Consider the following 56,481-nt stretch of genomic DNA (forward strand, 5'->3'; position numbering starts at 1 on the left):
GGGGTCTTTCCCCCTTTTTTTTTCCCCCCCCCCCTTTCGTGTTGTTGTTGGTTGGTTCTTTGGGGTTGGTGTGTCCTTTGCCCCCAAAGGGTCTTCCCCCCCCCCCCCTCCCCCCCCCCCCGCCGCGATCAGACGTTGACGCCGAAGTCCTGGGCGATGCCGCGCAGTCCCGAGGCGTAGCCCTGGCCGATGGCGCGGAACTTCCACTCCGCGCCGTGCCGGTACAGCTCGCCGAAGACCATGGCGGTCTCGGTCGAGGCGTCCTCGGTCAGGTCGTAGCGGGCCAGCTCGCGCTGGTCCGCCGCGTTGAGCACCCGGATGTAGGCGTTGCGCACCTGGCCGAAGCTCTGCTGGCGGCTCTCGGCCTCGTAGATGGAGACGGGGAAGACGATCTTCGCGACATCGGCCGGGACACCGGCCAGATTCACGTTGATGACCTCGTCGTCGCCCTCGCCCTCACCGGTGAGGTTGTCACCGGTGTGCACCACGGAGCCGTCGGGGCTGGTGAGGTTGTTGAAGAAGACGAAGTGCGCGTCGGAGAGCACCTTGCCCTGGTCGCTGGTGAGCAGCGCGCTCGCGTCGAGGTCGAAGTCGTTGCCGGTGGTGGTGCGGGCGTCCCAGCCCAGACCGACGACGACGGCCGTGAGATTCGGCGCCTCCTTGGTCAGCGAGACGTTGCCACCCTTGCTGAGGCTGACTCCCACGAGTCCTCCCAAATCGGTTCGTGCGTGCTGTGTGCGTGGCGTACGCGTGCACAGATCCTGCGCTGGTGCCGGATCAACGTGCCGAGCTTAGTGACGGGTTCCCGAGGTCTACAGCGATTCGAGCGCCTTTGCGTAGTCGTGAAGATCGCGGGCGTCCGGCAGCCCGTTGACGACGGTCCAGCGCACGGTGCCCTCCTTGTCGATGACGAAGGTGCCGCGCAGGGCGCAGCCCTTGTCCTCGGCGAAGACGCCGTAGGCGCGGGAGACCGCGCCGTGCGGCCAGAAGTCGGACAGCAGCGGGTAGTCCAGGCCCTCCTGGTCGGCGAAGACCCGCAGCGAGTGCATCGAGTCGCAGGAGACGGCGAGCAGTTGCACGTCCGCGTTCTGGAACGCGGGCAGCTCGTCGCGCAGCGCGCACAGCTCGCCGGTGCACACGCCGGTGAAGGCGAAGGGGTAGAAGAGCAGCACGACGTTCTTCCGGCCGCGGAAGTCGGCCAGGCGCACGGTACGGCCGTGCTGGTCGGGCAGGGCGAAGTCGGGTGCCGGGGCGCCGACCGCGGGGATCTCGTGGGCTGCGCTGATCTCGCTCATCGCGCGGGCGTCCCTTCTCGGGGAGGCGCGGGACCCGGCGCGGCCGTCGCGACCGCCGCAGGGCCGCGACACAGGGTGGGCCAAGCGCGCGGTTCCCCGCTCCCCCGAGGGGGCGCGGGGAACCGCGCGGCCAGCGTGTGACGGGCGGCGGACGGCCGCGGGGCGCAACCCCTGCGGCGGGCCGCCGGTGCCGGGAAAGCTACCGCTTCCCCGCGCGGGCCGTCTTGGGTGTCACGAGACGGCTGCCGGTCCAGTCCTTGGCGGCGTTGACGCTGCTGGTCTGGGCGAGGCCCGCGGTCTGCGCGGCCTCTCCGATCTCGCTGGGCTCGACGTGGCCGTCACGCCCGGTCTTCGGGGTCATGAGCCAGATCGGGGCGCCGGGGTCGACCGTCGACGTGGCGTCGACGAGTGCGTCGGTGAGGTCGCCGTCGTCCTCGCGGAACCACAGCAGGACGGCGTCGGGCACGTCGTCGTACTCCTCATCGGCGAGCTCCTCGCCCGTGAGCTCCTCGATACCCTCTCGAAGCTCCTGGTCGCAATCCTCGTCGTACCCGAGCTCCTGGACCACCTGTCCGGGCTCGAAACCAAGCCGGCTCGCCGGGTTGGTCCGCTCCTCCGCGTGGTCCGCGGTCGCGCTCACGCTTTGCCTCCTGTCATGGGGAAAATCTGCCCGCGCCTGTGCGGGTTATTGGCGGTAGTCCACACGGGCTGGGCGGATCGCGCAAGTACCCGGCGTACGAGACCGTCGAAACGGTGACGATTCGACCGTGTCACCGCAACCCGCACACTCAATGGTGACGCACATCACGGCGGTTTGCCGGTGTTGTGCGTGATTGGAGCCGCGAGTCGGTCGTACGAGCGACTGGGCGTAGAGTTCAGGTTTGGCCTCCCCCAACCTCAGGCCGGGAGGCTCCCGGCCGACCACCGGCCCTGGGGCCGCGCGGCTCATGAGCTGCGGTTACCGCTCGGTAGAGATGACGTATCGAACGACGCGGTACACGATGGAGGCGGCGCGACCCAGCAGAGCTCCACCTAGCAGCGAAGGAACAGCGTGGCTTCCGGATCCGATCGCAACCCGATCATCATTGGCGGCCTTCCCAGCCAGGTCCCGGATTTCGATCCCGAGGAGACGGCGGAATGGCTCGACTCGCTCGATGCGGCCATCGACGAGCGCGGCCGTGAGCGGGCCCGCTATCTGATGCTCCGCCTCATCGAGCGCGCGCGCGAGAAGCGCGTCGCGGTGCCCGAGATGCGCAGCACCGACTACGTGAACACCATCGCCACCAAGGACGAGCCGTTCTTCCCGGGCAACGAGGAGATCGAGCGCAAGATCCTCAACGCCACCCGGTGGAACGCGGCGGTCATGGTCTCCCGCGCCCAGCGTCCCGGGATCGGCGTCGGCGGCCACATCGCCACCTTCGCCTCCTCCGCCTCGCTCTACGACGTGGGCTTCAACCACTTCTTCCGCGGCAAGGACGACGGCCTCGGCGGCGACCAGATCTTCTTCCAGGGCCACGCCTCCCCCGGCATCTACGCCCGCGCCTTCCTGCTCGACCGGTTGAGCGAGGCGCAGCTCGACGCCTTCCGCCAGGAGAAGTCGAAGGCGCCGAACGGCCTTTCCAGCTACCCGCACCCGCGGCTGATGCCGGACTTCTGGGAGTTCCCGACCGTCTCGATGGGCCTCGGCCCGCTGGGCGCGATCTACCAGGCCCGGATGAACCGCTACATGGAGGCGCGCGGCATCGCCGACACCTCCACGTCGCACGTGTGGGCGTTCCTCGGCGACGGCGAGATGGACGAGCCGGAGTCGCTCGGCCAGCTCTCGATCGCCGCCCGCGAGGGCCTGGACAACCTGACCTTCGTCGTCAACTGCAACCTCCAGCGCCTCGACGGCCCGGTGCGCGGCAACGGCAAGATCATCCAGGAGCTGGAGTCGCAGTTCCGCGGCGCCGGCTGGAACGTCATCAAGCTGATCTGGGACCGCTCCTGGGACCCGCTGCTGGCCCAGGACCGCGACGGTCTGCTGGTCAACAAGATGAACACCACCCCGGACGGCCAGTTCCAGACGTACGCGACCGAGACCGGTTCGTACATCCGTGAGCACTTCTTCGGCGACGACCAGCGGCTGCGCAAGATGGTCGAAGGCATGTCCGACGAGCAGATCCTGCACCTCGGGCGCGGCGGCCACGACCACCGCAAGGTCTTCGCGGCCTACACGGCGGCCAAGGAGCACAAGGGCCAGCCGACGGTGATCCTCGCGCAGACCATCAAGGGCTGGACGCTGGGTCCGAACTTCGAGGGCCGCAACGCGACGCACCAGATGAAGAAGCTGACGGTCGACGACCTCAAGCGCTTCCGCGACCGGCTGCACCTGCCGATCACCGACCAGCGGCTCGACGAGGGCTACCCGCCGTACTACCACCCCGGCCGGGACTCCGAAGAGATCCAGTACATGCACGACCACCGCAAGGCGTGCGGCGGTTACGTGCCCACGCGCGTGGTGCGGGCCAAGCCGCTGCCGCTGCCGCCGGAGAAGACGTACGCGACCGCGAAGAAGGGCTCGGGCCAGCAGTCGATCGCCACCACCATGGCGTTCGTCCGCGTCCTGAAGGACCTGATGCGGGACAAGGAGATCGGCAAGCGCTTCGTGCTGATCGCCCCCGACGAGTACCGCACCTTCGGCATGGACGCGTTCTTCCCGAGCGCGAAGATCTACAACCCGATGGGTCAGCAGTACGAGTCGGTCGACCGCGAGCTGCTGCTGGCGTACAAGGAGTCGCCGACCGGGCAGATGCTGCACGACGGCATCTCCGAGGCGGGCTGTACGGCGTCGCTGATCGCGGCGGGCTCGGCGTACGCCACGCACGGCGAGCCGCTGATCCCGGTCTACGTCTTCTACTCGATGTTCGGGTTCCAGCGGACCGGCGACCAGTTCTGGCAGATGGCCGACCAGCTCTCGCGCGGCTTCGTGCTGGGCGCGACCGCGGGCCGCACCACGCTGACCGGTGAGGGCCTCCAGCACGCGGACGGCCACTCGCAGCTCCTGGCCTCCACCAACCCCGGCTGCGTCGCGTACGACCCCGCCTTCGGCTACGAGATCGCGCACATCGTGCAGGACGGTCTGCGCCGGATGTACGGCGAGACCGCGGACGGCAAGCCGGGCGAGGACGTCTTCTACTACCTCACCGTCTACAACGAGCCGATCCAGCACCCGGCCGAGCCCGCGGACGTCGACGTGGACGGCATCCTCAAGGGCATCTACCGCTTCAAGACCGGCGAGGCCGGTACGATCCCCGCGCAGATCATGGCGTCGGGTGTCGCGGTGCCGTGGGCGGTCGAGGCGCAGCGCATCCTCGCCGAGGACTGGAACGTACGGGCCGACGTATGGTCCGCGACGTCCTGGAACGAGCTGCGGCGCGAGGCCGTCGCGATCGAGGAGCACAATCTGCTGCACCCGGAGGAGGAGCAGCGCGTGCCGTACGTGACGCGCAAGCTGTCCGGGGCCGAGGGGCCGTTCGTGGCCGTCTCGGACTGGATGCGGGCGGTGCCCGACCAGATCTCGCGCTGGGTGCCCGGCACGTACTCCTCGCTGGGCGCGGACGGCTTCGGCTTCGCGGACACCCGTGGCGCGGCCCGTCGCTTCTTCCACATCGACGCGCAGTCGGTGGTCCTGGCGGTCCTCACCGAGCTGGCCCGCGACGGCAAGGTCGACCGGTCCGTGCTGAAGCAGGCCGTCGACCGCTACCAGCTCCTGGACGTGGCCTCGGCCGACCCGGGCGCGGCGGGCGGCGACGCGTAGTTCGGCTCCGCCTCGGGTTCGCCCGGGCTCCGCACGACAACGGCCTCCGGGCCGAGAGGGCTCTCCCTCTCGGCCCGGAGGCCGTTCGTACGCCCGCGCGGCGCGGGCGGGGCTACTGGGCTACTGGGCTACTGGGCTACGTAGAGCAGCGCGATGAGTGTGTCGAGCGCGCCGAGGAACAGCGCGATCAGGGCCAGCAGGGGTTTGCGGCCGCTCCAGCGGCGGCCCATCGCGAGCCAGCCGCAGACGACCGCCACGGGGCCGAACACGATGCCCAGGACGAAGAAGCCCACGACCGCGCTGATGACTCCGATGATGCCGAGCCTGCCGCCGGTGCGCTCCACTTCGACTCGGGTGCCGCGGGAGCGTTCGGTCGTGGCGAAACGTCGAGCCATGGTTCCCTCCTCGGGGTCCCGTCCTCGGGTCCTGCCGGTTCGATTGCCCGCTGCGGGCACCGCTATGCCGCGCGGAGGCCGCCTACCGGCCGCGTATCGCCTTGTGAGTGCCTTCCGGCGGGAGGCGGTCACCGGGGGGTGCGTCCGACTGGCGGCAGCCGCGTAACCTCCGGTCAGATCATTCCGTTTCCAAACGTGATCTGACTCACCCTTGACCCGGCCACCCGTCCGGGTCTTCTACGCTGGACCGCGGAGCCGCGCCCAGGGACGCCGTTGTCCGCACGTACTGCCCCACAGCACCTGACGCCCCACCTCCCGCCCCCATATCCCCGCCGCCCGGTTGAACCCGGGACGAATCCGCGAGGCATCTGCGAGTGAGCCTTCTCGAAGCGCGACTGAGCCCCATGTCGATCCGCGCCCTGCTGGCCCTGTCGGTCGTCTTCATCATGCTGGCGACCACCGGCTGGACGGCGCTGCGCCCCGGCGGGGCCGGCGACCCGCGGGCCGCCGCCCTGTCGTCCTGGCGGCACGGCACCATCGCCTCGCACAAGCTGCCGGACCCCGACAGCGGCGCCCGGACGATCGCGCGCTTCTTCGCGTCGCTCACCGGCGGCCAGCGGCTCGCGCTCACCGAGCGGTACCCGCTGATCGTCGGCAATCTCAACGGCGCGCCGCTCACCTTGCGCTACCGGGCCAACCACGCGGCCATCGAGCAGGCCCGCACCGCGGAGACCGCGCGCTCGCACAGCGACCAGTTCACCGTGGCGGGCCGGATCGACGCGGCGCGGCGGGCCGCGCGCTACACCTCGCTGCTCAGCGGCCACCGGCAGATCCTCTCCTTCGACCCGACGGGCTCCGGCCGGGTCGCGGAGGTCTTCGGCGACCTGAAGGCCGCCAAGCGGGTCTCCGTCGTCGTCCCCGGCGTCGACACCAACCTGCTCACGTTCGAGCGCGCCACCAAGTCGTACGCGGCCCCGGTCGGCATGGCGACGGCGCTGTACGACGCGGAGCGCGCCGCCGACCCCGGCGTGCGGACGGCCGTGATCGCGTGGGCGGACTACACCACGCCGACGGGGCTCGGCCTGGACGCCTCGACGGGCAACATGGCCGAGCGCGGCGCCACCCGATTGAACGCGCTGCTCAGCGCCTTGCCGCAGCACGCCGAGGTGTCGCTCTTCTGCCACTCCTACGGCTCGGTGCTGTGCGGGGTGGCCGCCCCCGACCTGCCGGGCCGCTCGGTCTCCGACATCACGGTCTTCGGCAGTCCCGGCATGCGCGTGCAGCGCGCCTCGCAGCTCCACACGTCGGCGCACGTGTGGGCGGCGCGGGACAGCTCCGACTGGATCAGCGATGTGCCGCACCTGGAGATCGCCGGGCTCGGCCACGGCGCCGACCCGGTCAACGACTCCTTCGGCGCCCGGGTGATCAGCGCCGCCGGAGCCAGCGGGCACCCCGGCTACTTCGCGCCCGGCACCACCAGCCTGGCCAACTTCACGCAGATCGCCCTGGGCAACTACGCGGCGGTCGCCTGTCAGGACGCGGACGAGGGGTGCACCTCGGGGCTCGCCTGAGGGACGGGCCGGGCCTCGGCCCGGCCGGGGGCGGGCTGCGGGGGCGGGCTGTCACAGGGCCGCCCTACGCTGGCCGCATGGCCACCTTCGAGGAGTTCGCGGACAGCGCCCTGGCGCTGCCGCGGGCGCACCGGCAGATCACCTGGGGCAGCGAGCACACCTTCCGGGTCGGCGAGAAGATCTTCGCCATGGGCAACCCCGACGGCGCCCATGTGTCGCTGAAGGCGTCCAAGGAGGATCAGACCGAGCTGATCGCCGCCGACCCCGGCACCTTCTCGCCCGCCCCCTACGTCGGCCGCTTCGGCTGGGTGCGCGCCGCCCTGGACTCCGTCGACCCGGACGAGCTCGCGGAACTCCTCACCGAGGCCTGGCGCCGCACGGCTCCGCGCCGCCTGGTCAAGGAGTTCGACGAGGCCGCGGGACGCGCGTAGTTCCTGACGGGGTACCGCCAAGCGGGAGGCCGCTTACGATGGCCCGTATGGGTGATGTGCTGGCCGGAAACAACGCTGAATGGGAGTTCGAACCAGAAGCGGTGGTGATCCGGTACAGCAGAGGCGTACGGGGCGTGAGGTTTCTCCAGGCCCTCGGGGAACGCCGGATTCCGCATGAGGCGCTGGACGGGATCGAACTGCTGGACGGGCGGCGCGGCACCGTCGTCCTGCGGGCGCTGCCCAGGCCCGGCGCCGATCCGGTGATCGAGGCGGCCGGCGGCCAGCTCAAGGAGAGCGCGGACCCGTACCGTCTGGTGCTGCCCGCGCAGTCGCGCACGCTCGCGGAGTACTACCGGGACGAGCTGCGCCCCCTGCTCGGCCCCCAGGTGCGGCACAGCCTCGACGACGGCCCGGCGGAACGTTTCCTCGTGGCCCCACCTGCGGCGCCGCGCTCCTTCAAGGCGTACGACGCGAAGGCGCTGTTCGACGGCCGCACCGTCAGTTTCCGCTGGTTCTGGACGGGCGCGTCGTCCGCGAAGTGGAAAGCGGGCGACCAGAGCTTCCCGGTGGAACAGCTCAGCGGCCTCGACTGGCGCTCGCCCGAACTCCTCCACGGCCATCTGCGGCTGCTGCGCCGCGACGCCGACCGGCAGGAGCAGCCCGGCGAGGCCGACCAGGACCCGGCCGCCGTCGTCTTCGGCCTCGGCTACGGGCCCGTGCACGAGTCGCTGCCCTTCGCCGCGGCGGTGCTCGCCGCGATCAAGTCCGCCCGCGTACGGCCGCAGCCGTAGGGCGCGGTCGTACACGGGCGGGTGGCGCCGTGTAGCGCCGTGTGTGGCTGAATCCGTACGGCTACTCGCGCGCCGCCGACGTACTGCTCATGTCCGGGTAGCGGTCGCCCGCCACCTGCGCGGCGATCGGTTCGAGCAGCTCCAGCTCGGCCGGGGTGAGCGTGATCCGGGTGGCCGCGGTGTTCTCCAGCACGCGGGCGGACTTGCGGGTGCCGGGGATCGGCACCACCGGCAGGCCGTGCACGGCGGCGCGCTGCTGCACCCAGGCCAGCGCGATCTGGCCGAGGGTCGCGCCGTGCGCCTCGGCGACGGCGCGGACCGGGGCCAGCAGGTCCGCGTTGCGCCGGGCGTTCTCGCCGGTGAAGCGCGGCTGGCTCTGCCGGAAGTCGCCGCTGCCCAGCTCGGTGGCCGCGTCGGTGAACGAACCGGTCAGGAAGCCGCGGCCGAGCGGCGAGTACGGCACGAAGGCGATGCCCAGTTCGGCCGCCGCGCCGACCGCGGACTGCTCCACGTCCCGGCTGAACAGCGACCACTCCGACTGGATCGCGCTGATCGGGTGCACCGCGTGCGCCTCGCGCAGCTCCGCGCCGGTCACCTCGGACAGCCCCAGCCAGCGGACCTTGCCCTCCGTGACCAGCTCGCCCATCGCGCCGACCGACTCGCTCAGCGGGACCGCCGGGTCGCGCCGGTGCATGTAGTACAGGTCGATGACGTCCGTGCCGAGGCGGCGCAGGCTGCCCTCGACGGCCTGCCGGATGTACGGCGGGTCGTTGCGGATCGCCCGGTACGAGGAGTCGTCGCGCTTGCGCTCGTTGGCGAACTTCGTCGCCAGGACGATCTCGTCGCGGTGCGCCTTGACGAAGGGGGCCAGGAACTCCTCGTTGTCGCCGATCCCGTACATGTCGGCGGTGTCGTAGAGGGTGACGCCGACGCCCAGCGCCGTCTCCAGCGTCTCGCGGGCCGCGGCCTCGTCGGTGTCGCCGTAGAACTCGCTCATGCCCATGCAGCCCAGACCCTGGACACCGACCGCGGGTCCTCCGGTGCCGAGGGTCGTGGTGGCGATACGTGAGGTGTCGTCGCTCATCAGGCGCCTGTCCTTTCCTGCACTGCGGGGTGCCGCACGGCGGGGGTCCGCGGCGCGGGGTCCTGCACGGTGGAGCACGCGTACGTGCTGATCTTGAAGTCGAGGACCGTCAGGGTGTCCTGGAGCTCGGCGATCCGCTGGAGCACGTCCAGCCGGGTGGACTCCAGCAGCGCCTGCCGGTCGGGGAACGTGTGGTCGCCGCTGCGCACCAGCTCGGCGTACCGGACCATGTCGGCGACCGGCATCCCGGTCAGCCGCAGCTTGCCGACGAAAGCCAGCCAGTCCAGATCGCGGTTGGTGAACCGGCGCTGGCCGGTGTGCGAGCGGTCCACGTGCGGCATCAAGCCGATCCGCTCGTACCAGCGCAGGGTGTGCGCGCTGAGGCCGGTGAAGGCGGCCACCTCGCTGATCGTGTACTGGTCCTGGCCGTCGGGCCGCAGGTGCCCGTCGTCATCCGCGCAGCTCGTCGTATTACTCGGTTTGCTCTTCGCCACCTGCACGACCGTCATACCCTCCACGCTAAGACCTTGGAGTGCACTCCAAGCAAGTGGGCTCCGCGCGCCGGGCCCGCTCTGATCCCGCCCCGGCCTCGCTCCGGCCTCGCTCCGGTCCCGCCCCGAAGCGCGGCACGGACACGCTTTAAGCTCGCACGCATGGAGAGCTTGCGCCTGATCGAGCAGTGGCCGGTGACGAACGCGGCGGCGGCCGTGGTGCGGCAGGACGGGACGGTGGCCGGGTCGCACGGGCCGACGGGACAGCGGTTCCGGCTCGCCTCGGTCACCAAGCCGCTGACCGCGTACGCGGCGCTGGTGGCGTACGAGGAGGGCGTCTTCGAACTGGACGACCCGGCGGGTCCCGAGGGCTCCACTGTGCGGCACCTGCTCGCGCACGCGTCCGGGCTCGCCTTCGACGAGGACCGGGTGACGGCGCCGCCCGGCACCCGGCGGCTGTACTCCAACGCGGGCTTCGACGTGCTAGGCGAGCACCTGGCCAAGGCCGCGGGCATCCCCTTCGCGGAGTATCTGCGGCAGGCCGTGCTCGAACCGCTGGGCATGACCGCCACCGGCCTGTCCGGCGCGGGCTCCCCCGCCGCCGACGGTGTCTCCACGGTCGACGACCTCGTCCGTTTCGCCGCCGAGCTCCAGGCCCCGCGGCTGCTGCACCCCTCCACCGTGGCCACCGCCACCTCGGTGGTCTTCCCCGGCCTCAAGGGCGTCCTGCCGGGCTACGGCCACCAGAATCCCAACGACTGGGGCCTGGGCTACGAGATCCGCGCCGCCAAGTCCCCGCACTGGACCGGAGCCCTCTCCTCCCCCGCGACCTTCGGCCACTTCGGCCAGTCCGGCACCTTCCTGTGGGTCGACCCGGTCGCCGGAACCGCCTGCGTCGCGCTCACCGACCGCGACTTCGGGGAGTGGGCGGTGCCGCTGTGGCCGCGCTTCACCGACGCCGTCCTCACCGAGCTGCGCTAGGGCTTTCGGGGAGGGCGGTCAGCCGTACGACGGCTCGGCGTGCATCTCCCACACCAGGTACTCCGCCGGGCCCTCGCACCGCGCCGTGAGCGCGTCCGCGCCGGTGATCCGGGCCGCGTCCCCCGCCGTCAGCAGCTCGTCACCGAGCCGCACACCGCCGCGGACGACATGCACATAGCGGTACGGGGCCGACGGCAGCGGCGCGCTGTCCGCCGTCACCGGGCGGCCCACGTACAGCGCGGCGGCGCGCTGCCGCAGCCGCAGCGCCCGCGGGGGCGCGTCCGGGGCGCCCGTGGCCAGCAGCGTCAGACCGGGGCCCGGCGGGGCCGGGTCGCTCACGCTCGCGTAGGCCGGGGCTTCCCCGAACGTGTCGGGGTGCAGCCACATCTGAACGAACGTCAGCCGCGTCCCGCCCGCGTTGCGTTCGACATGGCGTACGCCGCCGCCCGCGCTCAGCCGCTGGAGCCCGCCGGGGCCGAGGCGGTGCGGCGCGCCGCCCTCGTCCCGGTGCTCCAACTCGCCTTCCACCACCCAGGTGACGATCTCCGTGTCCCGGTGCGGGTGTTCCCCGAACCCCGCGGGTGGTTCCAGGCTCTCCTCATTGCACGCCAGCAGCAGGCCGAACCGGACGTTCTCGGGGTCGTAGTGACCCCCGAACGAGAACGCGTGCCGCGTCACGATGCCCTTCTGCGGCACCGATCGCATCCTGCTCGCGGCCCGCCGCACGTCGATCACCGCCCCACGATACCCAGACCCCACCCCGCCGGGCCGTGGGCCTGCCCGTGCGGCTGCCGCCGCGTGGGCCCGCTGTCCGCACGACCTGTGCCCCGTCTGGGGCGCTGGTGGCACCCCCGGCCGGTTGGGGGAGGAACTGCGCGGCCAGCCGCCGCGCTCCCGCAGGTCACCACCCGCCCCGGCGGGGCAGTTCGGATGTCTCCGGACCACCCGCCGGTGGGGGCTTGTCGCGCAGTTCCCCGCGCCCCTAAAAGCCACGTCCTGCGCAAGGTGGACGTACGGGACCGGGGCCGGGTCGAGGAGGGTGGGGGTGATCACCGTACCCGTGGAGCGCGCCCCGCAGGGGATAAGGCAGGCTTGTCCTCGTGCCCGAGCCCTCGCAAAGCCCGCAACCTCCCGCAGAGACAGGCCGCGGCAGCCATGCCGCCACGCTCCGGCGGCTGGAGAAATCCGCCGGAAGGCTCGCCGCGAACGCCATCGCGCGGATGGACGCGCAGTTGCCGTGGTACCGGGCGATGCCACCGGAGAACCGGTCGTGGATCGGCCTGGTGGCCCAGGCCGGCATCGCCGCGTTCACGGAGTGGTTCCGGCACCCCGAGGCGCCGCAGGCGATCAGCACCGACGTGTTCGGCACGGCGCCGCGCGAGCTGACCCGGGCGATCTCGCTGCGGCAGACCGTGGAGATGGTGCGGACCACCATCGAGGTGATGGAGGCGGCGATCGACGAGGTCGCCGCCCCGGGCGACGAGGGCGTACTGCGCGAGGCGTTGCTGGTGTACGCGCGGGAGATCGCCTTCGCGACGGCGCAGGTGTACGCGCAGGCCGCGGAGGCGCGCGGCGCGTGGGACGCGCGGCTGGAGTCGCTGGTGGTCAACGCGGTGCTGTCGGGCGAGGCGGACGAGGGCGTGCTGTCCAGGGCCGCCGCGCTGGGCTGGAATTCGCCGGACAAGATCGTGGTGGTGCTCGGCACCGCGCCCACCGGGGACAGCGAGTTGACGGTCGAGGCCATCCGGCGGGCCTCCCGGCACGCGAAGCTCCAGGTGCTGACCGGGGTGCTCGGCGAGCGCCTGGTCGTGGTCGCCGGCGGCGACGACGACCCGATCCGGGTGGCGAAGGCGCTGATCGGCCCGTTCGCGGCGGGCCCGGTCGTCGCGGGCCCGGTCGTCGGCGACCTGCTGACGGCGACGCGTTCCGCGCAGGCGGCGGCGGCCGGACTCAAGGCGTGCGCGGCGTGGCCGGACGCGCCGCGCCCGGTGCTCTCGGACGACCTGCTGCCGGAGCGGGCGATGGCGGGCGACCGCTACGCTCGTGAACAGTTGGTGGAGGAGATCTACAGACCGCTGGAGGAAGCGGGCTCGGCGCTGCTGGAGACGCTGAGTGTCTATCTGGAGCAGGCGTCGTCCCTCGAAGGTGCGGCCCGCATGCTCTTCGTGCACCCCAATACCGTTCGCTACCGGCTCCGACGTGTGACCGATGTCACCGGCTGGTCACCCTCCGATGTACGCTCCGCGTTCACCCTGCGCATCGCGCTCATCCTGGGGCGACTGTCCGACGCCGACCGGACGCACTGAGCTTTTGTTGGACACATACAAATCGCCTGACAGTTCTTGGTCCCTGTCCCCACGGGCGGTCATCCCCGTCCGCGAGAGAGAGTGTGAAGGTGCTCGTACTCGTCGCTCCCGGCCAGGGCGCGCAGACGCCCGGCTTCCTGGCCCCCTGGCTCGAACTCCCCGGTGCCGCCGACCGCCTGTCCGGCTGGTCCGCCGCGGCGAACCTCGACCTCGCCCACTACGGCACGAAGGCGGACGCGGACGAGATCCGCGACACCAAGGTGGCACAGCCGCTGCTGGTCGCCGCGGGTCTGCTGTCCGCGGGCGAACTGACCGGCGGGGCCTCCCCGCTGACCCCGGACGCGGTGGCGGGTCACAGCGTCGGTGAGATCACCGCGGCCGTACTGGCCGGGGTGCTGTCCGCCGAGGACGCGATGACCTTCGTCGCGGCCCGCGGCCGGGCCATGGCGGACGCCGCCGCGGTCACCGAGACGGGCATGTCCGCGGTGCTCGGCGGCGACCCGGACACGGTCCTCGCCCACCTCGCCGGTCTCGGTCTGACCCCGGCGAACATCAACGGCGCCGGCCAGATCGTGGCGGCCGGCACCATGCCACAGCTCGCGGCGCTGGCCGCGGACAAGCCGGAGAAGGCCCGCGTCATCGCGCTGAAGGTGGCGGGCGCCTTCCACACCGAGCACATGGCCCCGGCCGTGGCGACCCTGGAGGCGCTCGCGCCCTCGCTGGCCGTCACGGACCCGGCGCTGCCCTATGTGTCGAACGCCGACGGCCGGTTCGTGGCGTCCGGCGCGGACATCGTACGGCGGCTCGTCGCGCAGGTGTCCAACCCGGTTCGGTGGGATCTGTGCATGGAGACCTTCAAGGAACGCGGCGTCACTGCGATGATCGAGGTATCGCCCGGTGGCACGCTCGTCGGCCTCGCCAAGCGGGCGCTGCCCGGGGTGCGAACCCTCGCGCTGAAGACGCCGGACGATCTGGAAGCGGCCCGCGCCCTCGTCGCCGAATACGGCACCCCCGCCGAAGCCGTAGACGCAGCCGAATAGGAGCCGTGCAGAGATGACAGCGAAGATCAGGCCGAGCAAGGGCGCGCCGTACGCGCGGATCCTCGGTGTCGGCGGCTACCGGCCGACCCGCGTGGTGCCCAACGAGGTCATTCTGGAGCACATCGACTCGACGGACGAGTGGATCAGGTCCCGGTCCGGGATCGCCACCCGGCACTGGGCGGGTCCGGACGAGACCGTCGCCGAGATGTCGCTGGCCGCGGGCGGCAAGGCCATCGCGGACGCCGGGATCAGCGCGTCCGACATCGACGGCGTGATCGTCGCCACCGTCTCGCACTTCAAGCAGACCCCCGCCATCGCGACCGAGATCGCCCACCGGATCGGCGCGGGCATGCCGCCCGCCTTCGACATCTCGGCGGGCTGCGCGGGCTTCACCTACGGCCTGACGCTGGCCAAGGGCATGGTCACCGACGGCACCGCCAAGCACGTCCTGGTGATCGGCGTGGAGCGGCTCAGCGACCTCACCGACAAGGAGGACCGTGCCACGGCCTTCCTGTTCGGCGACGGCGCGGGCGCGGTCATCGTCGGCCCTTCGGACGTACCCGCCATAGGCCCCACGGTGTGGGGTTCCGACGGCGAGAAGTCCGAGACGATCAAGCAGACCGTCTCCTGGGAGGTCTACCGGGACACGCCCGCCGGGGAAGTCCGTTTTCCGGCGATCACACAGGAGGGCCAGTCGGTCTTCCGGTGGGCCGTGTTCGAGATGGCCAAGGTCGCCCAGGAGGCGCTGGACGCCGCCGGGATCACCGCCGACCAGCTCGACGCGTTCATCCCGCACCAGGCGAACATGCGGATCATCGACTCGATGATCAAGGCTCTGAAGCTGCCGGACCACGTCGCGGTCGCCCGTGACGTGGAGACCACGGGCAACACCTCGGCCGCCTCGATCCCGCTCGCGATGGAACGGCTGCTCGCCACGGGCAAGTCCAAGAGCGGCGACACCGCGCTGGTCATCGGCTTCGGGGCGGGTCTGGTCTACGCGGCAACTGTGGTTACTCTCCCTTAGTCACACACACCCTCGCGGCGCCGCAGTCCCGCACGCCGCTCACCCAGCAACACATCAAGGAGCGCCGTCAATGGCAGCCACCAAGGAAGAGATCGTCAGCGGTCTCGCCGACATCGTCAACGAGATCGCCGGTATCCCGCAGGAGGACGTCCAGCTCGACAAGTCCTTCACCGACGACCTGGACGTCGACTCGCTGTCCATGGTCGAGGTCGTCGTGGCGGCCGAGGAGCAGTTCGGTGTGAAGATCCCGGACGACGACGTCAAGAACCTCAAGACCGTCGGCAACGCCGTCGACTACATCCTGGCCGCCCAGGTCTGACCGGGCCCCGCCCGCCAGAAAGCCCTACCGGGACGACGCGACTGTCGCCCGCCCTTCTAGACGTGGAGAGACAATTCCTGTGAGTCCGACCAATCGCACCGTGGTCGTCACCGGTATCGGAGCAACCACACCGCTGGGTGGCGACAGCGCGTCGACCTGGGAGGCGTTGCTGGCCGGCCGGTCCGGCGTCCGCACGCTCGACCAGGACTGGGCGGCGGATCTGCCGGTGCGGATCGCCGCGCAGATCGCCGTCGAACCGGGTGAGGTGCTGCCCCGCCCGCTGGCCCGCAAGCTGGACCGCAGCGCGCAGTTCGCGCTGATCGCGGCCCGTGAGGCGTGGGCGGACGCGGGCTTCACCGCGAAGGCGGGCGAGGACCCGGCGGTCGACCCCGACCGGCTCGGTACGGTCGTCGCCTCCGGCATCGGCGGCGTGACCACGCTCCTCGGCCAGTACGACGTGCTCAAGGAGCAGGGCGTCCGCAAGGTCTCCCCGCACACCGTGCCGATGCTCATGCCGAACAGCCCGTCGGCGAACGTCGGCATCGAGGTCAACGCGCGGGCCGGTGTGCACACCCCGGTCAGCGCCTGCGCCTCGGGCGCGGAGGCCATCGGTTACGCCATCGAGATGATCCGCACCGGCCGCGCCGACGTGGTCGTCGCGGGCGGTACCGAGGCGGCCATCCACCCGCTGCCCATCGTCGCCTTCGGCAACATGATGGCGATGTCCAAGAACAACGACGACCCGCAGGGCGCGTCGCGGCCGTACGACTCCGGGCGGGACGGCTTCGTCCTCGGTGAGGGCGCGGGCGTGATCATCCTGGAGTCCGAGGAGCACGCCACCGCGCGCGGCGCCCGGGTGTACTGCGAGGCGGTCGGCCAGGGCATCTCGGCCGACGCGCACCACATCACCCAGCCGGAGCCGTCGGGCCGTGGCATCGCCGCCGCGCTGACCAATCTGCTGCACAACTCCGACCTGAAGCCGGCCGAGATCGTGCACGTCAACGCGCACGCGACCTCGACCCCGCAGGGTGACGTCGCGGAGATCAAGGCGCTGCGCCAGGTCTTCGGCGACGACGTGGACCACATGGCGATCTCCGCCACCAAGTCCATGACCGGTCACCTGCTGGGCGGCGCGGGCGGTATCGAGACGGTCGCGACCGTTCTCGCGCTGTACCACCGCATCGCCCCGCCGACGATCAACCTCAACGACCCGGACCCGGAGGCCGACGCCGACATCGTCCGCGCCGAGGCCCGCCCGCTGCCCGAGGGCACCATCGCCGCCCTCAACGACTCCTTCGGCTTCGGCGGCCACAACGTGGTGCTGGCGCTCCGCTCCTGGAACCGCTGAGGCGCTGCCCGCTGAGCTGTGACACGTGTGCCCCTGCCGGTCGGTCCGGCAGGGGCACACGTGTGAGGTCGGACCGCCGGGCGCACTGGCGCGGCGGGGTTCGCCGGTAACCGGCGAGCCAAAGGGCGCGGCGGGGTTCGCCGGCGAGCAAAGGGCGGATCCAAGCGCCCGGAGGCGAGACGGCGGCAAAAATAGAGGGGCGCTACTTCGCTTCGGGGTCGGGGAAGCTCGCGAAGTACGAGGCGGCCATGTCCTCGTCGCCGTGGCCCTGGGCGGAGGCGCGGTGGAAGCGGTCGGCCCCGGCGGCGGTGAGGTCGAGGCGGATGCCGTGCCGGTCGGCGGCGCCGAGGATGAGTCCGGCGTCCTTGGCGGCGGCGTCCACGGTGAAGTTGGGGGCGAAGTCGCCGCTGAGGATGACGGCGGACTTGGCGCGGAGGTAGGGCAGGTCGAGGGGGCCGCCCCCGATGGCTTCGAGGATGTGGTCGCGGTCGACGCCGAGCCCCTTGGCAAGCGCCATGACTTCGGCGGTGCCATGGGTGACGGCCAGCACCCAGGTGTTGAGGACGAGCTTGAGGCTGCTGGCGGCCCCGGCCGTACCGTCGTCGCCGAGCCAGATGGTGGTGCGGCCGACCGCGTCGAAGACCCGTTCCGCGACCGGGCGGGCGGCGGCGGGGCCCGCGGCCAGTACGGTCAGCTCCCCGGCTTCGGCGACCGGCCGGGTGCCGAGGACGGGCGCGTCGAGGAAGTGCGCCCCGGTCTCGGCCGCCAGCGCGCCCAGTTCGGCCAGCGCGTCGGGCCCCACGGTGCTGCTCTGGACCCAGACGACGCCCGCGCGCAGGGCGGGCGCGGCGGCGCGCATCACCTCCAGGACGGAGGGCCCGTCGAAGAGCATGGTGATCACGGCGTCGGCGTCGCGTACGGCGTCGGCCGGGTCGTCGGTGACGCGGATGCCGTCGGCTTCGAGCGGCTGGGCGCGGGAGCGGGTGCGGTTCCAGGCACGGACCTCGTGCCCGGCGGCGGACAGATTGCGGGCCATCCCGGCGCCCATGATTCCGGTGCCGAGGACCGCGACGGTGAGAGTGTCGGACATACCGGCAGGCTATGCCGCGCGGCCCCGCTCGGGGCGCCGACGTACCGCCGACGGGATTAGACCACTTGGTGGAGCCAGCGGACGGGGGCGCCCTCGCCCGCGTAGCGGAAGGGCTCCAACTCGTCGTCCCAGGGCTTGCCGAGCAGCCCGGACAGCTCGCTCTCCAGGTCGGCCTCGCCCATGCGGGCGCGCTGCATCGCGGCGCGCAGCCGGTCCTCGGGGATCAGGATGTCGCCGTGCATGCCGATGACGGCGTGGAAGATGCCCAGCTCGGGGGTGGCGCTGTAGCGCTCGCCCTCGGCGGTCGCGCAGGGCTCCGCCGTGACCTCGAAGCGCAGTTGGTGCCAGCCGCGCAGCGCGGACGCCAGTTTGGACGCGGTGCCGGGCTCTCCCTGCCAGGAGAATTCGGCGCGCCAGGTACCCGGCGAGGCGGGCTGCCGGATCCAGTCCAGTGTGACGCGCACGCCTAGGACGCCCGCGACGGCCCATTCGACGTGTGGGCAGAGCGCGCGCGGTGCGGCGTGCACGTACAGAACTCCACGTGTCGTCACCGGTACCTCCAGTGTGGGACGAGGTTCGCCTTCCCCAGCGGCCTCACACCCGAACTGGCTGCTCTCGGGGCAACATTAGACATTCTGCACTATTCACCACAATCAGGACAACAATCTACGTTTGACGCCCGGCAGTCGCCGATCTCCCGTCTTTTCGCCCAGGTGTCAGGGAAAAAGCTACCGTGCGGCGTCCTTGAGGGAGTCACGTACCGTCGTGCTGGTACGAGATGTCACCCACTCGTCGGAGGGGAGCACCGGATGCGACCGATGCTGCGCCGTGGCCTCGCACTGGCCGTAGGGGCCGTTCTCCTGGGCGGATGCACCGTCAGCGGGTCTCCGCCCGACGGCGGTCGGGGTGAACCCTCCGCACACACCTCGCATTCCGCTTCGGGGCCGCGCGACCCGTCCCCGAAGCCGTCGCCGACCCGCCCCTGGAACGTCCGTCCGCCGTCGGTGGCCGCGCTCGGTGACTCCATCACCCGCGGTTTCGACGCCTGTTCGCCGCTGTCGGACTGCCCCGACGTGTCGTGGTCCACCGGCGACCGCGACAAGGTCGACAGCGTGACGCACCGGCTGGCCGCGACCGTGCCCGCCACCAGGAGCTGGAATCTCGCCCAGTCCGGCGCCCTGGTCGCGGACCTGCCCGCCCAGGCCGAGGCCGCGGCGGCCCACCGGCCCGCCATGGTCACCGTGCTGATCGGCGCGAACGACGCGTGCACCGCCACCGCCGCCGCGATGACCTCGATCGCCGACTTCCGGGCCGACTTCGCCCGCGCGCTGTCGTATCTGCACCGCGTCCTGCCCGGAACGCAGGTGCTGGTGGCCAGCATCCCCGACCTCAAACGGCTGTGGTCGGTCGGGCGGACCAACGTCCTGGGCAAGCAGGTCTGGAAGCTCGGCCTGTGCCCCTCGATGCTGCGCGACGCGGACTCGCACAGCGCGGCGGCCGAACAGCGGCGGGACACCGTACGGGACCGCGTGATCGCGTACAACAAGGTGCTCGGGCAGGTCTGCGGACAGTACGAGCGCTGCCGCTACGACGGCGGCGCGGTCTTCGCGTACCCGTTCGGCACGGACGACCTGAGCCGCTGGGACTGGTTCCACCCCAACGAGCGGGGGCAGGCCCAACTGGCCAGGATTCTGGCCCGAGTCGCCTTCGGCGCGAGTCCGGCGTAGGGGCGGAACCGGTCATTTCGCGGAGGGATCCGGCCTTTTCGGCGGCGGGGGGCCGGGGGCGGTGCGGGGGCGGCCCTCAGTCGTCGGGCCGGCCCTCCTCGGCGGGCTCGCCCGGCGGCAGCACTTCCCTGGCCAGCAGCGTCGCGCCCGCGACGGCGCCGGGCATCAGGAAGACCGCCACCAGCGGCACGAGGAAGGCCAGGACGAGCGGCACCCCGAAGCCGAGCACCAGCGGCAGCCGGGCCCGCAGCACGCGGATGCGTTCGCGCAGCGGTACGTCGCGGCGCTGCATCGCGACCGCGGCGAGTTCCAGGGTGAGGAAGAAGCCGGAGACGCAGAAGCCGACGGCGGGCACCACGGTCTGGCCGAGGACCGGCACGAAGCCGAGCGCGAACAGCACGATCCCGAAGGCCGCGACGCGCACCAGGACCCGGACGCTGTCCACCGTCGAGACCCACAACTCCCGCCACAGCCCCAGCTCGGGCCCCTCGGGCGCCCCGCCCTCGGCCCGGTCCACGCGCGCCGCGACCGTCTCGTAGAACGGCTGCCCGACCAGCAGCGTCACCGCCGTGAACGAGATCACCGCCAGCAGCAGCCCGCCCCCGACCACGACCGCGTCCAACAGCCCCCGGAACGCCCCGGACCACGGCGACGCCCAGTGATCCGCGAAGGGCGTCGCCCACGCGACCAGGTCGTCCGTCCACACCAGGAGCGCCACGAGCGCCGCCGCGTACCCGACCAACGTGATCAGCGCGGGCACCATCCCCAGCCGCCACTCCCGCCCGTGGCCTGCGGCCCACTTCTGGCCCAGATACAGCAGCCGCACTCCACCCCAGATCTCCCGCATGCGCGGAGCTTAGAGGACAAGCACGTCGGCCGCCGCCGAGAGGCATACAAGCGCGACGCGGCACCCGCCGCCGCCGGGTCAGCCTTCGGCCCAACCCGCCCGCCAGCCACCACGCGCAGCGCACAACTCGCGTTCGCCGAAGGCGAGATCCCCTGCGGGGTGGCCAACCGCGCCGGTACCCGAACCGCACGGCGCGCGGTCGCCGGACGCGAGATCCCTGCGAGACGGCCAACCGCCGGTTCTCGGACCGCACGGCGCGCGGTCGCCAACAACGAGAGCCCCTGCGGGGCTGCCGTTAGCCGTAGCCCGAACCACACGGACCGCCGTCGCCGGACGCGAGAGCCCCGCGGGACGGTCAACCACCGAATCTCGGACCGCACGGGCCGCGGTCGCCAACAACGAGAGCCCCTGCGGGGCGGCCGTTGGCCGGTACCCGAACCGCACGGCGCGCGGTCGCCGGACGCGAGATCCGTGCGGGACGGCCATCCGCCGAACCTCGGATCGCACGGCGCGCGGTCGGCGACGGTGGGGACCCCCGCCGGGAGGCCGGCAGCCGAATTGCCCGCCTGCACGGGTGGGGGTCCCCCCGCCGAAGCCGGGGGAAACGGGGGCGGGGTCAGGGGGCGGGGACGGAGAGCGGGGCCGTGAGGCGGGGCGAGGCGATGGAGCGGCCGGCGACCACGGCGTAGGCGCCGGGCACGAGCCGCCACGCGGCGGCGTCCTCGTCCCAGACCTCGGCGGCCCGCCGGGGCACCCGGACGGTCACCTCGACGGCCTCCCCCGCCTCGGCGGCGACGGAAGCGAATCCGGCCAGCCACCGCCCGGGCCGCGCGACGTCCGAGGTCGCCCCCTCGGACGACGCCCCGTCGAGGTAGAGCTGGACGACCTCACGTCCGGCCCGCGCCCCGGCGTTCCGCACCCGCACGGTCGCGGTGACCAGCACGTCCGGCTCCGAACTCTCGGCGACGACCAGCGACTCGTACTCCCAGTCGGTGTACCCGAGCCCGTGCCCGAAGGGATAGGCGGGCGCGACGGCCTGCCGCTCCCACGCGCGGTACCCGATGAACACCCCTTCGTCGTAGGCGAGTACGCCGTCCTGCGGCGTGACCCGGCTGACGGGCGCGTCGGCGAGCCGTACCGGCCAGGTCGTGGGCAGCCGCCCGCCCGGCTCCTCCACGCCGAGCAGGACGTCGGCGAGGGCGGCCCCGGCCTCCTGCCCGGGGAACCAGCCGAGGAGCACGGCGGCCACGTCCTCCCGCCACGGAAGCTCCACCGGGGAGCCGGAGTTGACCACGACCACGGTCCGCGGATTGACGGCGGCGACGCGGGCGACGAGTTCGTCCTGGCGGCCGGGCAGCCGCAGATCGCGCCGGTCGAAGCCCTCGGACTCGACGCGTTCCGTGGTGGCGACCACGACGACGGCGGTGTGCGCGGCCCGCGCGGTCTCGACGGCCTCGGCCAGCAACTCCTCCGGATCGCGGGCCGGTTCGCCGTGCAGCAGGGCGAACCCGACGGCGAGGATGGGGAGTTCGACACTCTTGGGCACGGCGTGCACGAGGCTGATCTCGACCCGCTCCCCCGCCGCCAGTTCGACGGTCCCGTGCTCGGCGGGCGTGCCGAGGAACGCCTCGAACGGGTCCTCGTGCTCGCTGCCCTCGACGCCGTCGAACAGCACGTGTCCGCCGACGGTCAGGGTGAAGCCGCCGGTGCCGCGGGTGCCGAAGCGGTGCGCGCCGCTGACCCGCGGGGTGAACCAGCCGCGGGTCTCGACGGTGTGCAGCGCCTCGTACGCGACGCCTTCCGGCAGTTCGCCGAGCCACTGGAGCTGGCCGTTGGGCAGCTCCTCCGAGCCCAGTTCGGCTCCGTGTTCGTCGCGGGCGACGGCGGTGAGGGCGAATCCGGGCCCGGCGACGGGCAGTTCCTCGGTGGGGTCGGCGCCGACACTGTGGCTGAGGGCGACGCCCGCGTGCAGCGCGGCCCGCAGCCCGTCGAGCGGCGAGACGACGTGGTCGGGGAAGACCTGCGCGGAGCCGCCGCCCAGGACGCGCGGGTCGCGGGCGGCGGCGCCGATGAGGGCGATGCCGCCGCCGAGCGGGGTCGGCGCGAGCGGCAGCACGGGCGCGTTGCCGCGTACCTCGTTGCGTACGAGCACGAAGCCGCGGCGGGCGATCTCGCGGGCCAGCGCGTCGCCGTCGGCCGGGGCGGGCCGGTCGGCCACGGCGACGGCGGGCGGCGCGCCCTCCAGCAGGCCGGTGCGGGCGGCGAGCAGCAGGACCCGGCGGGCGGCGGTGTCGACGGCCGCCTCCTCGACGGCCCCCGCGCGTACGGCGGCGGCCAGCGCCTCGCCGTAGACGGTGACCGGTCCCGGCATGGCGATGTCGAGGCCGCCCAGGAGCGCGCCGACGGTGTCGCGGGCGGCCAGCCAGTCGGAGACGACGACGCCGTCGAAGCCCCACTCGCCGCGCAGCACGCCGTTGACCAGGGGGTCGTGCTCGGTCATCGTCGTGCCGTTGACGGCGTTGTAGGCGGCCATGACGCCCCAGGGGCGGGCGCCCGCGACGATCGCCTCGAAGGGCGCGAGGTACAGCTCGCGCAGCGGCCGGGGCGCGATCCGGTTGTCGACGGTGAAGCGCTCGGTCTCCGCGTCGTTGCCGACGAAGTGCTTGACGGTGACGCCGACTCCGCCGTCCTGGACGCCGCGCACATAACCGGTGCCGATGGCGCCGGTGAGATACGGGTCCTCGCTGTATGCCTCGAAGTGCCGTCCGCCCAGCGGCGACCTGTGCAGGTTGACGGTCGGCGCGAGCAGGACGTGGACGCCCTTGCGATGCGCCTCCTGGGCGAGCAACCGGCCTGCGCGGCGGGCCAGTTCGGGGTCCCAGGACGCGGCGAGCGCGGTGGGGCTGGGCAGCGCGGTCGACGGGTCGCCCGCCGTCCAGCGCTTGCCGCGCACGCCGATCGGGCCGTCGGACATCACCAGCGAGCCGAGGCCGATCTGCGGCAGCGCGGGCAGCGTCCACATGTCCTGGCCCGCCAGCAGCCGCGCCTTGGCGTCGAGGTCGAGCTTGCCGAGCGCCGCGTCGACCGCCCGCTCGCGCTCCGCGTCCCCGCGCGCGTCCGCGCGTACGCCCTCGTCCCCTGCTCCGGCCGCCGCCCCGCTGATCGCCGTCATCTTCCGTCCCCTTCCGCCTGTCCCGTACCGCTCCCGTCCCACCGCGCCCACGCTACCTGTCGTACGGTAGGGATAGATGCCATTTCGTAATCTTGTAGGCTCCCGAGCGGCAAAGGCTCCCGAGCGGCAGGGGAAGGGGGCGGGGTGGCGTGGCGGGAACCAGGAGTGAACGGCGGGGCGACCGGCGGGCGGAGATCATCCAGGCCGCGACGGAGGTGATCGCCGAGCGCGGCTACCGGGGCGCGACATTGGTGGCGGTGGCCGAGCGGGTGGGGCTGACGCAGCAGGGGCTGATGCACTACTTCCCCACCAAGGACGCCCTGTTGGTGTCCGTGCTGGAGGCGCGCGACCAGTGGGACATGGCGTCGGCGGCGCTGCACGGCCGGTCGTGGCCGCTGGAGGTGGTGGCGGAGCTGGTCGAGTACAACGCGACCAGGCCCGGCATCGTCCAGGCGTTCACCGTGCTGGTCGGCGACAGCGTCACCGAGGGGCACCCGGCGCAGGAGTATTTCCGCGAGCGCTACGCGCGGGTCCGCGAGGGCGGCGCGCAGGCGCTGCGCGCCGAGTACGGCGACCGGCTGCCGGGCGGCCTCACCCCCGAGCGGGCGGCCACCTTGCTGGCGGCGGTGATGGACGGCCTCCAGGTGCAGTGGCTCCTCGACCCCGGCGCGGTCGACATGTCGGCGGCCTTCCGCGACTTCCTGGCGCTGCTGGCCCCGCCGTCGGAGCCGGGGACGGCCGGACAGCCGTCGCCGTCCGAGCCGGGGACGGCCGGACAGCCGTAAGGACCGCGCTCCTGGGAGCGCGGTCCTTACCGGGGCCGACCGGGTGAGCGGCGGAGAACTCAGACGACGCTCAGGTCCACCGTGATGTTGCCGCGCGTGGCGTTGGAGTACGGGCACACCTGGTGCGCCTTCTCCACCAGGTCCTTGGCGGTGACGTCGTCCACGTTGGGGATGGAGACGGCCAGTTCGACGGTGAGGCCGAAGCCGCCGGAGGCGATTTTGCCGATGCCGACCTTGGCGGTCACGCGGGAGCCGCTGATGTCGGCCTTGGCCTGGCGGGCGACGACGCCCAGCGCGCCCTGGAAGCAGGCGCTGTACCCGGCGGCGAAGAGCTGCTCGGGGTTGGTGCCGTTGCCCGCGCCGCCCATCTCGGTCGGCGGGTTCACGATGACGTCGAGCTTGCCGTCGTCAGTGGCGACGCGGCCGTCACGGCCGTTCTCCGCGGTGGCGACGGCGGTGTACAGGACGTCTACGGGCTGGATGCTCATGAAAGTGTCCTCCTGAGGGGCGGGCGGCCCGCAAGGCACGCGAGCACGCCTGCAACATTTTGTTGAATTTTCGGCCGGGTGTCGAGCCCGGCCGGTCGGTCGGCGGCCGGACGGCGGGTCACTCCGCCGGAAGAGAGACGATCATCTTTCCGGTGTTGTCACCGCGCAGCACGCCCAAGAACGCTTCCAGATTGTTCTCGATTCCCTCCACCACCGTCTCGCGGTACCGCAGCCGGCCGTCACGCAGCCAGCCGGCGGCCTCGCGGACGAACTCGGGGCGAAGGTCCTCGTGGTCGGTGACGAGGAAGCCGCGCAGGGTGAGCCGCCTGCCGACCATCAGGCCGAGATTGCGCGGCCCCGCCACCGGCTCCGTCGCGTTGTACTGCGCGATGGCCCCGCACAGGGCGGCCCTGCCGTGCACCCGCATCGCGCCGACCGCGGCCTCCAGGTGCTCCCCGCCGACGTTGTCGAAGTACACGTCGATGCCATCGGGCGCGGCGGCCTTCAACTGCCCGGCCACCGGGCCGTCCTTGTAGTTGAAGGCGGCGTCGAAGCCGTACTCCTCCACCAGCATCCGGACCTTCTCCGCGGAGCCCGCGCTGCCGATGACCCGCGAGGCGCCCTTGAGCCGGGCGATCTGCCCGGCCTGGCCGCCGACGGCGCCCGCCGCGCCCGAGACGAAGACGACCTCGCCCGGCGCGAATTCGGCGACCCTCAGCAGACCCGCGTAGGCGGTGAGCCCGGTCATGCCGAGGACTCCGAGATACGCGGTGAGCGGCGCCTGGTCCGGGTCGACCCGGACGGCGCGCGCGGCGTCCACCAGGGCGTACTCCCGCCAGGCGAGGCCGTGCAGCACATGGTCGCCGACCGCGAAGTCCTCGGCCCGCGAGGCCACGACCCGGCCGACGGCGCCGCCGTGCATCGGCTGGTTCAGCTCGTACGGCGGCGCGTACGACTTCGCCTCGTTCATCCGGCCGCGCATGTACGGGTCGACCGACAGGTGCAGATTGCGGACCAGGATCTGGCCGGGGCCCGGCTCGGGGACGTCGGTCTCGACCAGCGCGAAGTCTTCCGGCACCGGCCAGCCCTGGGGGCGGGCGACCAGGTGCCATTCACGGCTCTTCGGCATGGGGGAAGTCCTCCTTCGGCGACGGTTCGACCACTGGTCGGCGTCGATCACTGATCAACCGCTGATCAACCATGGAAATGATTCAGGTGCTGAACTAACCATGGACCTTGATGTTTCATGATGTCAAACATTTGGGTAAACTGTTGGTCATGACACGTCGCCGAAGCGATCCCCTGACCGTCGAGGTCGTCGGCCTGATCGGCACCGTCGCCGCCCGCTACCACCAGGAGTACGAGTCGGCCGCCGCCCGCCACCGGCTGACCGGCGCGCAGGCCAAGGTGCTCGCGCTGCTCAATTCGGGGCCGCTGCCCATGCGGCGGATCGCCCGCTGGCTGAAGTGCGAGCCGTCCAATGTGACCGGCATCATCGACCGGCTGGAGGTCAGGGGGCTGGCCGAGCGCCGTACCGACCCGGCCGACCGCCGGATCAAGCTGGCCGCGGCCACCGCCGAGGGCCACGCCGTCGCCGACAAACTCCGCGACTCCCTGGACTTCGCCCGTGAACCGCTCGCCGGGCTCTCCGAACAGGAACGCACCATGCTGCGCGACCTGTTGCGGCAGATGCTGGGCGACGACCCGGCGGACGGCGCGCACCGCGACCACAGTCTCGGTGACGCCCCGGGCACGGGCCGCGAGCCGGGCGACGGCGACGGCTGAGGCCCGCTGATCCGTCCCCGCGGGGACCCTACTGGCACCACCAGAGCACATGCGTGCACGTCGGCGACGGTGTCGCGGGCGAGGACGGCGGCGCGGTCGTGGTCGGCGGCGCGGCGGTCGTCCTCGACGGCGACGCGCTCGCGGTGTGCGAGGGCTTCCCCGCCGGGCTGGACGCGGGCGCGCTCTCGGAACGCGAGGCCGACGCCGACGGCGAGCCGGACGCCTTGTCGGACGCCGAGGGCGACGCGCTGCCGCTGGTCCGGCCGCCGCCCTTCGGGACGCCGGGGGTGCCGCTCGCGCCGGTGGACGGCCGGGGCGCGTCGGGCGAGGGGGAGACCGCGGAGACGCCGGGGCCGGGATCGGTGGACGGGCTCGGCGAGCCGCCGGAGAAGGCCGCGACGCCGAACATCGTCAGCGAGCCGACGACCGCGACCGCGCCGACGCCGAGGATCGCCGCCCGCTGGTGACGGCCGCGGCGGCGCCTGGCGGTCCCGCGCAGGTCGTGGTCCTCGCGGTAGTCGCCGCCACCGGCTCCGAGCAGGCTGTCGGCCAGGGCAGTGGGGGCGTCCCGTCGCGGGGCTTCGCCGTACGCGGGGACGTACGGGTCGGCGTACGGGGAGGTGTACGTCCCGCCGTACGCGCTGTCGTCGCCCGCCGTGCCGGGGTCCGTGTCCGGGCCCTCGCCGACGCCGGGGCCGACTCCGACGGCACTGCCGGTGCCCGTGCCCGCGCCGCCGGGCTCGGGCTCGGCGGCGGCCGGGGCGGGAGCGGCCGGGACGGCGGCGGGGCCCGCGTCCGGGCCGAGGCCCGAGTCCCTGAGGAGGTCGTCCACGAGGGAGCCCTCGACGGGGGCCACCGGTGTCGCCGCGCTCGCGGGCGGCGCCGGGTCGGCGCCGTCCCCTGCGGCGGCCTCCTCGGTGACCGGCGGCAGTTGCGCCGTGTCGGCCTCGTCGGGCAGCCCCGACCGGTCCGCGATCGCGCCGCATCCGGGGCAGGAGAAGGCGCCGTTGAGGTGTCGTCGGCACGTGTGGCAGTAGTTCATGGCGGATGGACTGTAGGGGACCGTCGCGGTGCGGCGGAACCCCGGAGTTCCGCTTGTCCCGGCTTCGCCAGGAAACTCCCCTGCGGACAAGTCGCCGCAGCTCAGGCCAGGTCGGGGCGGTCTGTACAGCGTCGGGCCGATGCCCGGCGGCGGCTCAGCCGGGCCAGACGAGACTCTGCGTCTCGCTGTAGGCGTGCAGCGCGTACGACCCCACGTCCCGGCCGACGCCGCTGCGCTTGAAGCCGCCGAAGGGCGCCTCCATGTTGCGGCCCACGGTGTTGATCCCGACGCCGCCCGCGCGCAGCCGCCGCGCGACCCGGAAGGCGCGGGGCACGTCGGCGGACCACACGTAGTCGATCAGGCCGTAGTCGCTGTCGTTGGCGAGCGCGACGCCCTCGTCCTCGTCGTCGAACGGCAGCACCACGACGACGGGCCCGAAGATCTCCTCGCGGACCACCCGCATGTCGGGCGCGCAGTCGGCCAGCAGTGTGGGGGCGACGTAGAACCCCCTTTCCAGCGGCGGGCGTTCACCGCCCGCCAGCAGGGTGGCGCCCTCCTTGCGGCCGAGCGCGACATACGCCTCGACGCGGTCGCGGTGGGCGGCGGAGATGACCGGGCCGACGACGGTGGCGGGTTGGGCGGGGTCGCCGACGACGAGCCGTCGCGCGTACCCGGCCAGTCGCTCCACCAGCCGTGGGTAGACCGCGCGTTGGGCCAGTACGCGGGTGGGGGCGGTGCAGATCTGGCCGCTGTAGAAGCTGAAGGTGGTGCCGATCCCGGCGACGGCCGAGTCGAGGTCGGCGTCGTCGAAGACCAGCGCGGCGCCCTTGCCGCCGAGTTCCATCAACTGCCGTTTCATACCGCGACCGCAGGTCTCCGCGATGCGCTGCCCGACGGCCGTGGAGCCGGTGAAGCTCACCATGTCGGTGTCGGGCGACCCGACGACCGCCTCGCCGACGTCGGCGCCCGAGCCGGTCACCACGTTGAGCACACCCGGCGGCAGCCCGGCCTCGGTCAGCGCCTCCGCCATCCGGTAGACCGACAGCGGGTCCTGCGGGGCGGGTTTGACCACGACGGTGTTGCCCATCGCGAGCGCGGGCGCGACCTTGCCCGCCGGATTCGCCCAGGGGTTGTTGTAGGACGTGACGCAGGCGACGACGCCGACCGGCTGCCGGACCGCCAGCGCGCCGAAGACGCCGCCCGCGCCCATCGCGGACGCCTCGTTGAGCTGCGGGAGCAGCGCGGTCTCGGTGGGTTCGAGCGCGCCGCGCGCGTATCGCAGGAAGCGGGCGGCGGCCACGCCGACCTGCATGCCGCGGGCGGTCGCGGCGGTGGCGCCGCTCTCGGCGCCCGCCAGGGCCGCGTACGGCTTCAGTTCGCGCAGGATGATCCGCCCGGCGCGCTCCAGTATCCGGCCGCGCTCCTCCGGGCGGGTGCGCGACCAGCCGTCGAGCGCCTGCCGGGCGGCGGCGGTGGCCGCGAGCGCCTGTTCCGGGCTCGCTTCCGGCGCCCGCCCGACCACGCGCTCGGTGGCCGGGTTCAGGACGTCGTAGTGCCCGCGCTCCGGGGCGGTCCACCGCCCGCCGATGAACAGCGCGTCCTCGATCGCCGTCCCGTCCGTACCTGTTGACGTATCCGTCGGCCCGTCCGCCGCCCTGTCCACCGCCATGCCCGCCTCCTCGGCCGCCGGTCCCACCGGAATCCGGCACGGGCACAGCATGCCTGACGGACCGTCAGATGAGGAGAGGCGGACGGCACCTGATCCGCCCGGCCCGACGGCGTGCTGACGGAATGTCAGGCGGAGGGTCGGGCGGAGGCTCAGGCGGAGAGCAGGCCGCGGCCGAGCCAGTCCTTGGTGTCGCGGACGCCGGGCAGCACGAAGAAGTAGCCGCCGCCGACCGGGGAGATGTAGTCGACCAGCGGCTCGTCGATCAGCCGGGTTTGGGTGGCCTCGAACTGCCGCTGTACGTCCTGCTGGTAGCAGCAGAAGACCAGCCCCATGTCGAGGTTGCCGACCGCGTCCACGCCCCGGTCGTAGTTGTAACCGCGGCGCAGGATGCGGGAGTCGTCTGTCCTGGCGGTGCGCGGGTTGGCCATCCTGATGTGCGCGTCCAGCGGGATCGCGTTGCCCTGCGGGTCCTTGGCGTAGAGCGGGGTGTCGGTCTCCTTCGCGCCGTCCAGCGGCGCGCCGGTGTCCTTGCGGCGGCCGAACATCAACTCCTGCTCGGTGAGCGAGACCCGGTCCCAGAACTCCACCAGCATCCGGATGATCCGGATCGCCTGGTAGCTGCCGCCCGCCGCCCACGCGGGCTCACCGAGCGCGTCCGTCACCCACACCAGGCGGTCCATCTCCCGGCCGGAGCGCACGTCCGGGTTGGCGATGCCGTCCTTGAAACCGAGCAGATTGCGCTGCGCGCCGGTCGGCCGGGGCGCGTTCTGGAAGCCGTCCACGCGCCACTTGATCTGCATGCCGCCGCGGGTGTGCCGGGCGATGTCGCGCAGCGCGTGCAGGACGGTGTCCGTGCTGCCCGCGCAGATCTGCAACGACAGGTCGCCGTGGCACTGCGCGGCCTGGAGGTTGTCGTTGGGGAAGGTCCGCATCGGGGTGAGGCGGCGCGGCTTGGCGCCCGCGAGGCCGTAGCGGTCGTCGAAGAGCGAGGAGCCGACGCCGACGGTGACGGTGAGCGCGTCGGCGGGGACGGTCGGGCCGAGGATGCCGTTGTCGGACGGCGGCGCGCCGACGCCCAGGTCGTCGGGGGTGCCGCCCGCGGTGAGGAAGCGGGCCCGCTCGGTGATCGTCCTGAACAGGTCGGCGAGTTCGGCCCTGGTGTCCGCGATGACGTTCAGCGAGACGAAGGTCGCCGCGGCGGGCTGCGGGGTGATGACGCCCGCCTGGTGCGCGCCGTGGAAGTCCACCGCCGCGGCCTGGCCGCGCTGACCCGCGTCGGCCGCCTGGGCGCTGCTGCCGCCGGCCGCCGTGCTCAGCGCGAGACCGCCGCCCGCGAGCGCCGCCGCGCCCGCGCCCGCGCCGAGCGCGGTCTTCACGAAGGACCTGCGACCCGCGCCCATCGGGCAGGTGCCGCCGCCCGCCGCGTCACCGCCGTAGCCCTCGTGGCCTTCGGGTCGGGTGGAGTCGGCGGGCATCTGCTGCTTCCCTTCGGGGAGTTGTTCGGGTCCTGGCGCCGTACGGTCCTCGCGCCTCATGCGGACTTCCGGATTTCGAGCAGGTCGGGGACGGGCGCGAGGTCTTCCAGGAGCTGACCGGTCGCGCCGTCGATCGTCGCGCGGGCCGCCGCGTCGAGCGAGCCGACCGGGGTCCAGGCGGCGCCCTTGTGCGCGCCGTCGAGCAGCCTCTGGAGGCGGGCGATATCCGCGTCGATCAGGGCCAGTTGCCGCGGGTCCCGCCGGGTGATCAGCGGCCGCAGCACCGCCAACAGCTCTTTCGTACCGGCCAGGTTGGCGTTCGCGGTCGCCAGATTCGTCCCGCTGCCCTCGTCGGTGTCGCCGGTCAGCTCGAACTGGAGGGTGTTCTCCAGGATCTCGTGGCTGCGCAGCGGCAGGTCGGACGGGTCGAAGTCCTGCGTGGGGAACGCCTTGCGCAGGCCCGCCACGTCGGCGCCGAGCCGGACGGCGAGCGGCCTGAGCGAGGCCGCGGACTCGCCGTGCCACAGCCCGTACTCGATGCGGTGGAAGCCGGTGAAGGACGGGTCCTTCTCGCCGCCGGGCAGCCCGTCCTTGCGGCCGTTGATCCTCGCGTCGAAGTCGGCGAAGGTCCCGTAGGCGGCGCCGAGCGCGGAGTACGTGTCGTGCGCGGTGAGCCAGTCGGCGCGCGCCGCGGTGAGGTCGCCCGCCGCGAGGTCGGCCGTCAGTGTGCCGGTCTGGCCGACCAGCGTGCCGAGCCCGGTGTTCACATAGGCGCGGTACGACGCGAGCGGCGGCTGGAGTTCGGACGCGGCCAGCGGCAGGACGGCCTTGGTGGTGCTGCCGCCGGAGACCCGTACGGACGTCGAGGTGACCGCCTTGCCGCTGGTCGGCACGCAGCGCCAGGCGTATTCGCCGCTGCCGACGGTGGCGACCAGGTCGCGGGTGGTGCCGGGGGCCAGGCCCTCGATCTCGCCGTAGACGGCGTTGGTGGCGGGGTTGATCAGATAGACCTCGGACGCCTTGTCGCCGGTGTTGCGCATCGAGAAGGTCCGGCGGCCGGGCTTGGGGGCACTGAAGCCCTTGCCGCACTCGGTCGGCGAGACGGCGACGGTCTGCGCTCCCGCGGGCTTGCCGTCGCCGAAGGCCACGACCAGGCCGCCGATCACGGCGGGGATCGCGACGACGGCGGCCGGGAGCAGCCATACGGGACGGGAGCGGGTGCGGGCGGGCGCCGCCGTGACACCGGGCACAGGGGCCGGGTCCGGTGCGGCGGCGGGGGCCGGTGCGGAAGCGGGCGCCGTCTCCGCCGCGGTCGGCTCGGACGCCGGTGCCTCGGCCGTCGGTGCCTCGGCCGCCTTCTTGGATACGGGCGCGGACGCGGGCTTGCGCAGGCCGCGTACGAACAGCGTCATGACGATCGCGAGGTAGCCGACGTAGGCGGCGACCTGGAGCCAGGTCATGGCCGGGGTGAGGTTGAGGACGCCCTGGAGGAGGGCGGCGTACCAGGAACCGGCGTCGATGTGCGCGCTGAGGTCGAAGGCGTACGCCGTCTTCCCGGCGATCACGCCGCCCTCCTGGAGGTCGCGCAGGCCGTAGCCGAGGACGCCCGAGGCGATGACGATCAGGACGGCGCCGGTCGCGGTGAAGAAGCGGCTCAGATTGATCTTGAGCACCCGCCGGTACAGGCCCCAGCAGAGCCCCGCGGCCAGCACCAGGCCGATCGCGGCGCCGGCCAGCGGGCCGCCGGACTCCCCCGCGGCGCGGGCGGTGGTCCACAGGAAGAGCGCGGTCTCCAGGCCCTCGCGGCCGACCGCGAGGAAGGAGGTGAGGATCAGCATGCCGCCGCCCATGGCGAGCGCGGCCGTCACCTTCTCCCGGATCTCACCGGACAGATTGCGGGCCGAGCGGCGCATCCAGAAGACCATCGCGGTGACGAAGGCGACGGCCACGACGCTGAGCGTGCCGCCGAACGCCTCCTGCGCGGTCGCCGACAGATTCGCGGCGGTGAAGGTGAGGACCGCCCCGAAGCTCATCGACAGGGCGATGGCGGCCAGGACGCCCGTCCACACCTGCGGGAGCCGGGACTTGGCGTCGCCGCGCACCAGGGTGGCCACCAGGATCGAGACGATCAGCCCGGCTTCGAGACCTTCCCTGAGTCCGATCAGGAAGCTCGGAAACGCGTCGTCCCACATCGATGTTCGTCCTCCCGGACCCGTGCTTAGGTGTGCCTGGCCTGACTTAGGCATACCTATCCTGCGGATCGGGGCCCGCGAAGTCTCTATGCTCCGGTTCCGTATTGGGTAAAAAGGACACCAGGTGACACCAGGTGACACCGAATGTGCGCGGGCCGCGCGGGCCGCTCCCCGCTCAAGGTGGGATCGGCGATCCCTGGACAAGTGGGGCCTTCATCCGGCCGTCGCCGCCGCCCACGCTGGAGTCATGACCACGCACACGGACACGACCACCGGCACGACCACGGACAGCACCGCACCGGCCAGGATCGCGATCGTCACCGGCGCCAACCGCGGGCTCGGCCGCGCCACCGCGCTGCGGCTCGCCGCGGACGGCGTCGATCCGATCATCACCTTCCGGTCGCACGAGGACGAGGCGGCTGCCGTGGTCGCCGAGGCGAGGGCGCTCGGCCGCACCGCGTACGCGCTCCGCCTGGACACCGCGCGGACCGCCGGATTCGCGGACTTCGCCGACGAGGTGCGGCGGCTGCTCAAGGAGGGCTGGGGGCGGTCGGACTTCGACTACCTCGTCAACAACGCGGGCTCCGCCGTGACGGAACCCTTCCTCGAAGCCACCGAGGAGGGCTTCGACACGATGCTGAACGTCCACTTCAAGGGCGTCTACTTCCTCACCCAGCGGCTGGTCCCGCTGCTCGCCGACGGCGGCCGGATCGTCAACCTCTCCACCGGGCTGACCCGCTTCACCAGCGAGGGCCTGTCGGCGTACGCGTCGATGAAGGGCGCCGTGGAGGTTTTCACCCGCTATCTGGCCAAGGAGCTGGGTCCGCGCGGCATCACCGCGAACGCCGTCGCGCCCGGCCCCACCGGCACCGACTTCGGCGGGGGCTTCATGCGGGACGACGAAGGCGTCAGGGCCGCGCTCTCCGGCCAGGCCGCGCTCGGCCGGGTCGGGACCGCCGAGGACATCGGCGGGGTGATCGCCGCGGTGCTGTCCGACGGGACCGGGTGGATCACGGGACAGCGGATCGAGGCGTCGGGCGGGTTCCTGCTCTGACCCGACGGGTTCCCGCTCCGACCCGGCGGGTTCCCGCTCCAGCCGGGCGGGTTGCTCCTCCGACCTGGCGGTTCCCTCGCCCGCCGCACGGGATACGTATCCGCACGCCGTCCCTCTGTGTTCCTCCCCACCCCTCCCCCCTCCGCTGGAAAGCGCTCGCCCGCCCCCGCGAATGCGGCATCGCCCGCCCCCACTCACCGTCAGGAGCGAACCGTCATGACACGTAAGAACGCACTGGACACCGCCGTGCCCGATCTCAGCGGAAAACTCGCCGTCGTCACGGGCGGGAGCGACGGGATCGGGCGGGGGCTCGGCGGGCGGCTGGCGCGGGCGGGCGCGGAGGTCGTGCTGCCGGTGCGGAACGCGGCGAAGGGCGCGGCGGCCGTGGAACGGATCCGGGCCGAGGTGCCCGGCGCGCGGGTGTCCACGCGGGAGCTGGACCTGGCGTCGTTGGAGTCGGTCGCCGCGCTCGGCCGGACGCTGGTCGCCGAGGGCAGGCCGGTCGACATCCTCGTCAACAACGCGGCGGTGATGACCCCGGCGACCCGGCAGACCTCCGCGGACGGCCTGGAGTTGCAGTTCGCGACGAATCACCTCGGGCACTTCGCGCTGACCGCGCGTCTGCTCCCGCTGCTGCGCGCCGCGGGCGGCGCCCGGGTGGCGACCCAGTCGAGCATCGGCGCCCGCCAGGGGGCGCTGGCCTGGGACGACCTCCAGGCGGAGCGCGGCTACGCGCCGATGAAGGTCTACAGCCAGTCGAAGCTGGCGGTGCTGATGTTCGGCCTGGAACTGCACCGGCGCAGCGTCGCGGGCGGCTGGGGCATCACCAGCACCCTCGCGCATCCGGGCCTGACCTCGACCAATCTCCAGACGGCCGGGCCGAATCTGGGCCGCGCGAAGCGGACGACCTGGATGGACCGCGCCTTCCGCTGGCAGTCCAGGCTCGGGCTGTTCGTGCAGACCGTGGACGACGGGCTGCGGCCGGTGCTGTACGCGGCGACCGCGCCGGGGGCGGTCGGCGGCGCCTTCTACGGTCCCGGCGGCCTCGGGCATCTGACCGGCCCCGTGGTGGAGCAGCCGCTGTACCGGTCGGCGCGGAGCGAGGAGGAGGCGCGGCGGGTCTGGCAGGTGTCGGAGGAGCTGGCCGGGGTGCGCTTCCCGGACGGCGTGGCCGCCGAGAGCTGAGCCGGGGACGTGCGGGGGGGAAGCCGTGGCCGTGCGGGGGGGAAGCCGTGGCCGTGCGGGCGGGAGGGCGCGGACGTACAGGCGGGAGACCGCGACTGGACAGGCGGAAGGGCGCGGACGTACAGGCGGAAGACCGCGACCGGACAGGCGGGAGACTGGGGTCATGGACCGAGAACAGCTGGCGGACTTCCTGCGCACCCGGCGTGAGGCGCTGCAACCCGAGGACGTGGGGCTGCCGCGCGGGCCGCGGCGGCGTACGCGGGGGCTGCGGCGCGAGGAGGTCGCCGCGCTGTCCGGCATGTCGACCGACTACTACAGCCGGATCGAGCAGGCCCGCGGCCCGCAGCCGTCCGCGCCGATGCTGGGCGCCATCGCGCGCGGCCTGCATCTCTCGCTCGACGAGCGCGACCACCTCTTCCGGATGGCGGGGCACAGCGCCCCGGAGCGCGGATCGGGCAGCGACCACGTCAGCCCCGGTCTGATGCGGATTCTCGGGCGTCTGGACGACACTCCCGCGCAGGTCATGACGGATCTCGGCGAGACGCTGACGCAGACCCGGATGGCGCTCGCCCTGCTGGGCGACGAGACCAGGCACAACGGGATGGCCCGCAGCTTCGGCTACCGCTGGTTCACCGACCCCGTCACCCGCCGCATCTACCCCGAGGCCGACCACCCCACGCACAGCCGGATCTTCACCGCCGGGCTGCGCGAGACGCTTTCCCGCCAGGGCCCCGGCTCGCGGGCCGCCGCCCTCGTCGACGCCCTGCTCGCCGTGAGCCCCGAATTCGCCACCCTCTGGAGCGCCCACGAGATCGGCGTCCGCCACCCCGACGACCTCAAACGGATCCGTCACCCCGAGGTCGGCATCCTCCACCTGCACTGCCAGGTCCTCCAGGACCCCGCCCAGTCCCAGACCCTCCTGGTCTTCACCGCCACCCCCGGCACCGACTCCTACGAGAAGCTCCAGCTGCTGTCGTCGCTGGGCGAGCGCGGCGCGACGGCGTAGTCAGGGAGTCACGTACGGGTACGTCACGTACGGGTACGGGTACGGGTCCGGCCCCGTACCGCCGCGGTCCGGGGTCAGACCTGTTCCGACTCGCCTTCCACCGCGAGCTGCCACTCCGCCTGGAGGCGGGCCAGTTCCGTCAGCTCGTCCGGGGTCCACGAGGTGCGACCCGCGCTGAGCCGACGTATCCGGGCATTGAGCTCGGCCGCGTCGGCGAACGCGGAATCGGGAGCCGGAGGCGTGCTGGGCATGGGCGCAAACATATCCACGATCCGATAAACGCCCGGTATACGCCGAGCCCATCCCCCGGACCCCCCGGGTGTAATCCATCCCACTCCGGGGCAGACGCGCGGCCGGCCCCTCCGCGCCCCCGGTAAGCGCCTTTCAGCGCCGGTCAGCCCTCGGTCGGCGTTCGGTCAGCGCCGGTCAGAGTTCGGGGCAGAGCGTGTAGCGCAGCGTGAGAGCCGCCGGGGGCTGCTGCGCGCGGGGGCGGGCCTCACGGCCGCCGGGGCGCTCGGCGCGGCCGGAGTCCTCGCCGCCGCGGGACCGGGCGCCGCCGACCTGCCGGTCACCGCGCCCTTCTCGCTGGAGGGCGGCGGGGACCAGGTGTTGTGGCGCAAGCGGCTGCACGAGACGTCCTGGGCCATGCAGTCCTTCGCCTACGACAACGTCAACGGCCACATCTACTTCGCCCAGCACCGCCCCGGGGACAACGAGAACGACTCCGACGACGGGGACCCGTCAAAGGCGCACATCCACTACGGCGACATCTGGATCGTCCGCACCGACCTGGCGGGCAACGTGCTCGGCACCATGGCCCTGCACCAGTTCGGCCACGGCTCCTCGATGGCCGTCGAACCCACCGGCGCCGGTTCCGCGCCGTACCTGTGGATCGAGGGCGACAACTACAACGTCGCCAAGGGGGCGTACGAGGACAGCGGCTACCGGCTCACCCGGTTCCGTTACACCGAGGGCATCACCCTCACCTACGGCAACCCGTCGGTGATCCCGATCCAGGACCGTACGCCCACCATCACCACCTACGCGGGCCTGCCCCGCCCCGCGATCGACCCCGTCAACAACATGCTGCTGGTCCGCTACGCCACCCAGTCCACCTCGCCCAACCCCTGGCGGCTGGTGGTCTTCCCGCTGGCGGACGCGGTGGCGGGACGGCTCTCCCAGGACGACAGGAAGGCCGAACGCGCGCTGCCCACCAACGCCCAACTGAAGATCCCGGACGACGCCGCCTTCCAGGGCGTCACCCTGTACGGCGAGTACGCCTACCTCCTCTACGGCAGGTCGGGCGGCCCGTCCTACCTCGCCGCCGTGAGCATGAACGACGCCGGGGGCGGGCACGGCGAGGTCTTCCGCCCCACCGCGGGGGCGACGATCCCGGGCCGCGAGCCGCAGGGCTGCGCAATCTGGGTGGCCGACGGCCAGCCCCGCCTCACCTTCGGCTTCTCCGGCAAGACCGGCACCACGACCGATCCCAGCTTCGACGCGAGCCTCTTCTACAAGAACACCTTCGCCTGAGGGTGCCCGCGCCTTCCCCGTACGTCCCCCGCCCGAGCCGAACCGATGTGCCCGGCACGCGGCCGCCTGCCGAAGCGCGTGTGCGCCCGTCCGGCCCGGGTAGCCGGGCGCGTAGGAGACGGAAGGACCGGTGAGTGGTGATGGATCCCGTCGGAACTCGGGCGGCAGGGGACGGCTCCGGAGCGGCGGACGGCTCGGGCGAGCCGTCGGTCGGTGAGCTGGTGTCGCGCGCGACACAGCAGATGTCGCAGCTCGTGCGCGAGGAAATGCGGCTCGCCCAGGCCGAGATGGCCCAGAAGGGCAAACGGTTCGGCATGGGCGGCGGGCTGTTCGGCGGTGCGGGGCTGCTGGCCTTCATCGGTCTGGAGGCGCTGGCCGCCACGGCGGTCGCGGCGCTCGCCCTCACGTTCTCGGTGTGGCTGTCGGCGCTGATCGTCGCGGTGGCGCTGCTGGCGCTCGCCGCCACGCTGGCGCTGGCGGGGAAGAAGGAAGTGAGCCGCGCGACGCCGCCGGCTCCCGAGCAGGCGATCGCCGGTGTCAAGGCCGATGTCGCCACCATCAAGGAAAAGACGAAGCGATGACCATCGACCCGCATGACGAGAAGGACCCGTCCACCCCCGAGGAACTGCGCGCCCAGGTGGAGAGCACCCGTGAGCAGCTCGGCGAGACGGTGGAGGAACTGGCCGCCAAGGCCGACGTAAAGGCCCGCGCCAAGGACAAGGCCGCCGACATCAAGGACGAGGTCGGCGACAAGGCCGCCCAGGCGAAGGACAAGGCCACCGAGGTCAAGGACAAGGTCGGCGACAAGGCCGCCGAGGTCAAGGACAAGGTCCAGAGCAAGGTCACCGAGCTGAAGGACCGCGCCCAGACCACGAAGGACGAGGCCCAGGACACCGCTCAGGACACGGCGGCCGACGCGTCGGCCTCGGCCCGGGCGAAGGCGGCCGAAGTCGGCGCGCTGGTCCGTGACAAGACGCCGGAACCGGTGCGGGAGAAGGCCGCCGCCGCCTCGGCCAAGATCGCTGAGGGCACCGCGGCAGTGGCCGCCAAGGTCAGCGAGAAGACCCCCGAGCCCCTGGCCGAGAAGACCCAGCAGGCCGCCGACGCCGTCAAGCGCCGCCCCGGCGCGGCCGTCGCCGCGGCGATCGGCGCCGCCGTGGTGTTCTTCACCGTCCGCTGGAAGAGGGGCCGCAAGTGAACGCCGCGAAGATCGTCTACCGCCCGGTCGGTCTCCTGCTCAGCGTGGCCAGTGGCGCGTTGGCCGGAGCCGCCTTCAAGCAGATGTGGAAGGTGGTCGGGCACGACGACGACACCCCGGACGCGCTGGACGAGGAGCGCGCCTGGAAGGAGGTCCTGATCGCGGCCGCGCTGCACGGGCTGATCTTCGCCGTCGTGAAGGCGGCGGTCAGCCGGAGCGGCGCCACCGCCACCCGGCGGCTCACCGGCACCTGGCCGGCCTGACCCGCGCCCCGCGCCCCGCGCACGCGGAAAGCGGGGCCGCGCCGCGCGGTCTCACGCCGATCAGCCCTGACCCCCGCCGAGTTGTGCCACGAGGCCGCCACGGGCGACCGCACCCGGCCCCGTCAAGGACGTGCCGCGGACGCCACTCGGACGGATGCTCGCGCGGGGGGTGTCGGCGCCATGATCGCCGCCCCCGGAGACCGTCCGCGAAGTGCCGGCTTCGCGGCACGGCGCAGGGTGGGGCGGGTGGGACTCGAACCCACGACCGACGGATTATGAGTCCGCTGCTCTAACCGGCTGAGCTACCGCCCCGTACGGTGCGCCTCGCGCGCCGTCTGCCGCAGCATAGCTGCTCATACGATCTGTCGCCCTCGCGGGTCACAGACGCGTCATTGGGTGGACTCGCGGGGGCGGGGAGTTGGTTCCCCGGGACATGAAAAAGGACCCCAACGGGGTCCTGATCCGGCGCTCCCCCGACTGGACTCGAACCAGTAACCTGCCGGTTAACAGCCGGCTGCTCTGCCAATTGAGCTACAGGGGACCGAGCTCCCCCGACTGGACTCGAACCAGTAACCTGCCGGTTAACAGCCGGCTGCTCTGCCAATTGAGCTACAGGGGATCGCTCTGCGTGCACCGAATGCACTCGTCAGGGTGTCCCCGGACGGCGCGCGTTCGCTGCGACACATACATTAGCGCAAGTGAGGGGGTGCTCCGCCAACCAGTTGCGCCAGGGTTGTCACCCGGCTGCACAGGGTAGGCGCGCAGCACACGGCACCTTGGCCCGACTTGTCCTATGCCTGACGTGTCCGACGGAAAGAGGGTGGAGCCCATGCGCTACCGGCTGACGTTCATCAGTGGAGCCGTCGTCGGCTATGTGCTCGGCGCGCGCGCCGGGCGCGAGCGGTACGAGCAGTTGCGCAAGAGCGCGCAGCGCGTCGCGCAGAACCCGGCGGTGCGCAACGCGGCGGAGAGCGCCGCGCAGACCGGCAGGAACGCCGCGGTGAAGGCCGCGGACACGGTGACGGCGAAGGTCGGCGACCGGCTGCCGGAGTCGGTGACCGAGCGGGTGAAGGCACTGCGCGACCGCAGCGCGCCGCCCGAGGACGACTGGGGCACCTCCAACACCTGAGGAAGGGCATCCCCGCCCGCATCCCGCCGCATCCCGCCCGTTTCTCGAACACCTGACGCAACCTGATGCACAGCTGTCACCCCGTACCCGCCCCCCGTGGGGCATCATCTCGTCCATGGGGAAAGTCGCGGGCATAGACAGCTCCACCACCGGTACGACCGTCGTCGTGTGCGACAGCGAGACCGGGGCGGTACTCAGGCAGGGCCATGCGCCGCACCCTCTGGACGACGGCGAGAAGCCGACCGAGATCGACCCGCAGGCGTGGCTGCTGTCGCTGGGCGAGGCGGCCAAGGACGGCGTCCTCGAAGGGGTGCAGGCGATAGGCATCTCCGGGCAGCAGCACGGGCTGCTGGCCCTGGACGCGGGCGGGGTGGCCGTACGCCCAGCCCTGTTGCGCGGCGACAAGCGGGCGCAGGCGCAGGCCGTGGACCTCACCGACGAGCTGGGCGGGGCGGCCGGGTGGGCCGAGGCGGTCGGCTCGGTGCCGCAGGCCGCGTATCCGGTGGCGAAGCTGCGCTGGATCGCGCAGCACGAACCGCAGACGGCCACGCGCATAGCGCAGGTGATGCTCCCGCACGACTGGCTGGTGTGGCAGTTGCTGGGGCGGCCCGCGCGCCGTACGACCGACCGCGGCGACGCCTCGGGCACCGGCTACTGGTCGGCGGCCACCGGCGAGTACCGCACGGATCTGGTCGAGCGGGCGCTCGGCCACCAGGTGGCGCTCCCCGACGTACTGGCCCCCGCCGAACCCGCGGGACAGACCCCCGAGGGCCTGCTGATCTCCGCGGGCACCGGCGACAACATGGCCGCCGCCCTGGGCCTGGGCCTCGGCCCCGGCGACGCGGTGGTCTCCCTGGGCGCGGCGGGCACCGTCTTCGCCGTCCACCACGAGGCGCTGAAGGACCCGACGGGTACGGTCACCGCCTTCGCCGACGCGACCGGCCGCCATCTGCCGGTGGTGCAGGTGCGCAACGCCGTCCGTACGCTGCGCGGCACCGCCGATCTGCTGGGCACCGACCTGGCCGGGCTGTCCGAGTTGGCGCTCCAGTCCACGCCCGGCGCGTACGGACTGGTGCTGCTGCCGTATCTGGAGGGCGAGCGGACGCCCGATCTGCCGCACACCGCGGGGACCCTGGCCGGGCTGCGGCGCGACTCGATGAAGCCGGAGCACCTGGCGCGGGCCGCCTTCGAGGGCATGCTGTGCGGGCTGACGGACGCGCTGGACGTGCTGCGCAACAAGGGCGTCGAGGTGCGCCGGGTGTTCCTGCTGGGCGCGGCGGGCGAGCTGCCCGCGGTGCGCGCCATCGCGCCCGCGCTGTTCGGCACACAGGTCGTCGTACCGCCGACCGCCGAGTACGCGGCGCTGGGCGCCGCGCGGCAGGCCGCCTGGTCGCTGGGCGCGGTGCTCGGCTCGCAGTCGCAGACCGAGCCGCCGCCGTGGGCCGAGGCGGCCACGCAACTGCTGGAGCCGGGCGACGACTCGGCCGTGGGGTCAGCGGTGCGTCAGCAGTACGTCGCGGTGCGCGAGCAGACTCACCCGGGGGCCTTTGCCTCGCTTTAATCCCATGCGGCCCGGCGGTGTCGGAAGATAAGATCCTCCGCCGATCAAGACGGGCAAAGGGCGGGCAAAGCTCGGCGGGCCGGGGCAACGTCCCCTCCCCCGCGCTGCGTCTCCGTACGCGCCTTCCGCCGCCTGCGTACGTCCCGCCGGGTACGCGGCGCCCGTACCGCCGACACCGAGGTTTCAGTGTGCTGATCAGACTCCTGCGGGCCCACCTGGGCCCGTACAAGCGACCCATCGGTCTCTTGGTACTGCTCCAACTCGTCCAGACCATAGCCACGCTCTACCTGCCCACGCTCAACGCCGACATCATCGACAACGGGGTGGTGAAGGGCGACACCGGCTACATCGTGGGGCTGGGCGGCGTCATGATCGGGGTGACCGTCGTCCAGGTCTGCTGCGCGATCGGCGCGGTCTTCTTCGGCGCCCGGACCTCGATGGCGGTCGGCCGTGACATCCGCGCGTCGGTCTTCGACCGGGTGCAGAGCTTCTCCGCCCGCGAGGTCGGGCAGTTCGGGGCGCCGTCGCTGATCACCCGCACCACCAATGACGTGCAGCAGGTGCAGATGCTGGTGCTGCTGACGTTCACGCTGATGGTGTCCGCGCCGATCATGTGCGTCGGCGGCATCATCATGGCGCTCGGCCAGGACGTGCCGCTGTCGTCGCTGCTGCTGGCCGTGGTGCCGCTGCTCGGCATCGTGATCAGCCTGATCATCCGCAGGATGCGCCCGCTGTTCCGCACGATGCAGACCCGCGTGGACACCGTGAACCGGGTGCTGCGCGAGCAGATCACCGGCATCCGCGTGATCCGCGCCTTCGTCAAGGACGACTACGAGCAGCGCCGCTTCGCCGAGGCCAACGACAGTCTGACCGATGTGTCGCTGGCCACCGGAAAGCTGATGGCGCTGATGTTCCCGCTGGTGATGGGCGTGGTGAACATCTCCAGCGTCGCCGTGCTGTGGTTCGGCGCGCACCGCATCGACAGCGGCGGGATGCAGATCGGCGCCCTGACGGCGTTCCTGAGCTATCTGATGCAGATCCTGATGTCGGTCATGATGGCCACCTTCATGTTCATGATGGTGCCGCGCGCCGAGGTCTGCGCCGAGCGCATCGAGGAGGTGCTGGGCACCGAGTCCAGCGTCATCCCGCCGACCGCGCCCGTGCTGACCCTGCGCCGCCACGGCGACCTGGAGCTGACCGGCGTGGAGTTCGCCTACCCCGGCGCGGAGGCGGCCGTCCTGCGCGGGGTCGACCTGGTCGCCAGGCCCGGTGAGGTGACCGCGATCATCGGCTCCACCGGCAGCGGCAAGTCGACGCTGCTCGGCCTGATCCCGCGGCTGTACGACGCGACGGGCGGCCGGGTGCTGGTCGACGGCGAGGACGTCGCGGAGCTGGCCCCCGCGCTGCTGGCCGAGACCGTCGGCCTCGTACCGCAGAAGCCGTATCTGTTCTCCGGCACCGTCGCGACCAACCTGCGGTACGGCAAACCGGACGCCACCGACGAGGAGCTGTGGCACGCGCTGGAGGTGGCGCAGGCCAAGGACTTCGTGGAGCGGCTCGACGGCGGGCTCGACGCGCCCATCGCGCAGGGCGGCAGCAATGTCTCCGGCGGGCAGCGGCAGCGCCTGGCCATCGCGCGGGTCCTGGTCCGCAAGCCGGAGATCTACCTCTTCGACGACTCCTTCTCGGCGCTGGACTACGCGACGGACGCGGCGCTGCGCCGCGCGCTGCTGCACGAGACCGCCGCCGCGACCGTGCTGATCGTCGCCCAGCGGGTGTCCACCATCCGTGACGCGGACCGGATCGTCGTCCTGGACGAGGGCCGGGTCGTCGGCACCGGCACGCACACCGAGCTGATGACCGACAACGAGACCTACCGGGAGATCGTCCTGTCCCAGCTCACGGAAGCCGAGGCCGCCTGATGAGCGACGACGAGCACAAGCCCGCCGCCGCGCAGCGCCCGCCGCGGCCGATGGGCGGGCCCGCGCGCTTCATGAGCGGCGGCCCGGTCGAGAAGCCGATGGACTTCGGCGGGTCGCTGAAGCGGCTGCTGGGTCTGATGCGTCCCGACCGTTTCCTGCTCTGCCTGGTGCTGGTCCTCGGCACGGCGAGCGTCGCGCTCGCGGTGACCGGGCCGCGCATCCTCGGTCACGCCACCGACCTGATCTTCGCCGGGGTGATCGGACGGCGGTTCCCCGGCGGCACCAAGCAGCAGGCGCTCGACGCGCTGCGCGCGCACGGTGACGGCCGGGTCGCCGACATGCTCAAGGGCATCGGTTTCACGCCGGGCCAGGGCATGGACTTCGACGCCATCGGCAAGGTGCTGCTGGTGGTCCTCGCGGTGTACGTGGCCGCGGCCGTCTTCAGCGTCTTCCAGATGCGCACCGCGACCAAGGTGATCAACCGGGCGATGTTCCGGATGCGCTCCGACGTCGAGGACAAGCTGGCGAAGCTGCCGCTGTCGTACTTCGACCGGCAGCCGCGCGGCGAGGTGCTGAGCCGGGCCACCAACGACATCGACAACATCGGCCAGACGATGCAGCAGACCATGGGCCAGCTGGTGAACTCGCTGCTGACCATCGTGGGCGTGCTGGCCATGATGTTCTGGATCTCCTGGCTGCTGGCGCTGATCGCGCTGGTCACCGTGCCGGTGACGCTGCTGGTGGCCACGCGGGTGGGCAAGCGCGCGCAGCCGCAGTTCATCCAGCAGTGGAAGACCACCGGCAAGCTCAACGCGCACATCGAGGAGATGTACACCGGCCACTCGCTGGTGAAGGTCTTCGGGCGCGCGGAGGAGTCGGCGGCGGCCTTCGAGGAGCAGAACGAGGCGCTGTACCGCTCGGGCTTCAAGGCGCAGTTCATCTCCGGCACGATCCAGCCGATGATGATGTTCATCGGCAATCTGAACTACGTGCTGGTGGCCGTCGTCGGTGGCCTGCGGGTCGCGTCGGGCGCGCTGTCCATCGGTGACGTCCAGGCGTTCGTGCAGTACTCGCGGCAGTTCAGCCAGCCGCTGACGCAGGTGGCGAGCATGTCGAACCTGATCCAGTCCGGCATCGCGTCGGCCGAGCGGGTCTTCGAACTCCTCGACGCCGAGGAGCAGTCGGCGGAGCCGGCGAAGCGGGACGTCCCCCGGGTGCCGGTGCCGGGCCGGGTAGCGTTGGAGGACGTGAGCTTCCGCTACGACCCGGACAAGCCGCTGATCGACCATCTGTCGCTGAAGGTGGAGCCGGGCCACACCGTCGCGATCGTCGGCCCGACCGGCGCGGGCAAGACCACGCTGGTCAATCTGCTGATGCGGTTCTACGAGGTGTCCGGCGGCCGGATCACCCTGGACGGCACCGATGTGGCCACGCTCTCCCGCGAGGAGCTGCGCTCCTCGATCGGCATGGTCCTCCAGGACACCTGGCTGTTCGGCGGCACGATCGCGGAGAACATCGGCTACGGCAGCGAGGGGGCGACCGCCGAGCAGATCGAGGAGGCGGCGCGCGCCGCGCACGCGGACCGCTTCATCCGCACGCTGCCCGAGGGCTACGACACGGTGATCGACGACGAGGGCGCGGGGGTCAGCGCGGGTGAGAAACAACTCATCACCATCGCGCGGGCGTTCCTGTCCGATCCGACGATCCTGGTACTGGACGAGGCGACCAGCTCCGTCGACACCCGTACCGAGGTGCTGATCCAGCGGGCGATGGCCAAGCTCAGCCACGGCCGTACCAGCTTCGTGATCGCGCACCGGCTGTCCACCATCCGCGACGCCGACGTCATCTTGGTGATGGAGTCCGGCGCGATCGTCGAACAGGGCACGCACGAGGAGCTGTTGGCGGCCAAGGGCGCGTACGCGCGGCTGTACGCGGCGCAGTTCGCGCAGGCCGTGGCGGAGGTCGACTGAGGTACGAGGGCCGGCCGGGACGGGTGTTCCGTCCCGGCCGACCGGCCGGAGCGGGGGGCCGGAAAACCCGAGGAGCCAGCGGGTACGGCGGCGCGCGGCGTTGGTAGCCTGTGCCGCCGTACCTCCGGAAGGGCAGAAGTGATGAGCAGCGCCACCACCGCGGCGTCGGTCGCGGGTACCGGCACGCGGGCGGGTACGAGTACCCGTATGGGTACGAGCACGGATTCGGGTACGGGTACGAGTACCGGCGAGGGGCCGCGGCAGGGGCGACCGGGCGGTTCCGACCCGGTGCGCTGCCCCGCGCGGCGCGAGACCTCGACGCTGGCGCGGCGCAGCGCGCGGGTGCCGATCTGGTACCTGCGGGTGATCGGCGTCGTCGATCTGCTGTCCGCCGTCTCCCTGACGATCCGTCAGGAGATGTCGAACCACAACACCGGTGAGCTGTTCACGCCGTTCATGCTCTTCGCGGGCTTCGGCTCGGCCGCCGCGACGCTCTTCATGGCCATGATGCTGGCCCGCCACAAGCGCGTGGCCTGGATCGTCTTCATGGCGCTGTGCGGCGGCTACGCGGCCCTGTCGGTGTGGGCGCTGTGCTACGACGACCTGCGGCGGCACCCGTTCAACTGGGTCTCCACCGCGCTCACTTTGACCGTGCTGTGCTTCGGCGCGCTCGGCCGCCGCGAATTCCACGGCAAGGGCGACCGCACCAACCCGCAGCTCGCGCTCGCCGTCCTCGGCGTCGGCGCGCTGCTGTCGGTCCTGGTCGGCACCACCCTGGTCACGGCCGTCGGCCCGGAGCGCGCCAGCGTCGGCGACCGCGTCTGGTACGTGGCGCTGCGGCTGACGACGCTGAGCCGCGACTCCGACATCGAGCCGAATCTGCACATCAGCCCGTGGGTCAGCAGCGGCCTCAACCTGGCGGGCCTCGGCCTGCTGCTCGCCGTGCTCTACGCGCTCTTCCGCTCCCCGCGCGGCCGGGACCTCCAGAGCCGCGACGACGAGGACCGGCTGCGCGAACTGCTCGCCCGGCACGGCGCCCGCGACTCGCTCGGCTACTTCGCGCTGCGCCGCGACAAGTCCGTCATCTTCTCGCCCAGCGGCAAGGCCGCCGTCGCCTACCGCGTGGTCGGCGGTGTGGCCCTGGCCTCCGGCGACCCGATCGGCGACGTCGAGGCATGGCCGGGCGCCATCGACGCCTGGCTGGTGGAGACCCGCGACCACGCCTGGATCCCCGCCGTGATGGGCGCCAGCGAGGAGGGCGGCACCGTCTACGCCCGGCACGGCCTGGACGCGCTGGAACTGGGCGACGAAGCCATCGTGGAGACCGACGAGTTCACCCTGGACGGCCGGGCGATGCGCGGCGTGCGGCAGGCGTACAACCGGGTGCGGCGCGCCGGTTACACCACCCGTATCCGGCGGCACCGCGACATCCCGGCCGACGAGACGGCCGCGCTGATCGAGGCGGCGGACCGCTGGCGGGACGGCGCCACCGAGCGCGGCTTCTCGATGGCGCTGGGCAGGCTCGGCGACCCGGCCGACGGCGACTGCGTGATGATCGAATGCCTCGACGGCGAGGGCGAGTTGAAGGCGCTGCTCAGCTTCGTGCCGTGGGGCCCGAAGGGGCTGTCGCTGGACTTGATGCGGCGCGACCGGGACAGCGAGAACGGCCTGGTCGAGTTCATGGTCCTCGACCTGATCGAACGCGCCGCCGACGTCGGCGTGGAGCGGGTGTCGCTCAACTTCGCGATGTTCCGGTCGGTGTTCGAGGACGGCGCCCGGCTGGGCGCGGGCCCGGTGCTGCGGCTGTGGCGCTCGGCCCTGATGTTCTTCTCCCGCTGGTGGCAACTGGAGTCGCTGTACCGCGCGAACGCCAAGTACCGGCCTATCTGGGAGCCGCGCTTCCTGCTCTTCGCCAAGAGCGCGCATCTGCCGCGGATCGGGCTGGCGAGCGCGCGCGCCGAGGGGTTCGTGGTGGCGCCGAGGCCGCTGGCGCGGCTGCGCAGGGACGGCTAGGGCCCGGGGGGCTCCGGGGGGTCTCAGTCGAGGTAGCCGCGGAGCTGGTCGGCGAAGGCGTGGTCGCGGAGCTTGTTGAGGGTCTTGGACTCGATCTGGCGGATGCGTTCGCGGGTCACGCCGAAGATGCGGCCGATCTCCTCCAGGGTGCGGGGGCGGCCGTCGGCGAGGCCGTAGCGGAGCTGGACGACCTTGCGCTCGCGCTCGCCGAGCGTGGACAGCACCGCTTCCAGGTGCTCGCGCAGCAGCAGGAAGGCCGCGGACTCCACGGGCGAGGCGGCGTCGCCGTCCTCGATGAGGTCGCCGAGCGCGACGTCCTCCTCCTCGCCGACCGGCGCGTGCAGCGACACCGGCTCCTGGGCCAGCCGCAGCACCTCGCTGACCCGCTCCTCCGGCAGGTCGAGCTGGGCGGCGACCTCCTCGGTGCTCGGCTCGTAGCCGCGCTCCTGGAGCAGCCGCCGCTGCACCCGCACCACCCGGTTGATCAGCTCCACCACGTGCACGGGGACCCGTATCGTCCTGGCCTGGTCGGCCAGCGCCCGCGACATCGCCTGGCGGATCCACCAGGTCGCGTACGTCGAGAACTTGTAGCCGCGCGCGTAGTCGAACTTCTCCACCGCCCGGATCAGCCCGAGATTGCCCTCCTGGACCAGGTCGAGCATGGTCAGGCCGCGGCCGATGTACCGCTTGGCGACCGAGACGACCAGCCGCAGATTGGCCTCGATGAGGCGGCGCTTGGCCATCCGGCCGAGCACCACCAGGCGGTCGAGGTCGACGGCGAGCTGCGAGTCCAGGTCGGGGAAGGCGCCGAGCTTCTCCTCGGCGAAGAGTCCGGCCTCCACCCGGCGGGCCAGGTCCACCTCTTCGGCCGCCGTGAGCAGCGGGATACGGCCGATCTCGCGCAGATACTGCCGGAAGAGGTCGGCGGACGGGCCCGCGGACTCCTCGCGCGGCGGCCGTACCGGCACCGCGTCCTCGTCGTCCCGCTCGTCGGTGACCACGCGTTGCTCCGGCACCCGCGACCCCGTGAGGTTCCCTGGCGGTTCCGCCTGGGGCTCCATCGCCACCACCTCGGCCGCGGTCGTGAGGGTCTGGATCTGGGTGTGGGTCTGGGTCTGGGTCTGCACGGAAGCGACCTCCAGAAGTGAGCGCGTCCTCGGGCTCGCAGCGCGTCTTGCCGGACAGGCCCTGGGCGCCGTCACCCAGTGTGGCCCACGACGCGGCTCCGCTACGAGGGGCGTGCGCTCCCTTTTTCACACAAGGTCACCGCTCAGGTCCGTGCGGTGACGCAAGGCATATGCCCGGGCGTACGCCCGCGGCGGTTACAGCCCCGCCGCGCCCTGTTCGCGCAGCCGCTGGCCGTACTGCTGGAGCGCCCACAGCTCGCCCAGCGACGCGGTGACCTCGGGCGAGTCCTGCGGGACGCCCTGGGCGGCGAACCGCGCCTGCGTGGCGTGCACCTGGGCCACGCGCCGCTCCACCGCGTTGATCCGCACCCGGACCAGCACCTCGCCCGCGTAGAACTCGGGCGACTTGTGCATCACCGGCTCGACGGCCAGTTCGGTGACCATCATCCGTACGGTGTCGTCGGGCGCGGCCTCGCGGACCCGTACGAGATAGTCGCCGTCGGCCGCCTCGACGCCGCCCGCCTCGGCGATCACCCGGCGCACGGCGGCGTAGGGCGGTCCGGTGAACTCGTCCTCGCCGTACGCGTCGAAGGCCGGGGAGACCAGCTTCGGGTACTGGAGGGCGAGCTTGAGCAGCTCGCGCTCGACGCGGTGGGCGGGGCTGCGCAGGTCCAGGCGGGGGCCGCGCGGCGCGTTCTGCGCGGGGACGCCGGAGGACTGCCGGTCGCCGCCCGCGTACGGACCGCCCTGGCCCTGGCGGCCGTACTGCGGGCGGTTGTCGGTGCTGCCGCCGCCCGCCGCGCGGGCCCTGGCCATCGCGCGGACCCGGCGGATGATCGACTGTTCCTCGGACTGCGTGCCGATCCCGGCCATGCCGACCAGCCGGATCGCGTAACGGTCCCGCAGCGCCTGGTTCTTGATCGCGGCGACCACGGCGACCCCCGCGTCCACGGCCGCCACCCGGCCCTCGTCGGTGTCCAGGTTGTAGCGGGACACGATGGAGCGCAGCGCGAAGGCGAACAGCGGGGTGCGGCCGTCGATCAGCCGCTGGATGGCCGCGTCGCCCTCGGCGAGCCGCAGTTCGCACGGGTCCATCCCGCCGGGCGTGATCGCGATCGACGTCTCGGCGGCGAATTTCTGGTCGTCCTCGAACGCCCGCAGCGCGGCCTTCTGGCCCGCCTCGTCGCCGTCGAAGGTGAAGACCACCTCGGCGGTCGAATTGTCCATCAGCAGCCGGCGCAGGATCTTGATGTGGTCGCCGCCGAAGGAGGTGCCGCAGGTGGCGATGGCCGTGGTGACCCCGGCGAGATGGCAGGCCATCACGTCGGTGTACCCCTCGACGACCACCGCCCGCCCGGTCTTGGCGATCTCCTTCTTGGCCAGGTCGATGCCGTACAGCACCTGGGACTTCTTGTAGAGCGGCGTCTCGGAGGTGTTCAGGTACTTCGGCCCCTGGTCGTCCTCGCGCAGCTTGCGCGCGCCGAAGCCGATCACCTCGCCGGTGATGTCCCGGATCGGCCAGATCAGTCGCCCCCTGAAGCGGTCGATCGCCCCGCCCCTGCGGCTCTCGGAGGCCAGCCCCGCGGTGATCAGCTCCTTGTCGGTGAAGCCCTTCCCCCGCAGATACCGCACCAGGTGGTCCCACCCGGCGGGCGCGTACCCCACCCCGAAGTGCTCCGCCGCCGCCTGGTCGAAGCCGCGCTCGGCCAGGAACCTCCGGCCGATCTCCGCCTCCGCCCCGCCCAGTTGCTCCACATAGAACTGCGCGGCGGCCTTGTGCGCCTCGACCAGCCGGATCCGCTCGCCCTGCTGCCGCCCGGGGACATGGCTGCCCTCCTCGTACCGCAGCGTGATCCCGGCCTGCCCGGCCAAGCGCTCGACGGCCTCGGTGAACGACAGATGGTCGAGCTTCATGACGAACGCGAGGGTGTCCCCGCCTTCCCCGCAGCCGAAGCAGTGGTAGAGGCCCTTGGAGGGGCTGACCTGGAAGGAGGGGGATTTCTCGTCGTGGAAGGGGCACAGGCCCTTGAGATTGCCGCCGCCGGCGTTCTTGAGCTGGAGGTATTCGGAGACGACGGCGTCGATCGGGACCGCGTCCCGTACCGCCTTCACGTCTTCGTCTCTGATCCTGCCCGCCACTCGCGCAAGTCTACGGCGCTGGTGGGACAGCGGAGCGCCGGGCGGTGGGTGGCGACGAAGGTCTTGACCCGGGCGGGGGTGAGGACTAGCTTCGCCAATCGTTAGGAACCTTTCCTATTGGGGTTCCGAAGTCGTGGGGAGACACAGCCGCATGCCCGAGCTTCGCAGAAGGCCGCTCCGCAGATGGACCACCGCCGCGGCGACGGCTGTCACCGCGACCGCCGTGCTGGCGGCGCTGTCGCTGGCGGGCGGCGCGGACACCGCCCAGGCCGCGACCACCGGCGAGGTCCGGGTGAACCAGGTCGGCTACGCGGGAAGCGGCGCCAAAGAAGCGTTCCTGCTGGCCAAGAGCGCGGTCGGCGAGGCGTCGTGGAAGCTGGTCGGGCGTGGCGGCCGGGTCGTCGCGCACGGCAGCACGGGGGCGAGCCTGGGCCGCTGGAACAGCGCGTATCCGGCCGTCTACCTGATCGACTTCAGCGCGGTGCGCACGCCCGGCACCTACCGGCTGGTGGTCGGCGGCACCGCCACCGCCTCCTCCCCCGCCTTCACCATCGGCTCGGCGAAGGCCGTCTTCGGCCGTCCCGCCGCCGACGCCACCGCCTTCTTCCAGGCCCAGCGCGACGGCGCGAGGACGATCCCCGGGCAGCTGCGGCGCAAGCCGTCGCATCTCAACGACGCGCACGCCGCCGTCTACGCGTGGCCGTCGTTCACCGACCCCGACGGCGACACGATCAAGGCCGCCCCGAAGAAGATCGCGGGCGCGGCCCCGGTGGACGTCTCCGGCGGCTGGTTCGACGCGGGCGACTACCTGAAGTTCACCGAGACCACCTCGTACGCCGTCGCCGCGCTCCAGATAGCCGCCCGGCAGACCGGCGCGGGCCCCGCGTCGGCCCTCGGCGGCGAGGCGCAGCACGGCCTGGACTGGCTCGACAAGATGTGGGACGGCACAACGAAGACGCTGTACATCCAGGTCGGCCTCGGCTCCGGTACGGACAGCGGCAGCGTCGTCGGCGACCACGACGTGTGGCGGCTGCCGGAGAAGGACGACAAGGACTCCGCGCACCCGTTCCTGAAGAACCGCCCGGTGTTCAGGGCGGGCGCCCCCGGCGCGAAGCTCAGCCCCAACCAGGCGGGCCGGCTCGCCGCCGACTTCGCGCTCGCCGCCCAGCGGTACGCGGCCACCGCGCCCGCCAAGGCCCGCGCGTATCTGAACACCGCCGCGCAGATCTACGGCCTGGCCGACACGCGCCCTGGCACGCTCGTCACCACCGTGCCGTACGGCTACTACCCCGAGACGAGCTGGAAGGACGATCTGGCCTTCGGCGGGGCCGAGTTGGCGCTGGCGGCGCAGCGGCTGCACGACCGGCGCGGCGCGGACTGGCTGAAGCAGGCGGCGAGTTGGGCGAAGGCGCACCAGAGCGAGGCGGGCGCCGACACGCTGAACATGTACGACACCAGCGCGCTCGCCGACCTCGACCTGGCGCGGGCGATCAGGGCGGCCGGGCACCCGCGCGGCCTCGCGGTGACGTACGCCGACCTGGTCGGTTACGTGAAGGGCCAGATCGCCGCCGGGCAACGGCGGGCGGCGGCTGACCCGTTCCACGCGGGCGCGGTCTACGACGACTTCGACGCGGACTCGCACACGCTGGGTCTCGCGGCCACCACGCGGCTGTACCGCTCGGTGACCGGCGACACCTCGTTCGACCGCTTCGCGGTGCAGCAACTCGACTGGCTGCTGGGGGCGAACGCCTGGGGCACGTCCTTCATGGTCGGCCAGGGGCAGACCTTCCCGCGCTGCACGGCGGGCGAGTTGGGCAACCTCGCCGGGAGCCTGACCGGTTCACGACCGCTGGAGGTGGGCGCGATCGTCAACGGGCCCAACGGCGCGGAGCAGTTCAGCGACGGCCTCGGCGACTACCTGGACGGCATGCGGCCGTGCCCGCCCGGCGGCGCGGACCCGTACAGCGCCTTCAACGGGCGCGGCAGCCGGTACGTGGACGACGTGCGGTCGTGGCAGAGCTCGGAGCCGGCGCTGGACATGGACGCGTCGGGGCTGCTGGCCTTCTACCTGTCGAAGTAGCGTTCGGGGACAGGCGGAGAGGCTGACGGCCTACGCGGGACGCCGCGCGAGGTCCTTGGTGACGAACACGTAGTGCGGGCCGATCGGTTCCACGACGAATTCCTCGCCGATCGCCGTGAAGCCGAAGTGCTCGTAGAAACCGGCGGCGGACGTACGGCCGTTGCACCAGGCCAGTTCGGCGCCGCGGGCCGCGGCCTCGCGCAGTCCCGCGATCAGGGCCGCGCCGCCAAACCCCTGGCCGCGGACCTCGGGCGCGCTGCCCATCCCGCGGAAGCGGTACGCGGACGCCCCGGCCGTATCCGCGTCCGCGAGGGCGTCGTCCCCCGACAGCGGCTCGGGGAAGAAGGTGGCGCAGCCCCGTACCACGCCTTCCTCGTCGTAGGCGGCGATGTGGAACGTGCCGTCGCGCGAGTCCTCCGGATAGACGGCGGTCTCGCGCGGCAGGCCGGTCCGCAGCACCGCCCAGCGCAGGGCGAAGATCTCCTCGACGGGCACGACGGCGGTACGGGTGACGGGCACGGCGGGGTGTCCCTTCCTGGTCGGTCCGGCCGGTCCAGGAAGGAAGCTCCTGGTCAGTCCAGGAACGAGGTTAGTGGCACCGCCGGGTCGGACAGCCGCTCGGGGTCGACCGCGCGGCCGGAGCGGATGAGCTGCTGGATCGGCTCGGTGACGTCCCACACATTGACGTTCATCCCCGCCAGCACCCGCCCCTCGTTCAGCCAGAAGGCGATGAACTGCCGCTTGCCCACATCGCCGCGGCACACCACCTGGTCGTACGAGCCGGGCGCCGCGTTCCCCGAGACCTCCATGCCCAGGTCGTACTGGTCGGAGAAGAAGTACGGAACCCGGTCGTACGACACCGGGCGGCCGAGCATGGCTCGGGCCGCGGCGGGGCCGCCGTTCAGCGCGTTCGCCCAGTGCTCGACGCGCAACCGGCCGCCGAGCAGCGGGTGTTCGGCGTTGGCGACGTCGCCCGCGGCGAAGATGTCGGGGTTCGAGGTGCGCAGCGAGGCGTCCACGGCGATGCCGCCGCCCTCGGCCGGGTCGACCAGGTCGAGTCCCGCGCTCTCGGCCAGCGCGGTGCGCGGGGCGGCGCCGATCGCGGCGAGCACGTCGTGCGCCGGGTGCTCCTCGCCGTCGTCGGTGAGGGCGGCGAGCACCATGCCGTCCTGGCCGGTGATCTCGGTGAGCCGGGCGCCGAAGTGGAAGCGGACGCCGTGCTCGGCGTGCAGGTCGGTGAAGACCGCGCCCAGTTCGGGGCCGAGCACCGAGTGCAGCGGGGTCGGCGCGGACTCCACGACGGTGACCTCGGCGCCGTAGCCGCGGGCCGCGGCGGCGACCTCCAGGCCGATCCAGCCCGCGCCCGCCACCACCAGGTGGCCGTTCTCCCGGCCGAGGCTGGTCAGCACGTGCTTGAGCCGGTCGGCGTGCGCGAGCCTGCGCAGGTGGTGCACCCCGGCCAGGTCGGTGCCCGGGATGTCCAGGCGGCGCGGCTCGGAGCCGGTGGCGAGCAGCAGCTTGTCGTACATCAGGGTCGTGCCGTCGCCGAGGCGGACGAATTTGGCGGCCGGGTCCAGGTGCACGACCGGCTGGCCCAGGTGCAGCTCGATGTCGTGCTCGGCGTACCAGGAGGTGTTCTGCACGAAGACCGAGTCGCGCTCGTCGGCGCCGGTCAGATAGCCCTTGGACAGGGGCGGGCGTTCATAGGGGTGGTCGCGCTCGTCGCCGATCAGTATCACCCGGCCGGTGAAACCCTCGGCCCGGAGCGTTTCGGCCGCCTTCGCCCCGGCGAGCCCTGCTCCGACGATCACGAAGGTTTCGTGTGCGTCCACCACGGTGGCCCTCCAGGCGGGTCGGCGATCGGTACGTGTGCGAGCGTACGTGTACGTGTCGTGCGGTGCTGCGTGCGTGGTGCTTGTGCGTTCTGTTCGTGCGTCGTGCGGTGCGTCTGAGGGCGCGTCGTGCTCGTGCGTCCTGCTTGTGCGTACATACGAGCGTCCCGCACGTCAGGGCCGTCCGGAAGAGCGCCGCGCCGTCCATCCCCTCGTGCTTCTTCTGCCCAGTGGGCATCCGGCCATATGCCGGGCGGGTATCCCGGCGTACCGGACGCCCCGTTTCCGGCGGTTACGCGTGCAGCCGGGCGTGCAGGGCGGTGGCCGCCGCGTCGGTGAGGGAGGCGATCTGGTCGACGACGGCGCGGCGGCGGGCGCGGTCGTCGGGGGCGGCGTCGAAGATCCCGCGGAACTGCGGGTCAAGGCCCTCGGGGGCCCGCTCCAGCAGCCGCTGCGCCAGCTCGCCGATCACCACGCGCTGCTCGGCCCGGCGCTTGGCCTGCGCGGCGCGCTGCATGACGTACCGGTCGGCGACCGCCTTGAGAACGGCGCATTCGAGCCGCTGCTCGCGCGGCACGACGAGCTCCGCGCGGTAGCGGGTGAGGCGGCCGGTGCCGTAGCGCTCGCGGGTGGCGCTCTCGGCCGCCAGGCAGAAGCGGCCGATGAGCTGGGAGGCGGCGTCCTTGAGCCGCGCCTGGGCGAGGGCGGTGCCGTCGTAGCCGTGCGGCCACCAGGGCTGGTCGAGCAGCCGGTCGAGGGCCGCGGCCAGCTCGGCCGGGTCGGTGCCGGGCGGCACATAGCGGGCGGCGGCGCAGCCGAACACCTCGGCGCGCTCGGGGGCGGAGGTCAGCGCGCCGGGGTCGATGTGCCCGGCCTGGAGGCCGTCCTCCACGTCGTGCACCGAATACGCGACGTCGTCGGCCCAGTCCATGACCTGCGCCTCGAAGCACTGGCGGCCGTCGGGCGCGTCCTTCCGGAGCCAGCCGAAGACCGGCAGGTCGTCCTCGTACGCGCCGAATTTGGGGCTGCCGGGCGTGGTGGGGTGGCCGCCGCGCGCCCACGGGTACTTGGTCGCCGCGTCCAGCGCGGCGCGGGTGAGATTGAGGCCGACGCTGACCAGCGCGTCGCCGCCCGCCGGGTCCGGCACGAATTTCTTCGGCTCGATCCGGGTCAGCAGCCGCAGGCTCTGCGCGTTGCCCTCGAACCCGCCGCAGTCCTCGGCGAATTCGGCCAGGACCAGCTCGCCGTTGTGCCCGAACGGCGGGTGCCCGAGGTCGTGCGCCAGACACGCCGTCTCCACCAGGTCGGGGTCGCAGCCGAGC

Annotated in this window: 50 protein-coding genes and 3 tRNA genes (1 of these 53 cut by a window edge); 26 read left to right on the plus strand and 27 right to left on the minus strand. The window is 72.3% G+C overall.

Annotated features, from left to right (window positions below; genetic code table 11):
• Nucleotides 1–128: 128 nt before the first annotated feature.
• The 3 genes from ACZ37P_RS08065 to ACZ37P_RS08075 form a co-directional block, all read right to left on the minus strand.
• The gene (locus tag ACZ37P_RS08065; RefSeq protein ID WP_188285108.1) at nt 129–704 is read right to left on the minus strand and encodes a TerD family protein; all 576 of its coding nucleotides are present in this window, start codon (nt 702–704) and stop codon (nt 129–131) included.
• 108 nt (nt 705–812) lie between these two features.
• Complete coding sequence (locus ACZ37P_RS08070; protein WP_391047347.1) at nt 813–1,295, minus strand: peroxiredoxin; 483 nt, start codon at nt 1,293–1,295, stop codon at nt 813–815.
• A gap of 199 nt (nt 1,296–1,494) precedes the next feature.
• Complete coding sequence (locus ACZ37P_RS08075; protein WP_188285110.1) at nt 1,495–1,935, minus strand: DUF3052 domain-containing protein; 441 nt, start codon at nt 1,933–1,935, stop codon at nt 1,495–1,497.
• Nucleotides 1,936–2,346: 411 nt separating this feature from the next.
• Here ACZ37P_RS08075 and aceE point away from each other — a divergent pair, with 411 nt between their 5' ends.
• Nucleotides 2,347–5,094, plus strand: coding sequence for a pyruvate dehydrogenase (acetyl-transferring), homodimeric type (gene aceE, locus ACZ37P_RS08080; protein ID WP_355344828.1), 2,748 nt, complete (start codon nt 2,347–2,349; stop codon nt 5,092–5,094).
• Between the two features lie 128 nt (nt 5,095–5,222).
• Here the strand turns inward: aceE and ACZ37P_RS08085 are convergent, their stop codons facing one another.
• Nucleotides 5,223–5,489, minus strand: a complete 267-nt coding sequence (locus tag ACZ37P_RS08085) for a small hydrophobic protein (protein ID WP_355344825.1) — start codon at nt 5,487–5,489, stop codon at nt 5,223–5,225.
• Between the two features lie 404 nt (nt 5,490–5,893).
• On the opposite strand from ACZ37P_RS08085, the gene ACZ37P_RS08090 reads away from it, so the two are divergent.
• From ACZ37P_RS08090 to ACZ37P_RS08100, 3 genes are all read left to right on the plus strand, one after another.
• Nucleotides 5,894–7,060, plus strand: coding sequence for an alpha/beta hydrolase (locus tag ACZ37P_RS08090; RefSeq protein WP_355344870.1), 1,167 nt, complete (start codon nt 5,894–5,896; stop codon nt 7,058–7,060).
• A gap of 77 nt (nt 7,061–7,137) precedes the next feature.
• Complete coding sequence (locus tag ACZ37P_RS08095) at nt 7,138–7,491, plus strand: MmcQ/YjbR family DNA-binding protein (RefSeq protein WP_355344822.1); 354 nt, start codon at nt 7,138–7,140, stop codon at nt 7,489–7,491.
• A gap of 38 nt (nt 7,492–7,529) precedes the next feature.
• Complete coding sequence (locus tag ACZ37P_RS08100) at nt 7,530–8,282, plus strand: DUF4429 domain-containing protein (RefSeq protein ID WP_391047353.1); 753 nt, start codon at nt 7,530–7,532, stop codon at nt 8,280–8,282.
• A gap of 61 nt (nt 8,283–8,343) precedes the next feature.
• Here the strand turns inward: ACZ37P_RS08100 and ACZ37P_RS08105 are convergent, their stop codons facing one another.
• Nucleotides 8,344–9,366 (minus strand): aldo/keto reductase, encoded by a 1,023-nt coding sequence (locus ACZ37P_RS08105; protein WP_355344816.1) that lies wholly within the window; start codon nt 9,364–9,366, stop codon nt 8,344–8,346.
• Entirely contained in the window at nt 9,366–9,875 is a 510-nt protein-coding gene (locus ACZ37P_RS08110; protein ID WP_355344813.1) for a MerR family transcriptional regulator, read from the minus strand. The genes ACZ37P_RS08105 and ACZ37P_RS08110 overlap by 1 nt, the downstream gene beginning before the upstream one ends.
• Before the next feature lie 144 nt (nt 9,876–10,019).
• On the opposite strand from ACZ37P_RS08110, the gene ACZ37P_RS08115 reads away from it, so the two are divergent.
• Nucleotides 10,020–10,838 (plus strand): serine hydrolase domain-containing protein, encoded by an 819-nt coding sequence (locus ACZ37P_RS08115; protein WP_401304282.1) that lies wholly within the window; start codon nt 10,020–10,022, stop codon nt 10,836–10,838.
• Nucleotides 10,839–10,856: 18 nt separating this feature from the next.
• On the opposite strand, the gene ACZ37P_RS08120 is transcribed toward ACZ37P_RS08115, so the two are convergent.
• On the minus strand, nt 10,857–11,570 hold the full coding sequence (locus tag ACZ37P_RS08120) for a pirin family protein (protein WP_467345855.1): 714 nt from the start codon (nt 11,568–11,570) through the stop codon (nt 10,857–10,859).
• Between the two features lie 368 nt (nt 11,571–11,938).
• Here ACZ37P_RS08120 and ACZ37P_RS08125 point away from each other — a divergent pair, with 368 nt between their 5' ends.
• From ACZ37P_RS08125 to fabF, 5 genes are all read left to right on the plus strand, one after another.
• A complete protein-coding gene (locus ACZ37P_RS08125; protein WP_355344804.1) occupies nt 11,939–13,144 on the plus strand; it encodes a PucR family transcriptional regulator in 1,206 nt (401 codons plus the stop codon).
• Between the two features lie 89 nt (nt 13,145–13,233).
• Nucleotides 13,234–14,184 carry an ACP S-malonyltransferase gene (locus tag ACZ37P_RS08130; protein ID WP_355344801.1) on the plus strand — a complete coding sequence of 317 codons (951 nt, stop codon included), beginning with the start codon at nt 13,234–13,236 and terminating at the stop codon, nt 14,182–14,184.
• Nucleotides 14,185–14,197: 13 nt separating this feature from the next.
• Nucleotides 14,198–15,208: a ketoacyl-ACP synthase III gene (locus ACZ37P_RS08135; protein WP_355344798.1), complete on the plus strand. Its 1,011-nt coding sequence runs from the start codon at nt 14,198–14,200 to the stop codon at nt 15,206–15,208.
• Between the two features lie 70 nt (nt 15,209–15,278).
• Complete coding sequence (locus ACZ37P_RS08140; protein WP_355344795.1) at nt 15,279–15,527, plus strand: acyl carrier protein; 249 nt, start codon at nt 15,279–15,281, stop codon at nt 15,525–15,527.
• Nucleotides 15,528–15,606: 79 nt separating this feature from the next.
• Complete coding sequence (gene fabF / locus ACZ37P_RS08145; protein ID WP_355344792.1) at nt 15,607–16,875, plus strand: beta-ketoacyl-ACP synthase II; 1,269 nt, start codon at nt 15,607–15,609, stop codon at nt 16,873–16,875.
• 202 nt (nt 16,876–17,077) lie between these two features.
• On the opposite strand, the gene ACZ37P_RS08150 is transcribed toward fabF, so the two are convergent.
• Both ACZ37P_RS08150 and ACZ37P_RS08155 read right to left on the minus strand, forming a co-directional pair.
• Nucleotides 17,078–17,965, minus strand: coding sequence for an NAD(P)-dependent oxidoreductase (locus ACZ37P_RS08150; protein WP_467345545.1), 888 nt, complete (start codon nt 17,963–17,965; stop codon nt 17,078–17,080).
• A 56-nt stretch (nt 17,966–18,021) separates the two neighbouring features.
• Nucleotides 18,022–18,516, minus strand: coding sequence for a DUF3145 domain-containing protein (locus tag ACZ37P_RS08155; protein WP_188285125.1), 495 nt, complete (start codon nt 18,514–18,516; stop codon nt 18,022–18,024).
• A 453-nt stretch (nt 18,517–18,969) separates the two neighbouring features.
• Here ACZ37P_RS08155 and ACZ37P_RS08160 point away from each other — a divergent pair, with 453 nt between their 5' ends.
• Nucleotides 18,970–19,692, plus strand: a complete 723-nt coding sequence (locus tag ACZ37P_RS08160) for an SGNH/GDSL hydrolase family protein (RefSeq protein ID WP_401304291.1) — start codon at nt 18,970–18,972, stop codon at nt 19,690–19,692.
• A 76-nt stretch (nt 19,693–19,768) separates the two neighbouring features.
• Here ACZ37P_RS08160 and ACZ37P_RS08165 read toward each other — a convergent pair whose 3' ends face one another.
• Together ACZ37P_RS08165 and ACZ37P_RS08170 are read right to left on the minus strand one after the other, a co-directional pair.
• A complete protein-coding gene (locus ACZ37P_RS08165) occupies nt 19,769–20,539 on the minus strand; it encodes an EI24 domain-containing protein (RefSeq protein ID WP_467345547.1) in 771 nt (256 codons plus the stop codon).
• 616 nt (nt 20,540–21,155) lie between these two features.
• Nucleotides 21,156–23,711, minus strand: a complete 2,556-nt coding sequence (locus ACZ37P_RS08170) for a beta-glucosidase family protein (protein ID WP_391160196.1) — start codon at nt 23,709–23,711, stop codon at nt 21,156–21,158.
• 149 nt (nt 23,712–23,860) lie between these two features.
• On the opposite strand from ACZ37P_RS08170, the gene ACZ37P_RS08175 reads away from it, so the two are divergent.
• On the plus strand, nt 23,861–24,496 hold the full coding sequence (locus ACZ37P_RS08175; RefSeq protein WP_391047366.1) for a TetR/AcrR family transcriptional regulator: 636 nt from the start codon (nt 23,861–23,863) through the stop codon (nt 24,494–24,496).
• Between the two features lie 59 nt (nt 24,497–24,555).
• Here the strand turns inward: ACZ37P_RS08175 and ACZ37P_RS08180 are convergent, their stop codons facing one another.
• Both ACZ37P_RS08180 and ACZ37P_RS08185 read right to left on the minus strand, forming a co-directional pair.
• Nucleotides 24,556–24,984, minus strand: a complete 429-nt coding sequence (locus ACZ37P_RS08180; RefSeq protein ID WP_355344774.1) for an organic hydroperoxide resistance protein — start codon at nt 24,982–24,984, stop codon at nt 24,556–24,558.
• Nucleotides 24,985–25,102: 118 nt separating this feature from the next.
• Nucleotides 25,103–26,113: an NADP-dependent oxidoreductase gene (locus tag ACZ37P_RS08185; RefSeq protein WP_402712272.1), complete on the minus strand. Its 1,011-nt coding sequence runs from the start codon at nt 26,111–26,113 to the stop codon at nt 25,103–25,105.
• Nucleotides 26,114–26,262: 149 nt separating this feature from the next.
• Here ACZ37P_RS08185 and ACZ37P_RS08190 point away from each other — a divergent pair, with 149 nt between their 5' ends.
• On the plus strand, nt 26,263–26,769 hold the full coding sequence (locus tag ACZ37P_RS08190) for a MarR family winged helix-turn-helix transcriptional regulator (protein ID WP_467345550.1): 507 nt from the start codon (nt 26,263–26,265) through the stop codon (nt 26,767–26,769).
• 28 nt (nt 26,770–26,797) lie between these two features.
• On the opposite strand, the gene ACZ37P_RS08195 is transcribed toward ACZ37P_RS08190, so the two are convergent.
• From ACZ37P_RS08195 to efeU, 4 genes are all read right to left on the minus strand, one after another.
• Entirely contained in the window at nt 26,798–27,811 is a 1,014-nt protein-coding gene (locus ACZ37P_RS08195) for an SCO2400 family protein (RefSeq protein ID WP_467345552.1), read from the minus strand.
• A gap of 154 nt (nt 27,812–27,965) precedes the next feature.
• Nucleotides 27,966–29,480: an aldehyde dehydrogenase family protein gene (locus ACZ37P_RS08200; protein ID WP_467345554.1), complete on the minus strand. Its 1,515-nt coding sequence runs from the start codon at nt 29,478–29,480 to the stop codon at nt 27,966–27,968.
• Nucleotides 29,481–29,629: 149 nt separating this feature from the next.
• Nucleotides 29,630–30,880, minus strand: coding sequence for an iron uptake transporter deferrochelatase/peroxidase subunit (efeB, locus tag ACZ37P_RS08205; protein WP_467345857.1), 1,251 nt, complete (start codon nt 30,878–30,880; stop codon nt 29,630–29,632).
• 131 nt (nt 30,881–31,011) lie between these two features.
• Nucleotides 31,012–33,147 (minus strand): iron uptake transporter permease EfeU, encoded by a 2,136-nt coding sequence (gene efeU / locus ACZ37P_RS08210; protein ID WP_467345560.1) that lies wholly within the window; start codon nt 33,145–33,147, stop codon nt 31,012–31,014.
• 247 nt (nt 33,148–33,394) lie between these two features.
• Here efeU and ACZ37P_RS08215 point away from each other — a divergent pair, with 247 nt between their 5' ends.
• The 3 genes from ACZ37P_RS08215 to ACZ37P_RS08225 all read left to right on the plus strand — a co-directional run bounded on the left by ACZ37P_RS08215 (nt 33,395) and on the right by ACZ37P_RS08225 (nt 36,392).
• Nucleotides 33,395–34,201, plus strand: coding sequence for an SDR family NAD(P)-dependent oxidoreductase (locus ACZ37P_RS08215; protein ID WP_355344757.1), 807 nt, complete (start codon nt 33,395–33,397; stop codon nt 34,199–34,201).
• Between the two features lie 216 nt (nt 34,202–34,417).
• Nucleotides 34,418–35,386: an SDR family oxidoreductase gene (locus ACZ37P_RS08220; RefSeq protein WP_467345562.1), complete on the plus strand. Its 969-nt coding sequence runs from the start codon at nt 34,418–34,420 to the stop codon at nt 35,384–35,386.
• 163 nt (nt 35,387–35,549) lie between these two features.
• Nucleotides 35,550–36,392: a helix-turn-helix transcriptional regulator gene (locus ACZ37P_RS08225; RefSeq protein WP_467345564.1), complete on the plus strand. Its 843-nt coding sequence runs from the start codon at nt 35,550–35,552 to the stop codon at nt 36,390–36,392.
• Nucleotides 36,393–36,466: 74 nt separating this feature from the next.
• On the opposite strand, the gene ACZ37P_RS08230 is transcribed toward ACZ37P_RS08225, so the two are convergent.
• Nucleotides 36,467–36,643: a hypothetical protein gene (locus ACZ37P_RS08230; RefSeq protein ID WP_355344748.1), complete on the minus strand. Its 177-nt coding sequence runs from the start codon at nt 36,641–36,643 to the stop codon at nt 36,467–36,469.
• A 175-nt stretch (nt 36,644–36,818) separates the two neighbouring features.
• On the minus strand, nt 36,819–37,022 hold the full coding sequence (locus tag ACZ37P_RS08235; protein WP_467345566.1) for a hypothetical protein: 204 nt from the start codon (nt 37,020–37,022) through the stop codon (nt 36,819–36,821).
• Here ACZ37P_RS08235 and ACZ37P_RS08240 point away from each other — a divergent pair.
• From ACZ37P_RS08240 to ACZ37P_RS08255, 4 genes are all read left to right on the plus strand, one after another.
• Nucleotides 36,999–37,925, plus strand: a complete 927-nt coding sequence (locus ACZ37P_RS08240) for a phage baseplate protein (RefSeq protein ID WP_467345568.1) — start codon at nt 36,999–37,001, stop codon at nt 37,923–37,925. The two genes, ACZ37P_RS08235 and ACZ37P_RS08240, sit on opposite strands and share 24 nt — an antisense overlap.
• A gap of 140 nt (nt 37,926–38,065) precedes the next feature.
• Complete coding sequence (locus ACZ37P_RS08245) at nt 38,066–38,506, plus strand: phage holin family protein (RefSeq protein ID WP_355344864.1); 441 nt, start codon at nt 38,066–38,068, stop codon at nt 38,504–38,506.
• On the plus strand, nt 38,503–39,123 hold the full coding sequence (locus ACZ37P_RS08250) for a DUF3618 domain-containing protein (RefSeq protein WP_355344739.1): 621 nt from the start codon (nt 38,503–38,505) through the stop codon (nt 39,121–39,123). Before ACZ37P_RS08245 ends, ACZ37P_RS08250 begins: the two co-directional genes overlap by 4 nt.
• The gene (locus ACZ37P_RS08255) at nt 39,120–39,386 is read left to right on the plus strand and encodes a DUF4235 domain-containing protein (protein WP_391047392.1); all 267 of its coding nucleotides are present in this window, start codon (nt 39,120–39,122) and stop codon (nt 39,384–39,386) included. The genes ACZ37P_RS08250 and ACZ37P_RS08255 overlap by 4 nt, the downstream gene beginning before the upstream one ends.
• 238 nt (nt 39,387–39,624) lie before the next feature.
• Here the strand turns inward: ACZ37P_RS08255 and ACZ37P_RS08260 are convergent.
• The 3 genes from ACZ37P_RS08260 to ACZ37P_RS08270 form a co-directional block, all read right to left on the minus strand.
• Nucleotides 39,625–39,698 (minus strand) — tRNA-Ile (locus ACZ37P_RS08260).
• A gap of 156 nt (nt 39,699–39,854) precedes the next feature.
• A tRNA-Asn gene (locus ACZ37P_RS08265) sits at nt 39,855–39,927 on the minus strand.
• 5 nt (nt 39,928–39,932) lie between these two features.
• Nucleotides 39,933–40,005, minus strand: a tRNA-Asn gene (locus ACZ37P_RS08270).
• Between the two features lie 210 nt (nt 40,006–40,215).
• On the opposite strand from ACZ37P_RS08270, the gene ACZ37P_RS08275 reads away from it, so the two are divergent.
• The 5 genes from ACZ37P_RS08275 (at nt 40,216) to ACZ37P_RS08295 (ending at nt 47,981) form a co-directional block, all read left to right on the plus strand.
• Nucleotides 40,216–40,515: a YtxH domain-containing protein gene (locus ACZ37P_RS08275; RefSeq protein WP_355344861.1), complete on the plus strand. Its 300-nt coding sequence runs from the start codon at nt 40,216–40,218 to the stop codon at nt 40,513–40,515.
• 115 nt (nt 40,516–40,630) lie between these two features.
• Nucleotides 40,631–42,076 carry an FGGY family carbohydrate kinase gene (locus ACZ37P_RS08280; RefSeq protein WP_467345571.1) on the plus strand — a complete coding sequence of 482 codons (1,446 nt, stop codon included), beginning with the start codon at nt 40,631–40,633 and terminating at the stop codon, nt 42,074–42,076.
• A 188-nt stretch (nt 42,077–42,264) separates the two neighbouring features.
• On the plus strand, nt 42,265–43,998 hold the full coding sequence (locus ACZ37P_RS08285) for an ABC transporter ATP-binding protein (RefSeq protein ID WP_391047394.1): 1,734 nt from the start codon (nt 42,265–42,267) through the stop codon (nt 43,996–43,998).
• A gap of 50 nt (nt 43,999–44,048) precedes the next feature.
• Nucleotides 44,049–45,968, plus strand: coding sequence for an ABC transporter ATP-binding protein (locus ACZ37P_RS08290; RefSeq protein WP_467345859.1), 1,920 nt, complete (start codon nt 44,049–44,051; stop codon nt 45,966–45,968).
• A gap of 207 nt (nt 45,969–46,175) precedes the next feature.
• Nucleotides 46,176–47,981, plus strand: coding sequence for a phosphatidylglycerol lysyltransferase domain-containing protein (locus ACZ37P_RS08295; protein ID WP_401853649.1), 1,806 nt, complete (start codon nt 46,176–46,178; stop codon nt 47,979–47,981).
• A 23-nt stretch (nt 47,982–48,004) separates the two neighbouring features.
• Here ACZ37P_RS08295 and ACZ37P_RS08300 read toward each other — a convergent pair whose 3' ends face one another.
• Both ACZ37P_RS08300 and dnaG read right to left on the minus strand, forming a co-directional pair.
• Nucleotides 48,005–49,183 carry an RNA polymerase sigma factor gene (locus ACZ37P_RS08300; protein WP_467345573.1) on the minus strand — a complete coding sequence of 393 codons (1,179 nt, stop codon included), beginning with the start codon at nt 49,181–49,183 and terminating at the stop codon, nt 48,005–48,007.
• A gap of 120 nt (nt 49,184–49,303) precedes the next feature.
• Entirely contained in the window at nt 49,304–51,247 is a 1,944-nt protein-coding gene (gene dnaG / locus ACZ37P_RS08305) for a DNA primase (RefSeq protein WP_355344725.1), read from the minus strand.
• Nucleotides 51,248–51,398: 151 nt separating this feature from the next.
• Here dnaG and ACZ37P_RS08310 point away from each other — a divergent pair, with 151 nt between their 5' ends.
• Entirely contained in the window at nt 51,399–53,327 is a 1,929-nt protein-coding gene (locus tag ACZ37P_RS08310) for a glycoside hydrolase family 9 protein (RefSeq protein WP_467345575.1), read from the plus strand.
• Nucleotides 53,328–53,357: 30 nt separating this feature from the next.
• Here the strand turns inward: ACZ37P_RS08310 and ACZ37P_RS08315 are convergent, their stop codons facing one another.
• The 3 genes from ACZ37P_RS08315 to ACZ37P_RS08325 all read right to left on the minus strand — a co-directional run.
• Nucleotides 53,358–53,846: a GNAT family N-acetyltransferase gene (locus ACZ37P_RS08315; RefSeq protein WP_467345577.1), complete on the minus strand. Its 489-nt coding sequence runs from the start codon at nt 53,844–53,846 to the stop codon at nt 53,358–53,360.
• A gap of 53 nt (nt 53,847–53,899) precedes the next feature.
• Complete coding sequence (locus tag ACZ37P_RS08320; protein WP_467345579.1) at nt 53,900–55,162, minus strand: NAD(P)/FAD-dependent oxidoreductase; 1,263 nt, start codon at nt 55,160–55,162, stop codon at nt 53,900–53,902.
• Nucleotides 55,163–55,451: 289 nt separating this feature from the next.
• Nucleotides 55,452–56,481, minus strand: partial view of a deoxyguanosinetriphosphate triphosphohydrolase gene (locus ACZ37P_RS08325; protein WP_467345860.1) — the 3' portion only. 221 nt of this gene lie beyond the right edge of the window; only the last 1,030 of its 1,251 coding nucleotides appear in the window; the start codon falls outside the window, past its right edge — the gene reads right to left on this strand; it ends in the stop codon at nt 55,452–55,454.

It is taken from the genome of Streptomyces sp. NPDC024632 (assembly GCF_055559175.1).

Excerpts from the sequence above, each read along its gene's own strand:
- ACZ37P_RS08070 (WP_391047347.1), bottom strand. The coding sequence starts at position 1,295 with ATGAGCGAGATCAGCGCAGCCCACGAGATCCCCGCGGTCGGCGCCCCG.
- ACZ37P_RS08085 (WP_355344825.1), bottom strand. The coding sequence starts at position 5,489 with ATGGCTCGACGTTTCGCCACGACCGAACGCTCCCGCGGCACCCGAGTC.
- ACZ37P_RS08090 (WP_355344870.1), top strand. The coding sequence starts at position 5,894 with ATGTCGATCCGCGCCCTGCTGGCCCTGTCGGTCGTCTTCATCATGCTG.
- ACZ37P_RS08095 (WP_355344822.1), top strand. The coding sequence starts at position 7,138 with ATGGCCACCTTCGAGGAGTTCGCGGACAGCGCCCTGGCGCTGCCGCGG.
- ACZ37P_RS08100 (WP_391047353.1), top strand. The coding sequence starts at position 7,530 with ATGGCCCGTATGGGTGATGTGCTGGCCGGAAACAACGCTGAATGGGAG.
- ACZ37P_RS08105 (WP_355344816.1), bottom strand. The coding sequence starts at position 9,366 with ATGAGCGACGACACCTCACGTATCGCCACCACGACCCTCGGCACCGGA.
- ACZ37P_RS08110 (WP_355344813.1), bottom strand. The coding sequence starts at position 9,875 with ATGACGGTCGTGCAGGTGGCGAAGAGCAAACCGAGTAATACGACGAGC.
- ACZ37P_RS08115 (WP_401304282.1), top strand. The coding sequence starts at position 10,020 with ATGGAGAGCTTGCGCCTGATCGAGCAGTGGCCGGTGACGAACGCGGCG.
- ACZ37P_RS08135 (WP_355344798.1), top strand. The coding sequence starts at position 14,198 with ATGACAGCGAAGATCAGGCCGAGCAAGGGCGCGCCGTACGCGCGGATC.
- ACZ37P_RS08140 (WP_355344795.1), top strand. The coding sequence starts at position 15,279 with ATGGCAGCCACCAAGGAAGAGATCGTCAGCGGTCTCGCCGACATCGTC.
- ACZ37P_RS08150 (WP_467345545.1), bottom strand. The coding sequence starts at position 17,965 with ATGTCCGACACTCTCACCGTCGCGGTCCTCGGCACCGGAATCATGGGC.
- ACZ37P_RS08165 (WP_467345547.1), bottom strand. The coding sequence starts at position 20,539 with ATGCGGGAGATCTGGGGTGGAGTGCGGCTGCTGTATCTGGGCCAGAAG.
- ACZ37P_RS08170 (WP_391160196.1), bottom strand. The coding sequence starts at position 23,711 with ATGACGGCGATCAGCGGGGCGGCGGCCGGAGCAGGGGACGAGGGCGTA.
- ACZ37P_RS08180 (WP_355344774.1), bottom strand. The coding sequence starts at position 24,984 with ATGAGCATCCAGCCCGTAGACGTCCTGTACACCGCCGTCGCCACCGCG.
- ACZ37P_RS08185 (WP_402712272.1), bottom strand. The coding sequence starts at position 26,113 with ATGCCGAAGAGCCGTGAATGGCACCTGGTCGCCCGCCCCCAGGGCTGG.
- ACZ37P_RS08190 (WP_467345550.1), top strand. The coding sequence starts at position 26,263 with ATGACACGTCGCCGAAGCGATCCCCTGACCGTCGAGGTCGTCGGCCTG.
- ACZ37P_RS08195 (WP_467345552.1), bottom strand. The coding sequence starts at position 27,811 with ATGAACTACTGCCACACGTGCCGACGACACCTCAACGGCGCCTTCTCC.
- ACZ37P_RS08200 (WP_467345554.1), bottom strand. The coding sequence starts at position 29,480 with ATGGCGGTGGACAGGGCGGCGGACGGGCCGACGGATACGTCAACAGGT.
- efeB (WP_467345857.1), bottom strand. The coding sequence starts at position 30,880 with ATGGGCGCGGGTCGCAGGTCCTTCGTGAAGACCGCGCTCGGCGCGGGC.
- efeU (WP_467345560.1), bottom strand. The coding sequence starts at position 33,147 with ATGTGGGACGACGCGTTTCCGAGCTTCCTGATCGGACTCAGGGAAGGT.
- ACZ37P_RS08215 (WP_355344757.1), top strand. The coding sequence starts at position 33,395 with ATGACCACGCACACGGACACGACCACCGGCACGACCACGGACAGCACC.
- ACZ37P_RS08220 (WP_467345562.1), top strand. The coding sequence starts at position 34,418 with ATGACACGTAAGAACGCACTGGACACCGCCGTGCCCGATCTCAGCGGA.
- ACZ37P_RS08225 (WP_467345564.1), top strand. The coding sequence starts at position 35,550 with ATGGACCGAGAACAGCTGGCGGACTTCCTGCGCACCCGGCGTGAGGCG.
- ACZ37P_RS08230 (WP_355344748.1), bottom strand. The coding sequence starts at position 36,643 with ATGCCCAGCACGCCTCCGGCTCCCGATTCCGCGTTCGCCGACGCGGCC.
- ACZ37P_RS08245 (WP_355344864.1), top strand. The coding sequence starts at position 38,066 with ATGGATCCCGTCGGAACTCGGGCGGCAGGGGACGGCTCCGGAGCGGCG.
- ACZ37P_RS08250 (WP_355344739.1), top strand. The coding sequence starts at position 38,503 with ATGACCATCGACCCGCATGACGAGAAGGACCCGTCCACCCCCGAGGAA.
- ACZ37P_RS08275 (WP_355344861.1), top strand. The coding sequence starts at position 40,216 with ATGCGCTACCGGCTGACGTTCATCAGTGGAGCCGTCGTCGGCTATGTG.
- ACZ37P_RS08280 (WP_467345571.1), top strand. The coding sequence starts at position 40,631 with ATGGGGAAAGTCGCGGGCATAGACAGCTCCACCACCGGTACGACCGTC.
- ACZ37P_RS08290 (WP_467345859.1), top strand. The coding sequence starts at position 44,049 with ATGGGCGGGCCCGCGCGCTTCATGAGCGGCGGCCCGGTCGAGAAGCCG.
- ACZ37P_RS08295 (WP_401853649.1), top strand. The coding sequence starts at position 46,176 with ATGGGTACGAGCACGGATTCGGGTACGGGTACGAGTACCGGCGAGGGG.
- ACZ37P_RS08310 (WP_467345575.1), top strand. The coding sequence starts at position 51,399 with ATGCCCGAGCTTCGCAGAAGGCCGCTCCGCAGATGGACCACCGCCGCG.